We start from the raw sequence: 57671 nt of genomic DNA, 5'->3' as shown, positions 1-57671 counted from the left end.
GGGAAAATCGCCAGACCAATCAAAGCAGCCACCAACCCCCAGCGTTTGGGCCAGTTCGACCAGATGCCCTCATCGGCACTGTAATCCGTCTTAAAGTGTCCGGTGATCATGGCGTTATCCTGTGGTCAGGGTGGTGTATGTCGGTGTAGCGGACGATGTTGGTCATATTCGCTCGATCTCCTCTTGGCCCATAAAGCCATGAGGCCGAATCAGAATCACCACCAGAACCGCCACGTAGGGCACGATCTCAGCCACACCGCCGCCGAGTTTCCATTGCGCCATTGAGCTCAAAATACCGACCAGCATCGAGGCAATCAGCACACCGGCAAAGGAATCCAGCCCGCCCATTAACACCACCGCCAATACCGACAGGCCAAACAGACCTATGGCGGGTGACAAGCCATTACGGCTGGCCAGAATGGCTCCGGCAACGGCACCGGTTGTTGAAGCCACCAGCCACGCGGTGGAAAACACCCTGGGTACGTTGATGCCCATGGCGTAGGCGGTGCTTTGGTCCTCGGCGGTGGCCCGGATCGCGACACCGGAGCGGGTATACCGCAGTACCAGCATCAGACTGGCGAACAGGAGCAAGGCGACCAGCAAGTTAACCAGCGAGCCGCTGAACAGGAACAGGTTCTGGTCGAACAGCTGGAATCGGATTGGGAAATTGGGCCCGAGCGCCGGTACTTGCTCGGCTTCTGCGGTCCAGATAAGGCCTGCGCTGCCCTCGAGTACCCAGATTAGCCCGACGGTCGACAGAATCATCGCAAAGGCAGACTGGCCCAACAGCGGGCGCATGATCAAACGCTCAATGATCAGCGCCAGCACGGCATTGGCCGCCAGGGCACCCACAAGCCCCAGCAGAATGCGCGGCAGGTCACTGACCCAGCTGGCTATGGCGGCCCTGGGTGAGAACATGGGCGCATCGCCCGCGTAGGCCATTAACCAGGCGGGTTCCCAGCTGCTTACCCAGGCGGGCATAAAGGGCGCGTCGGCCAGAACGACGGAAAAGGTGAAATAGAAGTAGGCACCGAACAGAATCAGATGGCCATGGGCAAAGTTAACCACTTTGGTTGCCTTGAACACGGCAACAATACCCAGGGCGATGAGTGCCAGAATACTGCCGGAGATGACCCCGTTAATGATGTACTGAATGAACTGGCCCATCAGGCGGTCACCTCCCCGGCGTCGTTTTTACTGCGGTCGCTGGTGCCCAGGTAGGCTTCAATAACGGCCGGGTTGGCCTGCACCTGTTCCGGCGTGCCCTTGGCGATCTGGCGTCCAAAGTTGAGCACTACGACCTGGTTGGAGATGTCCATCACCATGCCCATATCGTGCTCGACCAGCAAAATGGTGGTGCCCCACCGGGCCTGAATGTCCAGAATGAAGCGGGCCATGTCTTCGGTTTCTTCCCGGTTCATGCCGGCGACAGGTTCGTCTAGCAACAGCACATGCGGCTGCATCGCCAGTGCCCGACCCAGTTCAACCCGCTTCTGCAGGCCATAGGGTAGGGCAGCGACGGGGGCTTTGCGTATGTGGTCCAGCTCCAGAAAGTCGATCACATCCCGTTCGATCTCGGCGCGCAGCCGGGCTTCTTCGCGCCTCGCCCCACCATAAAAGAAACCGGACGCCCAGAAGCCGGTGCTCAGCCGGGTATGGCCACCGAGCTTGATGTTCTCCAGCACTGACATGCCTCGAAACAGGGCGATGTTCTGGAACGTACGGGCGATGCCAAGCTCAGCGCGCTTGTCGGCCCGCATCCGGGTGATGTTTTGCTTATCAAACTGGATCTGCCCCTGCTGCGGCCTGTAAAACCCCGAGATGATGTTGAACAAGCTGGTTTTACCGGCGCCGTTGGGGCCAATGATGGCGGTGATTTCGCCGGGCGCGGCCGTAAAGGACACATCGTCCAGCGCCTTGATCCCGCCAAAAGCCAGGCTGGCCTGGGAAACACTCAGCACAATCGGACCCTCCCGGCCAGGCGAGGGGGTATAAGAGATAGCATGGCAGCGACTCCAGAGGGGTTCAGGCAGGCCCTGACCACTCGGTTATTGTTGTTGTTCGTCTTACGTTATAACTAGTCCAGCCTGAGTGTTTTGTAAACGAAAGGTGGCAATTTGTTATTTTTTTGCATCAATGGGGCGGCTGATATTGGATCCGTGATTTGGTGTCAAGGAGGGTGGCCGGGGCTTGCGGGCTTTTTAGCGGGCAATAGTTGACTGTTTTACTCAGGTATTTATAATTCGCGCCCATAGAGTCATACCTGCGTTTTGGGCGGGGCTCGACTTCATTCATGGATAGACACTTCCGGCTACTCGGGGGATCACCCGCATGAGACTGACGACCAAAGGCCGCTATGCGGTAACGGCGATGCTGGATCTGGCGCTGAACCAGGAGACAGGTCCGATCAGTTTGTCCGACATATCTGAGCGGCAGGGCATTTCGTTGTCTTACCTGGAACAGCTGTTTGCCAAACTGCGCCGTCATACTCTGGTGACCTCAGTGCGCGGGCCGGGCGGCGGTTACCAGCTTGGCCGTCCGAGCGAACTGATCAGTGTGGCCGATGTGGTGGATGCCGTCAGTGAGTCGCTCGATGCGACCAAATGCCAGGGCAAAACCGGCTGCCAGCAGGGTGAAGTCTGCCTGACACACCACCTCTGGCAAGACTTGAGCCAGCAAATCCATGATTTTCTGCACGGGATTTCCCTGGCCGACCTGGTCGGGCGGCGTGATATTCAGGTCGTCAGCCAGCGCCAGAATCAGTATTTGAAAACCGGGCGCACAGACGCCCCGAACGAAGCCACCATTTTGGCCAGTCAGTTATGAGCATGCACCCGATCTACTTTGATTACGCCGCCACCACGCCGGTCGACGAACGCGTCGCCGAGCGGATGATGGCGCACCTGACCCGCGATGGCATCTATGGCAACCCGGCCTCGCGCTCGCACTTGCTCGGCTGGCAAGCCGAGGAAGCGGTGGAAGACGCCCGCAATGAGGTGGCCGATTTGCTGGGAGCCGATAGCCGCGAAATCGTCTGGACCAGCGGCGCGACCGAGAGCAATAACCTGGCGATCAAAGGTGTTGCCGAACAATTCGCGCCGCAAGACTGCCATATCGTGGTGGCTGCAACAGAACACAAAGCCGTGCTCGATCCGGCGCGGTATCTGGAGCAAAAAGGCTACGGCCTGACGGTGCTCCTGCCCGATGCCGATGGCGTTATTTCGGCCGAAACTGTCGCTCAGGCGCTGCAACCCAATACCCGTTTGGTTAGCATTATGGCCGCCAATAACGAGACCGGTGTGTTGAACCCCGTCGCCGGTATTGGCCAGGTGTGTGCCGACCATAACGTCTGGTTTCATGTTGATGCGGCCCAGGCCGTAGGCAAGATTCCGGTGAACGTCGATGACTGGCAAGCCACCCTGGTGTCGGTTTCAGCCCACAAGTTTTATGGCCCGAAGGGCGTTGGCGCCCTTTATGTGCGGCGTCGCTCCAGCTTGAAGCTGTTGCCCCAGATTCACGGTGGCGGACATGAGCGGGGCATGCGCTCCGGAACCCTGGCCACGCATCAGTTGGTCGGGATTGGCACCGCAGCCAACCTGGTGTCCGAACACCTGGCAGAAGAAGGCCAGCGCATTGCGACGCTGCGCGATGACCTCTGGCAGGGCATAGCCGACCTTGGCGATATACACATCAATGGCGGCCAGGCGCCGCGTACGCCGGGCCATCTGAACGTTCATTTTGGCGGCATCGATGGCGAATCGCTGATGATGGCATTGCGCGACATCGCGGTATCTACCGGCTCTGCCTGTACGTCCGCCAGCGTTGAGCCTTCGTACGTATTAAAAGCCATGGGCCTGAGTGATCAGGCCGCACACGGTTCCTTGCGCTTTAGCCTGGGCCGTTTTACCACCCGTGAAGAGGTGGACCAAGCCATACACCGTATTAGGGACGCCGTGACGGCCTTGCGCACGCAAGCCAAAACGGCGGCCACCTGACCTTCGCAGGGGAATACCATGAGTGAGAACATAGACCAGTATCTGAAGTCAGAATACTCGGCCGGTTGGATAACCGATATCGAGTCGCTGACCATTCCGCCCGGTTTGAACGAAGACGTCATTCGTCTGATTTCAGCCAAGAAGCAGGAACCCGAATGGATGCTCGAGTGGCGTCTGAAGGCCTACCGTGCCTGGCTGGAAATGAAAGAACCGGAGTGGGCCCATGTGGTTTACCCGAAACCGGATTTCCAGGCGTTGTCTTACTATTCTTCGCCCAAGAGTATGGAAGACGGCCCGCAATCGCTGGATGAAGTTGACCCGGAGTTGCTGCGCACCTATGAAAAACTGGGCATTCCCGTGCACGAGCAGGAAGTGCTGGCCGGGGTTGCGGTCGACATGGTGTTCGACAGTGTTTCTGTAGGCACCACCTTTCGCCAGAAACTGAAGGACGCCGGGGTGATTTTCTGCCCGATCTCCGAAGCCGTGCATGAATACCCGGAGCTGGTTAAGAAATACCTCGGTTCGGTTGTGCCGCAGAAAGACAATTTCTACGCCGCGTTGAACTCGGCGGTCTTCTCCGATGGCTCCTTCGTCTACATTCCCAAGGGCGTGCGTTGCCCAATGGAACTGTCGACCTATTTCCGCATCAACGAAGCCAAAACCGGCCAGTTCGAGCGCACTCTGATTATCGCCGACGAAGGCAGCCAGGTCAGTTATCTCGAGGGTTGCACCGCGCCGATGCGCGATGAAAACCAGTTGCACGCGGCGGTGGTCGAGCTGGTTGCGCTGGACGACGCCGACATCAAATACTCGACCGTGCAAAACTGGTACCCCGGTGATGCACAGGGCAAGGGCGGCATCTACAACTTCGTGACCAAGCGCGGTATTGCCCACAACCGCTCGAAGATCTCCTGGACGCAGGTTGAAACCGGCTCGGCGGTCACCTGGAAATACCCGTCCTGCATCCTCAAAGGCGATGACAGCATCGGCGAGTTTTATTCTGTGGCACTGACCAGTAATTATCAGCAGGCCGATACCGGCACCAAGATGATTCATCTGGGCAAAAACACCCGTTCGACCATTATTGCCAAGGGCATCAGCGCCAAGCAGAGCTCGAACAGTTATCGCGGTTTGGTAAAAATGAACCCGGGCGCGGAAGGTGCGCGTAACTACACCCAGTGCGATTCTCTGCTGATTGGTGACAAGTGCGGGGCTCACACCTTTCCGTACATTGAGTCGAAAAACCCGACGGCGGTGATCGAGCACGAGGCTACCACCTCGAAAGTCAGTGACGACCAGTTGTTCCTCTGCCAGCAACGCGGCATCGATGCCGAAAAAGCGGTCTCGATGATCGTCAACGGCTTCTGCAAAGACGTGTTCCGCGAATTGCCGATGGAATTCGCCGTTGAAGCCGGCAAGTTGCTCGAAGTCAGTCTGGAAGGTGCCGTAGGTTAAGTTCCCGGGCCGCTTTAGCCGGCCCTGTGCGCACTCGCGATGAACCGAATTTGAATGAAAGAGATTGAATCATGCTGAACATTAACGATTTGCACGCCCGGGTTGAGGACACCGCCATTCTGCACGGTCTGAACCTGGAGGTTAAGCCGGGTGAAGTGCATGCCATTATGGGCCCGAACGGCGCTGGCAAAAGCACCCTGGGCAACGTCTTGGCCGGTCGCCCCGGTTACGAAGTGACGGGCGGCAGTGTGACCTATAAAGGCAATGACCTGCTCGAACTGGAAGCCGAAGAGCGTGCTCGCGCCGGTGTGTTCCTGGCGTTTCAATACCCGGTCGAGATTCCCGGTGTGTCCAATATGGAATTCTTGAAAGCCAGCGTCGATACCATTCGCACCGCACGCGGTGAAGACGTGATGAGCTCGATGGACTTCATCAAGCTCGCTCGCGAGAAATGCAAGGCGGTTGATCTGCCACAAGACTTCCTGAAGCGCGGCGTTAACGAAGGGTTTTCGGGCGGTGAAAAGAAGCGCAACGAATTGCTGCAAATGATGTTGCTGGAACCGAGCCTGTGCATTCTGGATGAAACCGATTCCGGCCTCGATATTGATGCCCTGCAGGTGGTTGCCCGGGGCGTGAACGCGCTGCGCAGCCCGGACCGCGGCATCATCGTGGTGACTCACTATCAGCGTTTGCTCGATTACATTGTGCCCGACTATGTGCACGTGCTGGCCAAGGGCCGCATCGTGAAATCCGGCGGTCGCGAACTGGCACTGGAACTGGAAAAACACGGTTACAGCTGGATCGACGAGGAGGTGGCCTAAGTGTCCGACCCGATGCAGGCAGAACAGGCTCATCAGGGCTTACAGGCGCAGTCTGACTGGGGCTGGCTGAAAGACTGGCGCGCGAGCGCCTGGTCGCAATTTGCCGCGACCCCCTGGCCGACTCGCAAGACCGAAGCCTGGAAGTACACGCCGCTGAAATCCATGCTCGATACCGAATGGTCGCTGGCGGAACAGCCAGGTACCGGAACCGGGACCGTTTTTGAAAGCTGGGACCGCACGGTGATCACGCTGGTCGATGGCAAGGTAGTTGATCATGACGCTTTGCCAGAAGGTGTGACCGTTCGTCTGCTGTCAAAAGCAACCCCTGAACAGCGCGCGCAATTCGAAGGCCGGCTGGCTAAAACCCTGGCCGGTGACCAGTTGTTCACCACCTTCAATCAGGCCTTGCTGGCAGAAGCCGTGTGGATTGAGGTTGCGCCGGAAACCGTTCTGGAAAAGCCGCTGCACATCAATCAGGTTCTGTCGTCCAATGCCCGTGGCCGCGCCGTACCGGTTAGACTGTTGTTGGATCTGGGGACGCGCAGCCAGATGACTTTGGTGGAAACCTTCACCAGTGAATCGGACGGGCCGGTATTCATTAACCCGGTGACTGAAATTGACGTCGGTGACAGCGCCAAGCTGACGCACTACCACCTGCTGCTGGAAACCGGCGATGTTCGCCATCTGGGGTCGGTGCAAGCGGTATTGCGGGCGCACAGCCAGATGAACAGCTTTCATATGGCGCTGGGCGGTGTGTTAAAGCGCAAAGACATTGTGGTTCGCCATTGTGGCAGCGGCGCACACTTGCAGTTGAACGGCGTTTATTTGCCCAGGGGTAAGGAACACGTCGATTACCACACAACGCTTGAGCACGAAGTGCCTCACGGAACATCGAATGAAGTGTTTCGCGGCATCATTGGTGATGAAGCCAAGGCGGTGTTTAACGGTCGCATCCATATCCATAAAGATGCGCAGAAAACACTGGCCGAATTGAGCAACAAGAATTTGCTGACCAGTCACAAGGCCGAGATCAATACCAAGCCTGAACTTGAGATCTACGCTGACGACGTAAAATGTGCCCACGGTGCAACCGTCGCCCAGCTCGATAAAGGCTCGATGTTCTATTTTCTGTCGCGCGGTATCAGCCGGCAGGAAGCGGAAGTCATGATGAGCTTTGGGTTCATCAACGAACTGCTCGAAACGCTCGATGACGAACCGGTGAAGCAATTGTTGCGTCCCATGCTGGCTTCATTGTTTGCCAAAGAAGACGAACTGGCGAGGCACCTGGTATGAGCTTTGATGTCGAAGCCGTACGCGCCCAATTTCCAATACTCGATCAGCAGGTAAACGGCAAACCGCTGGTGTATCTGGATAACGGCGCCACCACGCACAAACCGAACGCCGTGATTGACGCCATTGCCGACTACTACCGGCACGACAACAGCAATGTGCATCGCGGTGCCCATACCCTGAGTGACCGGGCCACCGCCCGGTTTGAACAGGCGCGTGAATCGGTGCGTGGTTTTATCAATGCGCGCAGTACCGATGAAGTGATCTGGACCAAGGGCACCACCGAGGCGATTAACCTGGTGGCGTTTAGCTGGGGTCGCGATAACCTCAAACAGGGCGATCGGGTGCTGGTCTCCGGCATGGAGCATCACGCCAACATCGTGCCCTGGCAGATACTGGGCGCCCAGACCGGTGCCGAGCTGGTGCCAATTCCGGTGGACGATCGCGGGCAGTTGGATATGGCCGCCTTCTCCGACTTGCTCGACGAGCGCGTCAAGCTGGTGTCCGTTGTGCACGTGTCGAATGCGCTGGGCACCGTTAACCCGGTTGAGGCCATTATTGAACAGGCTCATGCCGTTGGTGCCAAAGTGATGATCGACGGAGCGCAAGCGGTGGCTCACTGGCCACTCGACATGCAGGCGCTCGATTGCGACTTTTACGCCTTTTCTGCCCATAAAATGTATGGCCCCATGGGGATAGGCGTGTTGTACGGCAAACGCGAATTGCTCGATGCCATGCCGCCGTTTATGGGCGGTGGGGAAATGATCGAGACTGTGTCTTTTGAAGGCACTACGTACAATACGCTGCCGTTCAAATTTGAGCCGGGTACGCCGAACGTCGCGGGTGCTATTGGCACCGGTGCGGCCATTGAATTTATCAACAGCCTGGATCGCGACGCAGTCGCCGCGCATGAGGCCGATGTGCTGAACTATGCCGTCAGCCGCGCCAAAGCGTACCCGGGGCTGACGCTGGTTGGCGATGCCGATCATCGTGCCGGTGTGATGGGGTTTGTGCTCGAAGGCGCCCACCCGGCAGATTTGGGGATGTTGTTAGACCAGCAAGGCGTTGCGGTACGTACCGGCAACCATTGCGCCATGCCGATCATGACTCGCTTCGGGTTAACCGGCACGGTGCGCGCCAGTTTCGCGCTGTACAACACCCGGGCCGATGTCGATGCGCTGTTCGCCGGGCTCGACAAGGCCAAAACTTTTTTGATGTAAGCGCTGTTGACCCCATATCGTTGCTATTACCCCGTTGGGTTGTAGACCGACAGGTAAGCAGCCCCTTTGTGAGACAGGAGTACGACCATGAGTGTTGAATCCTTTGATCCGCGTCAGTCAGCCCAGCTGACCATGACCGCCGCCGCTGTGGAGCACAGTCGCCGCCAGATACAGGACGCGGGTGCCCAGGGCATTCGCTTGTCGATCAAGGAAAGCGGCTGTTCCGGTTACATGTACATTGTAGATCTGGTGACACAACCGGATGAAACCGATGTACGCCTTAGCATGGCCGATGACGTCACACTCTTTGTGCAAAAAGACGCCCTGCCCATTGTTCAGGGTACCGAGATCGATTTCGCCAAAGACGGCATCAACCGGGTGATCAAGTTCCGAAACCCGAACGTGACCGCAGAATGCGGTTGCGGTGAAAGCTTTGTGGTCGACGACAAGGCGGCCGACAGCGACCTGGCGGAGACCGCGCACTGATGGAAAAACGCATGGTGGTTACCCAGCGTGATGTTGAAGCTCGGCTGGTGCCGGTGGGTACGCCCATCACCATCCCGCAGGACAGCTTTGTTACCCTGACCCAGTCGCTGGGTGGAAATTACACTGTGGTGCACAACGGCAACATGGCCCGCATCGACGGTACCGACGCTGATGCCCTGGGCTTTGAGCCGCAGCGCCTGGAATTCGAACCCCGGGCCGATGGCCAAATCGATGAAGCTCAGGTCTGGGCGGCGATGGAAACCATTTTTGACCCGGAAATCCCGGTGAATGTGGTCGCCCTGGGGCTGATCTACAAGGTGACGATAGAAGGCCACCACGTGATGGTCGACATGACCCTGACCGCCCCGGGCTGCGGAATGGGCCCGGTATTGGTCGACGATGTAAAATACCGGGTGGCGAAAGTGCCCGGTGTCGAGTCGGTGACGGTTGAGCTGGTGTTCGACCCGCCCTGGAGTCGTGACAAAATGTCCGAAGAAGCCCAGCTTGAGACCGGCCTGTTTTTTTAACGGGAAACGGCTTGTTCTCTGGCTAAAAACGACATGCCACTAAAGTATTACCCTACCCATTTTCAGACAAACAGGTCAGTTATGAGCACCGAATTCGGCACTGATGTCACCAGCGACGACATCGTTGAAACCTTGTCTTTCTTCGACTCCTGGGAAGACCGATACCGCTATATCATTGATCTGGGGAAGGATTTGCCGGCGATGGACGATGCCCTGAAAACCGACGAGCGAATCGTTCGCGGTTGCCAGAGTCAGGTGTGGCTGGTCGATGACGCCGACGGCGAGCAGATCCGCTTTCAGGCCGATTCCGACGCCCACATTGTTCGGGGCTTGCTCGCCATTGTTTTAGCTGCCTACAATGGCAAAACACGCCAACAGATTCTAGACTTCGATACCGAAGCCTATTTCTCGCAGCTGGATCTAGTCAAACACCTCAGTCCAACGCGCGGTAATGGACTCAGAGCCATGGTTGCCCGGATCAAGGACATAGCTGCTCACTGATATCAGGGTAGAGCCAAACCGGCGGATTGCCTGTGCGACACAAACGTTGGATAAGTTTGGGCTTATTGTTGCTTTGGCAAGGTGCCGCCTGGTGGTCACTGCAGTCGCTGGCCATGCCCTGGTCGGTCTGGGTTACACTAGCGACCGGCATTGTGTTTGGCGGTGCCATTCTGGTGCTCTGGTCGCTCCACTATCGGCGACTCAAGCGCGCCGCCGACTATCGGGTGCTGGAAGCGCATCAGCAACTCGAAACCGTCCGTCAGGAAGCCAACAAGGATCCGCTCACCGGCCTCAATAGCCGCCGTTATATGCGGGAGCGGCTTGAGGAAGCCTTGCACGTCGCGATAGAACGCAACCATCTCTGCGCCGTGCTGATGATGGACCTCGATTTCTTCAAAGACATTAACGAAGCCCTCGGGCATCAGCTTGCCAATCAACTGCTGGAGAGCGTTGCGGTACGGCTGCGGTCCGTTGTGAAGAAGGGCGACTTGCTGGGCTACTACGGCGCGGACGAATTCATCGTGCTGTTGCCCCACATTCAGGATGGCATGGCCGCCGAACTGGTGGCGCGGCGCATTCTGGCCAGCATGTCTGAACCCTTCGCCGTCCATTCGCATTCGTTGGCTGTGTCGGCCTCCATTGGCGTCAGCCTGGGCCCCACCGATGGCCGAGACGGCGAGACCCTGATTCGGGAGGCCGACAGCGCTCTGGCTCAAAGCAAGGCCAGCGGCCGCCGGGGCTACCAGTTCTTTACCCAGTCGATGAACATTCAGGCGGCCGAGCGGTTGCAGATCGACCAGCATCTTCGCGGGGCGCTGGAACGGGGTGAGCTGGCACTGGTTTACCAGCCCATTGTCGCAACAGAAGACCGCAGCCTGAAAGGGATGGAAGCACTGATTCGCTGGAACAACCCAGCTCTGGGGCGGGTCTCTCCGGCCGTGTTCATACCCATTGCCGAGCAGATTGGGGTAATAGGCGAGATCGGGCAATGGGTGCTGAAAGAGGCCTGCGCCCAGCTGCGGCATTGGCAGTCCCAGTACGAAATCCCGATGATGATGTCGATAAACGTCTCCCCGCGCCAGTTTCAGGACGGGAGCATTCTGGCCGCGGTTAAGACCGTTCTGGGTCAGGTGTTGCTGAACCCCAATTCGTTGCAGCTGGAGGTGACCGAGGGGTTGCTGGTCAATGCATCCGAGCGGGTGGTGCGCGAACTGAATGTGCTCAGGGACGCGGGCGTGCATCTGGCGCTGGATGACTTTGGTACGGGCTATTCTTCCTTGTCCTACTTGCGCAATTTGCCCTTTACCGTGCTGAAAATCGACAAGACGTTCATCAACGATATCGCCCGGCGCAGCCAGGATGAAGCCATGGTCGACGCCATGGTGAAGATGGGGCACAGTCTGGGCATGAGTGTGGTGGCTGAAGGTGTTGAAACAGCTGCCCAAATGCACTGCCTGGAAACCCTGGGCGTCGACAGTATTCAGGGCTACTACTTCAGCCAGCCGCTGTCACCGCGTGAGTTTGAGAACCGCTTCCTGTCCCGGGGCCGCGCGACCGGCGTTGCTCTGGATGCCTCAGTGTGGGACCGTCTCTAACGCCTTGGCCCCTGTTTCGGTTGATTTACAGCTGCTTCACCGCTCGGTCCTGACACCCGTCGCCTTGCGGCCTGGCTCAGGCCCGTGTCAAGTCGGGTAAAACCCGCCCCGGAGCCATGGTAACGGCGGCTCCAGCCACGTATAATCCGCGCCCGACTCAATTCGTACACAGTGGAGCTTTACTGAACATGGCTATTGAACGCACCTTTTCCATCGTTAAGCCCGATGCCGTTGCCAAAAACCTGATTGGCGCCATCTACAGCCGCTTTGAGGCTGCTGGCCTGAGCATCGTTGCCTCAAAAATGGTTCATTTGAGCCAGGAGCAGGCTGAAGGCTTTTACGCCGAGCACAAAGAGCGTCCGTTTTTCGGTGCTCTGGTCCAGTTCATGACGTCTGGCCCGGTGATGGTTCAGGTTCTGGAAGGCGAGAACGCCATTGCCAAGAACCGTGAGATCATGGGCGCAACCAACCCGGCTGAAGCCGCTGCAGGCACCCTGCGTCACGACTACGCTGACAGCATTGACGCCAATGCCGTGCACGGTTCTGACGCCCCGGCCTCGGCCGAGCGCGAAATTGCCTATTTCTTCTCGAACGATGAGATCTGCCCGCGCGGCTGAAGCATCGATGCGGGGCAGCACCAGGCTGCCCCGGCAGGCCCATTCAGGCACGCCTCCGGGTGTGCCGGGCCTGCTGTTTTAGAACGACCTACCGAATACAAAGGTGAATTCATGACTGAACAAACGGCACAGAAAGTGAACCTGCTGGGGATGGGACTGCCCGCCCTGGAGGCGTTTTTTGTCGACCGTCTCGGCGAAAAGAAATTTCGCGCGATTCAGGTTCTGAAGTGGATTCACCAGCATGGCGTCGACAATTTCGACGACATGACCGACATCAGCAAGGCCACCCGGGCCAAGCTGCACGAGTGCGCTGAAATTGTCGCGCCCGAAGTGACTTACCAGAAAGACTCGAAAGACGGCACCCGCAAATGGGTCATGAAGATGCCGGGCGGCAGTGCCATTGAAACGGTGTTCATTCCCGAAGATGACCGTGGCACTCTCTGCGTTTCCTCCCAGATTGGCTGCGCGCTGGACTGCTCCTTTTGCTCAACCGGCAAACAGGGCTTTAACCGGGATTTGAGTACCGCTGAAATCATTGGCCAGGTCTGGATTGCGGTGCGATCGTTCGACCAGCCGGGTGAAAAACGCCAGCGCAGGGTCACCAATGTGGTGATGATGGGCATGGGCGAACCGCTGCTGAACTTCGACAACGTGGTCGAGGCGATGGGGCTGATGATGGAAGACAACGCCTATGGCCTGTCTAAACGCCGGGTGACGCTGAGCACATCGGGCGTGGTGCCCGCCATTTATGAACTGGCCAAGGTCACTGATGTGGCACTGGCACTGTCGCTGCACGCACCCAACGATGCCTTGCGCAATACGCTGGTGCCGGTGAACCGCAAGTACAACATCGAATCGGTGCTGGACGCCTGCAACCATTACATGAGCCGGTTCTCGGAAAAGCGTGTGGTCACCATTGAATACACGCTGATGAACGAAGTGAATGACAAACCCGAGCTCGCCCACGAGCTGGTAGAGGTGTTACGCAATACACCCTGCAAAATCAACCTGATTCCGTTTAATCCCTTTCCGAATTCGGGGTATGAACGCCCCAGCAACAACCGGATGCACAAGTTCCGGGATATCCTGACGGCAGCGGGCTACAACGTGACCATTCGCAAAACGCGTGGCGACGACATCGATGCGGCCTGCGGTCAGCTGGTTGGGGAGGTAACAGACAAGACCCGTCGTTCCGACCGGTTTATCGAAGCGGTTCAGTTGGGCCAGACGGCGGCCGAACTGGCGGGTGCCCGTTTTCAGAGGAATGTATTATGAACGTGATCCGTGCCCTGGCGCTTGTTGCAGTGTCGGTGTTGTTAACCGCCTGTGTGACAACAACCCAAAGCCCATTCTCCGGAAAACAGGATCTGGACAAGGCCGTAGAAACCTATATTCAGATTGGCTATGCCCACTTCGAAAACAACAACCTGTTCGAAGCCAAGCGCTCGCTGGACCAGGCGCTCGACATCGACAGCCGGGCCTCGGGGGCTCACCTCGGTTTGGCCCGTGTGTATGAAGTCGAACGGGAAGTTGACCTGGCCGATCACCATTTTCGCCGCGCCATCCGGTACGATGGCGGCACTGAAGCACGGTTTCAGTACGCGGTCTTCCTCTATAACGAACGCAGCTATGAAAACGCGCGCGAGGAATTCGCCGACGTTGTTCAAGACACTTTTTACCAGCGTCGTGCCCTGAGTTTCGAATACCTGGCGCTGAGTTCGCGCCGTGTTGACCGGGTCGACGAAGCCATTGCTGCCTATGAGCGGGCCATTGTGCTGGACCGGTTGCTGGTGAACAGCTACATCGGATTGGCCGATTTGCAATTCCAGCAGGAGCGCATGCAGGAAGCATTGCGAGCCTACCGGGGGTACATTTCGCTGGTGCGTGCCAACCGGGCGAACCAGACCCCGTTCACACTCTGGCTGGGTGTCCGCATCGCCCATGCCATGAACGATGAAGATCTTTATTCATCACTCGAATTGCAATTTCGCAACCGTTTTGCCAACAGCCCCGAATTTCGTGAATTTCAACGCTGGAAGCAAGAGCAGGGTGTTTCATGAACAAGCAACACGTTAGCCCGATCAAGCGTCGGGTATCTCGCAAAATCTGGGTTGGAGACGTGCCAATTGGTGGCGATGCGCCCATCGCCGTACAGAGCATGACCAACACCGAAACCTGCGATGTCGATGCCACAGTCGATCAGATCGAACGGCTGCAATCGGCGGGTGCCGATCTGGTTCGGGTCTCTGTGCCCAGCATGGACGCGGCCGAAGCCTTTGGCGCCATTCGCAAACGCGTCAGCCTGCCGCTGATCGCCGATATTCATTTCGACTACAAAATCGCACTGCGAGTCGCCGAACTGGGTGTCGATTGCCTGCGCATCAACCCTGGCAATATTGGCCGGGAAGATCGGGTTCGGGCCGTGGTTGAAGCCGCGCGGGATCGCAACATACCCATCCGTATTGGCGTGAATGCCGGCTCTCTGGAAAAAGACCTGCAAAAGAAATACGGCGAACCGACACCGGAAGCGTTGGTCGAATCGGCCATGCGTCACATCGACATTCTTGACCGGCTCGATTTCCAGAACTTCAAACTCAGCCTGAAAGCCTCCGATGTCTTTATGACGGTTGCCGCCTACCGCCAGATTGCGAGCCAGATTGAACAGCCGCTGCACCTGGGCATTACCGAAGCTGGCGGCCTGCGCTCGGGCACGGTGAAGTCATCGGTAGGGCTGGGCATGCTGCTGATGGACGGCATTGGCGACACACTGCGGGTCTCGCTGGCGGCGGACCCGGTTGAAGAGATTAAAGTTGGCTTTGATATTCTGAAAAGCCTGCGGTTGCGTAACAAGGGCATTAACTTTATTGCTTGCCCGAGTTGCTCGCGGCAGAACTTCGATGTGATTGGCACCATGAATGCGCTCGAATCGCGTCTGGAAGACGTGCTAACGCCTCTCGACGTTGCGGTGATCGGCTGCGTGGTTAACGGCCCGGGTGAAGCCAAGGAGGCTGACCTTGGCCTCACCGGCGGCAGCCCCTCCAACCTGATTTACGTCGATGGCAAGCCGGACCATAAAGTGCAGAACGACACCCTGGTGGATCACTACGAACAATTGATCCGCCGTAAAATTGCCGAAAAAGAAGCCGAAGAAGCGCTGGTTATCGCCAAGAGCCAGTAATATGGGTCGGCGATTCCCGGACCTTGTGTCCCGGGCCGAACGCATTGATTGAGGGAGAGTAAGGTTGTCCACATTACAAGCCATCCGTGGCATGAACGATATCCTGCCGGAGGCGAGTCCGGTCTGGCAGTACCTGGAAGGCCAGATCAAAACCGTTTTGGGTCAATATGGCTATCGCGAAATTCGCATGCCGGTGGTTGAACCAACGGCGCTGTTCAAACGCGGCGTGGGCGAGCATACCGATATTGTTGAAAAGGAAATGTACACCTTTGATGACCGCGGTGGTGACAGCCTGACTCTGCGCCCCGAAGGCACGGCCGGCTGCGTTAGAGCGGCGTTGCAGCATGGCTTGCTGCACAACCAGATTCAACGTCTCTGGTACAGCGGTGCCATGTTTCGTTACGAGCGGCCGCAGAAAGGGCGTTACCGTCAGTTTCATCAGATTGGCGCTGAAGTCTTTGGCGTGGCCACACCGGATATCGACGCCGAGCTGATTCTGGTCAGCGCGCGCCTGCTAAACAACCTGGGCCTCGGTGATCATGTCACCCTCAACCTGAATACGCTGGGCAGTTCCGAAGCCCGTGGTCGCTATCGCAAGGCGCTGGTCGATTACCTGGAAACGGTGAAAGAGCAGCTCGACGAAGACAGCCAGAACCGGTTATACAGCAACCCGTTGCGGATACTGGACAGCAAATCGGAAAGCACACAGAAGCTGCTGGACAGCGCGCCCAAATTCGATGCCTACCTGGATGACGAGTCGCGGATGCACTTCCAGAGTTTGTGCACCCGGCTCGACAGCGCAGGCGTCCGTTATACCGTGAACCCACGGCTGGTGCGCGGGCTCGATTATTATTCACAGACGGTGTTTGAGTGGATAACCGACAGCCTGGGTGCCCAGGGCACCGTCTGCGGTGGTGGCCGGTACGATGGGCTGGTGCCCATGCTGGGCGGCAAACCGACACCCGCGGCCGGGTTTGCCTTGGGTGTTGAGCGGTTACTACTGATGCTGGAGACGCTTAACAAGATACCGGCCGAGGTGTTCGAGACGGTCGATGCCTACCTGATCATGGCCGGTGATCTGGCCGAAACCCAGGGCCTGGCGCTGGCCGAAACGCTGCGCACTGAGGTGGGCGGGTTGAGGCTGATCTCCCATTGCGGCGGTGGCAGTTTCAAGAGCCAGATGAAAAAAGCCGACAAGTCAGGTGCTCGCTGGGCGCTGATTCTGGGTGAAGACGAGGCCTCAGGCAGTCAGGTCACTGTCAAATCCCTACGCGACGACGCACCGCAGCAAACCCTGGCGCAGGGGGAGCTGGCGAACTGGTTGATGAATCAGTATGGTAGCCAGTCGCAACATGCGGTTACGCACGCACAATCATAAAACAGACCCTCCGGCTGATGCCGGAGAACCGGCTGCCAGGGGTTCGGGTTGAACCGCCAGGCAGCCGCCAGAGGAGAAAGACAGGGTGTACGATACCGAACAGGAACAGATTGAAGCGATTAAACGCTGGTGGGCAACCTACGGCAATGGCGTTATTGGTGGCATTCTGGTGGCACTCATCGCCTACTTTGGCTGGTTGTATTACAGCAACTCGGTACAGGCCAAACAGGAAGCGGCCTCGGGCATGTACATCACCCTGATGGAGCTGGTGGATGATACCAGCAGCGATGCCGGTGAACGTCTCGCCCTCGCACAAGCGCTGAAGTCTGACTTCCCAGACACCACCTACGCTGTTTACGCAGCGTTTCAAGCCGCCAAAGAGAAAGTAGAGCAGGGTGACCTGGCTGCGGCTGAAGAGGAATTGAGCTGGGCCGTCGACAACAGTGATGCGCTGTTGGCACCCGTGGCTCGGGTTCGGCTGGCGCGGGTCCAGTTTGCGCGGGATAACACCTCTGCCGCACTGGCGACGCTCGATAGCATTGAAACCGAAGGGTACGATCTGGTGATCAACGAGCTGCGTGGCGACATTCACAGCGCCGATGGCGATGCTGACGCTGCCCGCGAAGCCTACCGTCTGGCCTATGAACAGGCCCAGCAACAAGGTGTGGAAAGCCCTTATCTGAAAATGAAGCTGGATGATCTGGCTGCAATGACGGACGACGCTTGATGCGGCTGACTGCGATACTGACACTGGTCGCCAGCCTCACGCTGGCTGCCTGTTCGTCGGGCCCACTGCGGGAAGCGCCTGCGCCGCTGCCTGAAGAACGGCCCGAAAAGGCCCGGCTGACGATCGACTGGTGGCATATCCTGGTCGACTTCTACACCGAAGTGCCGTTGAACCGGATTACCCCAACGGTCACAGACCAGGGCATTCTGACGGCATCGCCGCTCGGTGAAATCGTGTTGTTGAACGAGCGCGGCCGGTTCATCTGGCGGCGTCAGGTGGCCGACCAGATCGTGTCGCCGGTTGCCGCCGATGAACGCAATATGGTCGTTGTGACTGGCAATGGTGATTTGCTGATGCTCGACTGGGAAGGTGAGCCGGTCTGGCGCAACCCGCTCAGCGCGCTGGCAACCGAAGCACCGGTATTGCTCGATGACCGCATCATCGTACAAACCACCGATGGCCGCGTGACAGCGCTCGAGCGAAATACGGGCCGGGCCCTATGGGCGTATCAGGACGTCGAGCCGAGCCTGACGGTGACCGGCACCGCCGCCCCGGTTGTGGTGAATGACTGGGTAGTCACTGGCCTGGCTAACGGCAAGCTGGTTGCACTGAATCTGAACGATGGCTCACCCGAGTGGGAGTACCGTTTGGCCCGTGCATCGGGTAAAACCGATGTCAGCCGGCTGGTCGATGTTGACGGTTCCATCACCGTGGTCGACGGCTATATTCTGGCAGCGGGCTATCAGGGTGATATGCTGGTCATCGAAGCCGATTCTGGCCGAGTGGTCGCGACCAAGCCGTTTTCGACTTACCGGGCCATCGTTGCCGGTGAGAATTACTGGTATGGCGTGAACGATCAAAGCCACGTCATCGCCATGGACCCGCAAACGCTGGAACCGGTCTGGACTCAGGAACAGTTTACCTACCGCCGCCTGACCGAATTGGTGGAGTGGCCGGGCCAGGACGCCCTGGCCGTTGCCGACGGTGCGGGTTTCGTCCATGTTCTGGATGCGCAGTCCGGTGAATGGCTAGTCTCTCAGTCGATTGACTGGACTGGTATTTACACCGCACCAGTACCTTTTGGTGACCGCCTTTTGCAACAAGGCAACAGCTCGCGCATCAAGATGATGAGCTTGCGCCGGCGCGATCAGTAGCGGCCACCGGGTGCCACCCGTGAAAACGTGACTAAAATACGAACCGCGAGGCCAGAATTGGTCTCGCGGTTTCTTGCATTAATAGCCTGTAGAGGCACTGGAAGACATCATGATCCCTGTAATTGCCCTGGTCGGGCGACCCAATGTGGGTAAATCGACCCTGTTTAACCGCTTCACCCGCACCCGGGATGCCCTCGTGGCCGACTGGGCGGGCCTGACCCGTGACCGTAAATACGGTGACGGCAAGTTGGGTGAGCGCCCCTTTATTGTGATCGATACCGGCGGTATCAGTGGGTTTGAGCAGGGGTTGGACGCCAAGATGGCCGAGCAGAGTCTCGCTGCCATTGAAGAGGCGGATGTTGTTCTGTTCATTACCGACGCCCAGGCGGGTGTGACGGCAGCCGATAACCACATCGCCCAGCATTTGCGCAAGACCGGCAAGAAAACGGTATTGGTGGTGAACAAGACTGATGGTCTGGACACCGATGTGGTTCTGGGTGACTTTCATGAGCTGGGTTTGTCGACCGACCCGCTTCCGATTGCCGCGGCGCATAACCGGGGTGTGCGTTCTTTGCTGGAGCTGGCGCTCGAAGATTTCCCGGAGCCGGAGCCCATCGAAGGCGCTGATGAAGACGAGGAAGACAACATTCGTCTGGCCATTGTTGGCCGTCCGAATGTGGGTAAGTCAACACTGATCAACCGTATCATGGGTGAAGACCGGGTCGTGGTTTACGACCAGGCAGGCACCACGATGGACAGTATTTACATACCCTATGAGCGCGACGGCCAGGCCTATACCCTGATCGATACCGCCGGTATTCGCCGCCGGCGCAGTGTCTCCGAAGCGGTTGAAAAATTTTCCATCGTCAAAACCCTCCAGGCCATTCAGGACGCAAACGTCGTTGTGCTGGTGCTGGATGCCCGGGATGGGCTGGTCGAGCAGGATATGCACATGCTCGGCTTTGTGCTGGAATCGGGCCGCGGTCTGGTGGTGGCCATCAATAAATGGGATGGCCTCAGCGAAGACGAGAAAAAGAAGATCAAGGAAAGCATCGACCGGCGCATGCCGTTTCTGGACTGGGCCGACATGCACTTTATTTCGGCGCTGCACGGCACCAACGTTGGCCATCTCTACAAATCGGTGGACCTGGCCTACCATTCGGCGCGGCGCAAGTGGAGCACCAACCAGCTGACCACCATCATGCAAGGGGTGATTGAGCTGCACCAGCCGCCAATGGTGCGCGGCCGGCGCATCAAGCCCCGCTATGCACACCAGGGTGGCTCGAACCCGCCGATCATCGTGATTCACGGTAACCAGTTGGGCGATTTGCCGGGCAGCTACAAGCGGTATCTGGAAAACGCCTTCCGCAAGGCGTTGAAAGTGCGCGGTACGCCGATCCGGTTTGAATTCAAGGTGGGCGAGAACCCCTACGCCAACAAGCCTTCCGGCTTTGGTCCCAAGGGTGGACGCGGTGGTAAGCAAACGACCAAGAAAACTCAGCGCGCTCGTCGCTAGCAGCCTGGCGCTGCTGAGTATGGCGCCGGTGGCTCTTGCCGACGCGCCGGCTCAGCTGGAGCGCTGCTATGAGGAGCTTGCCGTGCTCAGCGAAACCCCGCTGCGCACGCTCGACCGCTATCCCCGCTACCTGTTGCAGCGGTATCAGACCTTGCCCGGCACAGAAGCCTCTGCAGAGTTGGCCGCGTGTGAAACCCGGCTTTCAGCCCTGGTGACCGAAAACCGGCAATTGCACCCGGGGCTTTTGAACAAGCTGTGCAGTCAGTCGGAACGCGTCCCACGGGACTACGCTGGCCTGCAAACCTACCTGATGGGCATTCCCTCCCTGCAATGTGAAAGCCGCTGGTTCGATGCGCTTACACCGGCCCAGTGGCAGCAACTGCAACCGCAGCTGGCGCGCATAAACAACCTGGAACAAGAGTGTACCCGGGCGCTGGAAGCGCTGGACCGGGGCGGGCGGTTGCGTGAACAACTGGCCCAGACCACGGGCCGGCTGATCAGCCTGTCACGCCGGGTGTTTACCGCCCAATGGCGAACCACCCTGGCTGGCTTGCCGGATGATGTCGCCGCGGCACTGGTTGAAAGAGAGCAGCAACTCGACCAGTGTGAACACGTGCTAACGGAACAACTGGCCGCCGCCCATGTCGAATGACACCATCGCCCTGAATCAGCAGAACACGCCGCTCGACCACCTCGACGATGTCTGGCTGTTCGGTTATGGCTCCTTGCTGTACAAGGTCGACTTTCCGTATCTGGAATGCCGGCCTGCGAGTATCCGTGGCTGGGCGCGCCGGTTCTGGCAAGGTTCCCACGATCATCGTGGCACGCCGGAAGCGCCCGGCCGAGTGGTCACACTGATCGAAGCACCTAATGCGGTTTGCCACGGCCTGGCCTATCGGGTGACGCCCGACACCTTTGCGCATCTGGACGTGCGTGAAAAAAATGGCTACCTGCGCTTCTTCACGCCCATGACGTTCAGCGATGGCCAGCAGACAGAAGGCCTGGTTTATGTAGCCAGCGACACCAATGCAGCCTTTCTGGGCCCGGCCTCACTGACCGAGATGGCACGCCAGATCGCCCTCAGCCATGGGCCGTCGGGTGCCAATGCCGAGTACCTGTTAAAACTCGACGAGGCCCTGATGGATCTGGGCGCCAGTGACGCCCATGTGGCCGAACTGGCCATCCAGGTCAGGCAATTGCTCGAATAACTGTGTTTATCGAATAACCCCGTTCATCGAATGCCGGTGAGGTTCATGCTCAGACTCAACCAGGTCGTCAAACAATTCGCCCAGCCCGATGGCGACGTCACCGTGCTCAGTGGCGCCAATTTTCACCTGCCGGCCGGGCGCTCGGCCGCGCTATTGGGCGAAAGTGGCAGTGGCAAAAGCACCTTGCTGCATCTGGTCGCGGGGCTCGACACGCCCGATTCCGGTGAACTGGTGATCGACGGGCACAGCAGCCTGAGCATGAGTGCCGGCGACTGGAACTCGTTGCGACGCGACCGGCTCAGCCTCATTTTTCAGCAATACCATCTGGTTCCCACTCTGACCGTTCTCGATAACCTTCAACTGCAAGCCCGACTGAGCCAGCGCCTCGATCCGGCGTTTCGTGATCATCTGATTGACCGTCTCGGCCTGGCTGACCTGATCCGGCGCTTGCCGCATCAGCTTTCCGGCGGACAGCAGCAGCGGGTCGCCATCGCCCGGGCGTTACTGCACCGGCCTGCCCTCGTGTTGGCGGATGAGCCCACCGGCAATCTTGATGAGGCCACCAGCGAACGGGTTATGGGCGTATTGGTCGAGCTGGTGCGTGAAACGGGCAGCAGCCTGCTGATGGTCACCCACAGTGCCCATATGGCCGGTTTTCTGGATGAACAATGGCGCCTGCAGCATGGCCAGTTGCATCAATACCATGAGCGGCTCAGCCAGGAGCCAGCCCTGTGACCGGGACGCTGACCCGGCTGCTGCGCGTTCTGATCACCCTGCTGAGCCATCACCGCCGGCACCCCTTGCAAACCCTGTTTCTGCTCACCGGGCTGGTAACCGGTGTTGCGCTCTGGTCGGCGGTTCAGGTTATCAATGCACATGCCCGGGCCAGTTACGCCGAAGCCGATCAGGTACTGGGTGCTCAGGCTAGCCATTGGGTGCGATCTGTTAGTGGCGACGGGGTGTCGGTGGACGATTACGTGAACCTGCGCCGCCTGGGCTGGCGTTCTGTCTTCCCGATTCTGGAGCAGCGCCTGACCACCGCCGACCAGTCGGTCATTAACCTGATCGCGACTGACTTGCTTGCCTTGCCGGATGAAGAGGCGGGTACGGCGACCGGGTTACCGGCCGGTGGTTGGATGCAACTGGTCACTCCGCCTCATGAAGCCTGGTACCCGGAAACCCTGGCTCAGCAACTGGGGCTGGAGGACGGTGACCGGCTGACCCTGAATTCAGGTAAGGCATTGCCACCGGCCCGGGTATTCAGCCGTGAACAGCAGGGCTTGCGAGTCTTTATGGACGTTGGTGCGGCGCTGACCCTGCTTGACCGGTCTCACCTCAGCTATCTGGTCGTGGCCGAGCTGCCCGGCGATGCCGCTGATCGTCTCAGCCAGGACCTTACCGCCCTGAATCCGGATCTGAGACTGGTCGCCAACCAGCAACGGCTTGACCTGACCGAACTCACCCAAAGTCTGCATACGCAATTGGCGGCAATGAGCTTGTTGTCATTTGCGGTGGGGCTTTTCATTGTGTTCAACGCCGTGCGCTTCTCGCTGTCGGCACGTCGGCATACGCTGACCACGTTGCGGGAACTGGGGGTCAGTCAGCGCTTGTTACTGGCCGCGATTGCCCTTGAAACCCTGGTAATGAGCGGTATCGGAACCTTGGGCGGGCTGGGGCTGGGGTATGGCTTGAGCCAGCTGTTGCTGCCGTCGGTCGCCGCGACGTTGCAAAACCTCTACGGTGCGGTGCTGGATTACACCTTGCTGGTACAACCGGTGACGGTGCTGCAGGCCTGGCTGCTGACCTCAGCCGGCCTGGTGCTTGCGCTGGCCTGGCCTCTATGGCGCCAGGCGCAGCGGTCGCTGCAGGATCAGCGCGACGAACCGTCGCAATGGCAGCAGGATGAGCGAGCCCGTGGCCGACTGGCGCTGGGCAGTCTGGTACTGGCCTTACTCGCCCTGGGGCTCTATTTTCAGCTCACTTCCATCGCCATGGGGTTTACCGTGCTGGCGCTGATTCTGTTTGCCGGGGCGGGCTTATTGCCCTGGACGGTTGCGTTGATCTTGCGGGGGGTGCAGCGTGCTTTGCCGGACTCAGCCTGGCGTATGAATTGGGCTTGCGGCGAGGGACTGGCGCAACTGGGGACACTGCGTACGGCGCTGATGGCGTTGTTGCTGGCGCTGACCGCCAACTTCGGTGTCGACTCTCTGGTCGACTCTTTTCGCACCTCGCTCAGTGATTGGCTGCAACAGCGCCTGGCCGCCGATCTGTTCGTGCAAAGCGACACCCTCGATATCGACGCCTTACTGGCTAACCCCGGCGACTGGCTGGTCGAATCGCACCGCCGCAATGGCCTTACCGTGCGCTGGCAAAACCGGCCGACCCAGATTCGCGGCCTGAACACCGACACCTCCGATACCCGGGCATTGCCCTTGGCCGCTGAAACAGACCGGTCACCGGCCTGGTTCGACGGCGAACCGGGCGTTGTGCTGGCCAATGAACAGGTGCGCTATTTGGCGGGCATTGATCTGGGTGAAACAGTGCAGATACCGGTGGGGCAGCAAACCGTCGCCTTTGAAGTAGTGGGGTTCTATCACGATTATGGTAACCCGGCTTACCAGTTTTATTTGCCGTACCAGCGTGTCGCCGAGCTTTGGCCGAACGCCGGTGAGCAGGGTCTGGGGCTCTGGCTCGGTGACTATGTTGACGCCCTCGCCAGCGCCGAAGCGGCACTGATAGAGGCCGGTGCCCGGCCCGGTGACTGGACCCGGCGCGAGGATGTACTGGCCATTTCCCTGCGCGTGTTCGACCGCACCTTCGCCATGACCGCCGCCATTAATGCCCTGACCTTTACCGTGGCCGGCATCGCGCTGCTGGCCTCGCTGCTGGCCATTCACCAGCAACGCCTGCCCAGTTACGCCCACTGGCGCAGCATGGGGGTGCGCAACCGGGAGTGGCTACTGATCGCCGGGCTACCGCTGGGCATTGGGCTACTGGTAACCTGGCTACTGTCGATTCCGCTGGGCACCCTGCTGGCCGGTTTGCTGATCTACGATCTCAATGTGCTGAGTTTCGGCTGGACCATGCCGCTGATCTGGCGATTCGAACCAGCCCGGTCGTTGTTCTGGCTGACGTTACTGGTGGCCGGCTTTACCTTTGCAATCAGCGCCGTGCAGGCACGGCTGAGGTTACCGCAGGCTCTGAAACACCTGGGAGAGGATGCCGCCTGATGGGATTATTGCGATTAACCGTGATTGTGGCACTGTTCAGTGTCGCCCCTCTGGTCACGGCTGAAAGCCGGGAGACCGACCCAAGTGCCGCCCTGGATATCATGCGCGCCAGTGGCGAAGGCTACCAGACTGCCCAGCCCGGTCAGCCTATCCGCTTTCCCGAAGACCATCTGGCACACCCGGATTACCGCATAGAATGGTGGTACCTGACCGCCAACCTGACCGATGCCGAGGGCCGCCCCTACGGCGTGCACTGGACTCTGTTTCGCACCGCACTTCGGCCCGGCAGCGACGCTGAGGGCTGGATCAGTAACCAGATGTGGATGGCTCATTCGGCGATACACACACCCAGTGGTCATGACTACGAAGAGCGTTTTTCCCGCGGTGGCATAGGGCAGGCAGGCGTAGGTATCACTGCTGAAGGCCGGTTTGATGCCTGGCTGGATGACTGGCAATTGCTGGGCACAAGCGACTCACCCGTTCCGGGCAGCCTGACCAGCACGGTGAATGATATGAACCTGACCTTGGACTGGCGGGCGGATCAGCCCTGGGTGTTGCATGGCGATAACGGCTTCAGCCAGAAATCCGGTCAGGGGCAGGGCAGTTACTACTACAGTCAGCCGCGATTGCAGATTACCGGCCAGGTAACGATCGATGGCACCTCAATCCCGCTGTCGGGCGAAGGCTGGCTCGACCGGGAGTGGAGTTCACAACCGCTGGCCTCGGACCAGTTGGGCTGGGACTGGTTCTCACTTCAGTTTGACGATGGTGCGTCACTGATGGCGTTTCATCTGCGTCAGGAAGACGGCGTGCCTTATGTTCGGGGTACCTGGATCGATGCTGACGGTCAATCGCGGTCGCTAGAAGAAGGTGACCTGTTGGTTGAGCCGCTAGAGTGGGGTGAGGTGGTCGTGGCCCAGGGCGAAGATGCCCGAAAATCCCTGCCACTTGTCTGGCGAATTGAATTGCCCGGTCAGGATGCCTACTGGACGGTCCGGGCGCGCGAAGCCGATAGCTGGCTGGCGACGCTGGTGCCCTATTGGGAAGGGCCTGTCAGCGTTGAAGGCAGCTCAAGCGGAGTTGGGTATCTGGAAATGACTGGCTATTAGGAATTCCAGTATCAAAGTAGCCGCCGCGGACGCTTGCCATCCGAAGGTGTCCGAGCTCCGAAACTGGAGTTAGGTGCCTATTCCACCCGGCTGGTCAAGGTACCATCACGCAACAGGGTGGTGATGCGGTCTCCGCTTTTGGTTTGGCTGGCCTGTTGAATAACCTTGCCATCTTCTGCCCGGGTAATGCTGTAACCGCGCTCCAGAGTATTCAGAGGCGAGAGCGTGTTTAGCTGACCAGCCAGCGTGGCCAGTTGCTGCCGACGCGGTTTCAACTGTTCCAAGCCAAGTCGTTGCAACCGCTGCCTCCACTGGCCCAGTCTCTGTTGATCGGCTTTCAACTGCGTCAGCGGGCTGGCCCGGTGCAGACGTTTCTCCAGAGACTCGAAGCGTTGGCTGCGCAGTTTTTGCTGGTTTTGCAAGGCGTGAACCAGGCGCCGCTCGCGGTCGTCGAGCCGTTGTTGCCATTCGCGCAACAGGGTACCCGGGTCGCGCAGGCGCTGGCGCAAATGTGACAGGCGTTGCTGAGCATGTTGGCTGATGGTCAGCCAGCGTCGTACCAGTTGGTCGCGCCGGTGGCTGATCTGGCCATACAGGTCGGCCTGGTCCGGGCTGACCAGTTCGGCCGCCTGCGACGGGGTCGCGGCCCGCACGTCGGCCACAAAATCACTGATCGACACATCCACTTCATGGCCAACGGCCGAGACAATGGGCAGGCGTGAAGCAAACATAGCCCGTGCCACCCCCTCGTCGTTAAAGCTCCACAAATCTTCCAGTGAACCACCGCCACGGCCCACAATTAGCACGTCGACCTGGTTCAGCCGGTTGGCGGTTTCGATGGCGTTGATGATCTGCCCTGGGGCCTCGGCACCCTGTACCTGAACCGGGTAAAGAATCACGCTGATCGCCGGAAAGCGACGTTTCAGCACGGTCAGAATGTCATGCAGGGCTGCTCCGGTGCGGGAGGTGACAATGCCGACGCGGTGAATGACCGCTGGCAGGGGTTGCTTGTGCTCGGGTGCAAACAGACCCTCACGTTCCAGTTTCTCTTTCAGCTTGAAAAAGGCCGCCTGTAGGGCACCTTCGCCCTCCGGCTGAATGCTGGACACGATGATCTGGTAATCGCCACGGCCTTCATAGAGGCTCAGTTTCCCACGCAGCAGCACCTGGTCGCCTTCTTTGGGCTTGTAGGCCGAGCGTGCCAGAACCGACTTGAACAGGGCGCAGCGAATCTGGGCGCCCTGATCTTTCAGGGTGAAATACACATGGCCCGACGCCGGGCGCGAGACATTGGACAGCTCGCCCGTGACCGGTACGGCCGGGTACTGGGTTTCCAGCAAAAATTTCACCTGGCGGTTAAGCTGGCTGACGGTCAGGGGGGCATTTGGCTCGGCAAGGCTCATGAACAATGGAATCCGAAGGCGGGTCTAACCAGGCAAAACCACCCTCTGACAGGGCGTGAACAGGCAGGGCAGGCCGGAAAGAACCCGGTGCATTTACCGCGACCGCATTAAGGTACGGTATATAAGCGCGTTATTTAACCACAAAACTTTGTTTGCAGGCAAAACTGGTTATAATGCCGCCGCAACTCGGACCTGATGCTAATCAGGTCGTTTCCCACACACCCCGGAGGGAAGTCCACCATGTTGCGCATTGCCGAAACCGCCCTAACCTTTGACGACGTCTTGCTTGTACCCGGTTATTCCGAGGTATTGCCCAAAGATGTAACGCTCAAAACCCAGTTAACCCGCAACATCAGCCTTAATATTCCTCTGGTGTCTTCTGCCATGGATACCGTAACCGAAGCGCGTCTGGCCATCGCCATGGCCCAGGAAGGTGGCATCGGCATCATCCACAAGGCCATGACTATAGAAAAGCAGGCCCAGCAGGTAAGGCTGACCAAGAAATTCGAAGCAGGTGTAGTACGCGATCCCATCACCATCGATAAATCAGCCAGTGTGCGTGAGTTGCTGGCACTGACCCGGGAGAACAACATCTCCGGCGTTCCGGTGATGGAAGGCGACGATCTGGTAGGCATCGTCACTAGCCGTGATGTCCGGTTCGAAAAGAACCTGGATGCCCGCATTGAAACCGTCATGACAGGGCGCGATCAGTTGGTAACAGTGAAAGAAGGGGTCAGCCCCCAGGAAGTACGCGATCTGTTGCATGAATACCGCATTGAAAAGGTGCTGGTCGTTGATGACGATTTCCAGCTTCGCGGACTGATGACGGTGAAAGACATCAATAAAGCCGAAGCCTATCCAAACGCCTGCAAGGATTCAGATGGCCGCTTGCGCGTCGGCGCCGCTGTTGGTACTGGTCCGGAAACACCCGACCGGGTTGACGCCCTGGTGCGTGCCGGAGTCGATGTCATCGTGGTCGATACCGCCCATGGTCACTCAAAGGGTGTGATCGACCGGGTACGCTGGGTTAAGGAAAACTACCCGCAGGTTGACGTCATTGGCGGTAACATTGCTACGGCTGACGCTGCGCTCGCCCTGGCGGAAGCCGGAGCTGACGGCGTAAAAGTCGGTATCGGCCCGGGCTCTATCTGCACGACCCGCATCGTCGCTGGCGTCGGTGTGCCGCAAGTGTCAGCGGTTGCCAATGTGTCTGCCGTGTTGCGTGATAAAGGCATCCCGGTCATCGCCGATGGCGGTATCCGCTTCTCAGGCGACCTGGCCAAGGCTATTGTTGCTGGTGCCTCGGTCATCATGGCCGGCAGCATGTTTGCCGGTACCGATGAATCTCCGGGTGAAGTGGAATTGTTCCAGGGCCGGGCTTACAAAAGCTACCGCGGCATGGGGTCCATTGGTGCCATGGGCCAGTCTCAGGGCTCCAGTGATCGCTATTTTCAGACCGTGGAAAGCGGCGTTGAAAAACTGGTCCCCGAGGGTATTGAGGGTCGTATCGCCGTAAAAGGACCACTGCACGCTGTTGTGCACCAACTGATGGGCGGGCTTCGTGCCTCCATGGGCTATACCGGTTGCCGTACCATCGAAGAGATGCGCACTAAACCAGAGTTTGTGCAGATCACCGGGGCGGGCATCAAGGAATCTCACGTTCACGACGTGCAGATTACCAAAGAAGCGCCGAACTACCGGGTCAGCTAAGCCCGACTCAAGAGCGGCCCGCGGGCCGCTTTGTTGTTTAATTCGAATCAAACCTCATTCAGAACAACCAGCCGGAACCCGCCATGAGCCACCTCGACATTCATGCCCAGAACATCCTCATTCTCGATTTCGGATCCCAGTACACCCAGTTGATCGGCCGCCGAGTGCGCGAAATTGGCGTTTATTGCGAAATCCGCCCGTACGACATGACCGATGATGAAGTCCGCGAGTTCAACCCGAACGGCATCATCATTTCTGGCGGCCCGGAATCGGTTCACGCCAAGGATTCTCCGCGCGCGCCCCAGGCCGTGTTTGAACTGGGCGTGCCGGTGCTGGGTATCTGCTATGGCATGCAAACCATGGCCGAACAGCTGGGCGGCTCGGTGATTGGGTCCAAAGAACAGGAGTTCGGCTATGCCGAGGTGCAGGTCGATACCGCTTCACGCCTGCTCGATGGCCTGAACGATCGCAACTCAGGCGAATTGAGCTTTCTGGATGTCTGGATGAGCCATGGCGACAAGGTCAGCGCCATGCCGGAAGGCTTCTCGCTGATGGCCTCGACCCCAAGCTGCCCCATTGCCGGTATGGCCGACGATGAGCGCCGCTTCTACGGCGTCCAGTTCCACCCGGAAGTGACCCACACCCTGAAAGGTCTGGAAATTCTGGAGCGTTTTGTGCGAACCCTGTGTGGCCTTGATGCGCTCTGGACACCCGCCAATATCATCGACGATCTGGTCGACAAGGTGCGCGAACAGGTGGGAAGCCAGCATGTACTGCTGGGTTTGTCCGGCGGTGTGGATTCATCCGTTGTAGCAGCGCTGTTGCACAAAGCCATTGGCGACCAACTGACTTGCGTGTTCGTCGACAATGGCCTGCTTCGCAAGAACGAAGGCGACCAGGTCATGGCCACTTTTGCTCGCGAAATGGGCGTTAAAGTCATCCGCGTTAACGCCGAAGAACGTTTCCTGAATGCCCTGGCCGGCGAAGCCGACCCGGAAAAGAAGCGCAAGATCATCGGCCATCAGTTCATTGAAGTGTTCGATGAAGAAGCCTCAAAAATTCACGACGTCGCCTTCCTGGCTCAGGGCACAATCTACCCGGATGTCATCGAATCAGCCGCTTCAAAGACTGGCAAGGCGCACGTTATTAAATCCCACCACAACGTCGGTGGCTTACCGGAAGAGATGGCCCTGAAACTGGTCGAACCGCTGCGCGAACTGTTCAAGGACGAAGTGCGCAAAATCGGCCTGGAACTCGGCTTGCATTACGACATGGTCTACCGCCACCCCTTCCCGGGCCCGGGCCTGGGCGTGCGCATTCTCGGCGAAGTTAAGAAAGAATACGCCGACCTGCTGCGCGAAGCCGATGCTATTTTCATCGAAGAACTGCACCGTGCCGACTGGTACCACAAAACGTCCCAGGCCTTTGCGGTGTTCCTGCCCGTCAAATCCGTCGGCGTCGTCGGCGATGGCCGCCGTTATGAATGGGTCATCGCCGTTCGGGCGGTGGAAACCATCGACTTCATGACGGCCCGCTGGGCACACCTGCCGTATGAAATGATGGAGCGGGTGAGTAACCGCATTATCAATGAAATATCCGGTGTCTCACGAGTGGTGTATGACATTTCCGGAAAGCCGCCAGCGACCATTGAGTGGGAATGACAGATCGCTGATGTATCTGCGTGAACTGAACGGTTTGAATGCCGCCGGTAACGAGCCGATCAGTCCGGAGTAGTCAGCCGAATGCGGTGAGCATACCAGCCAAGCTCACCGCAACACGGCATGTCGCCGTCAAGTTTGATCGTTTTACGCCAGGATCTACTCTGGTCTGGGTTGGCGGTAGTCGGTATTGAGGGAGTAGTGAGTGTGGCCGGTAACGACGCGGGTAAGTTGGATGACAGGTCTGCTATGCGGTTGGCACTCAGCCAGGCCCGGCTGGCAGCCGCCGAAGGCGAAGTGCCGGTTGGCGCGGTCGTGGTGCTCGATGGCGAGGTGATCGCTTCGGGCTATAATCGCCCGATCGGTTCACTGGACCCGAGTCAGCATGCCGAAATGCAGGCCATCCGACAGGCGTGTCTCGCGGTTGGGAACTACCGTTTGCCGGGTGCGACGCTGTATGTAACGGTCGAACCCTGTACCATGTGCACCGGTTTGCTGGTGCACAGCCGCATAGCACGGTTGGTATATGGCGCGGTCGAGCCCAAGAGTGGCGCGGTTGCTTCCAATCTGAATCTGTTGCATAACGGCCCCTACAATCACCGTATTGACGTGACCGGTGGCATTCTCGCCGAAGAATGTTCGACCCTGATGTCTGACTTCTTTGCCGAGCGGCGTGCCCGCCAGAAGGCGCTGAAGCAGACCGCTGGTGCTGCAAAGCCCGAATCTTGATCTACGCTTTACCCTTTATCGTCGAGCCTCCCCTAACCGGTTTTTGTTTCCCGACAAGGATTTTATGACCGACATCACCACACTGAGTTTTGCTCAGAAATCGCGACGGTTGTCGCCGATGTACGCCGCCTATTTCACGTTGTTCGGCGTTTTTACCCCTTATCTGGCGCGTTATCTTACCGCTCAGGGGCTGACACCCCAGCAAATTGGCGTCATCGTTGCCACGGTTTTCGGTGTTAACGTTTTTGCCCCCTTTCTGTTTACCCTCATCAGTGACCGAACCGGTCAGCGCCTGCCGCTGATTCGCATAGGCTACGTGCTGATGGGTGTTTTTTACCTGTTGGCTTTAAAAAGCGGCGATTTTTTCTGGTATCTGACGGTATTCGGGCTTTTTGGCGTCTTTATGTCGGCGGTGTTACCTCAGATGGAGGGGGTGGCGCTAAACGTTCTGGGCAAAGACCGGTCCCGCTATGGTCAGATCCGTCTCTGGGGCTCGGCCGGTTATGTGGTGATTGTCTGGACGCTGGGTGCAGCATTGGACCGGTATCCGGTCACCATTTTACCTGTCATCGGCGCCGTGCTCTGTGGTCTGATGTGGGCCTCCACCTGGCTTATTCCGAAAGAGACCCGGTTGCGCGCTGAAGACAGAAAAGCCTCAAAAGGGCTTGAAAATGCCTTTATCGACTGGCCACAGGTGGTTGTATTGATGGCGGTTGTGTTTCTGTGGCAACTGGGCCTGGCGCCCTACAACACTTTCTTTGATCTGTTCTTGAAAGACCGGGGCTTCAGTGCAACGACCATCGGGTTTCTGATCAGCTTCGGCTCTATATGTGAAATTGTGGTGTTTCTGTTTATTGCTGGCTGGTTTCAACGCTTCAGTGAGCGGCTGCTGATTGTTTTTGCCCTGGGCATTACGGTGGTACGCTGGATTCTGCTGGCCAATTTGGAGCAAAGCTTCGCCTCGGCATTGCTGATTCAGGGCATGCACGCCCTGACGTTTGGCGTGGTGCACTCGGTTGCGATTCACCGGGTAGGGCGGCTGTTCCCTCCTAGCCGACAAGGGCTTGGCCAGGGCCTGTATGTCTCGATGGGCATGGGTGTTGGGCTGATCTGCGGCAACCTGATTGCCGGTTGGCTGTGGCAGGGCACCGGCATTGTGTATTGGTTTGCCGCTGCTATGGCGCTGGTGGCCACCTTGCTGGCCTATTTTGGGTTCAAGCCCATCCGCAGCCAGGGGTAGTGCCAGAGCTGCGAATGGACATGCTTCAATGTCGGGGTACTTTCAGCAGTTTTCGGTACAGACTGACATAGGCTTTGGCCGCTGTTGCCCATTCAAAGCGCTGTTTCATGGCGGTGCGTTGCATGCCAAGCCAGACTTCTGGCTGTTCCTGATAGACACGAATCAAACGGTGCAATTCGCTGATCAGGGCGTCCGGTGTTGGGTCGGCAAACATGAACCCGGTTGCCTTGCTGGCATTGGTGCCATCGTCGGCCAGCGGGACGACCGTGTCTTTCAGGCCTCCGACTGCCCGCACCAGGGGCAGGGTGGCGTAGCGCAGGCTGTAAATTTGGTTCAACCCACATGGCTCGAAAATCGAGGGCATCAGAAACGCGTCGCCGCCGGCTTCGAGCCGATGAGCCAGGGCATTGTCGTAGCCCTCCACGAAGGCGACCCGTGTAGGGTATTCCCGTGCCAGCCGGTGCAGTTGGGCCGCCAGGTTCACATCGCCCGAACCGAGCAGGGCAACCTGGGCATCGGTACGGCGCAAGGTTTCCCACAGCGCTGGAATCAACAGATTAAAGCCTTTCTGATCGGCCAGCCGGCTGATCGACACCAGCAAGGGGGCGTCGCCTTCTGCAAGCCCAAGTTCCTGTTTCAGCAACGCTTTGCAGCGGGCTTTACCGCCATCGTTCGGGCTGCTGAAATGTGTCGGTAGGTCCGGGTCGGTTTCCGGCGACCATTGACCATAGTCACAGCCGTTGAGAATACCGCTCAGGGCGTCGGCCCGTTCACGGAAGATGGGCCCCAGTCCGTGGCTGCCGAGATCGCTGAGCAATTCACCTGCGTAACCCGGGCTGACCGCGTTGATGGCATCGGCAAACCGAATCCCGCCCTTGAGCAGGTTGATCTGGCCGTGGTCCTCGAAGGCACCCGGGTGGAAAAACTGTTCGTGAATACCCAGAGTTCGTAACCAGCCAGAGCTGCATTGTCCCTGATACGCCGCATTGTGGAGCGTCAGAACGGAACGGCTGTGAGCAAAGAAGGGGTCATAGCGAAAGTGCTCGGCCAGATAAAAGCAGGCCAGAGCAGCTTGCCAGTCATTGGCGTGCACAATATCGGGTTGCCAGTCGTTGTCGCGGCACCACTGCAAGGCCCCTTTGCTGAGCAGGGCAAAGCGCCGGGCGTTGTCTTCATAAGGCGTGGCACCGTTGTCATAAATACCCGGGCGGTCGAAGCTGTCGCTGTGCTCGATCTGCACAGTGGGTATGCCCTGGTGCTCGCCGGTGCGGGTGGCCACCCAGGTTTCCTCGAACGCATTCAGATGAACACAAAGACTCTGGTGCGGCCACTGCGACCAGACGGCACGGGTTTTGGCATAGGCGGGCGTAATCAGTCGGACGTCATGCCCGAGACGCACCAGCTCGGCTGGCAGGGCGCGGGCGACATCGGCCAGCCCGCCTGTTTTTACCAACCCCTCGACTTCAGAGGCAATGACTAGAACCTTCAGGGGGGATTTATTCGAAGCCAACCTGGGCTCCTTTTGGAATGGTGATGATGCCGTTCGGCGAAACGTGGAAGCGCTGGCGATCGTGCTCGGGGTCTTCGCCGATAACCGTACCCGGAGCAATGTTCACGTTCTTATCGATGATGGCGCGGCGTATGCGGCAACCGCGACCGATGTCGTTGTTGCCCATCATCACGCAATTGTCGACATAGGCATGGCTGTGAACATGGCAGTTGTAGCCCAGAATACTGCGGTGCACGATGCTACCGGAGATGATACAGCCGCCGGATACAATGGAGCTGATCGCCTGGCCAGTCCTGTTGGCTTCGTCGTGTACGAACTTGGCGGGCGGAACGGCCGGATGGTAGCTGCGCAGCGGCCAGTGCTTGTTGTAAAGGTCGAAGGGGGGCTCGACTGCCAGCAAATCCATGTTCGCTTCGTACAGGGAATCGAGTGTGCCCACATCTCGCCAGTAACCGCTGGTGTGTTCCAGCTCACCGCGGATCACGTTGGTTGAGAAGTCATAGACGTACACCACACCGGCCTTGTACAGGTCGGGAATGATGTTGTGGCCGAAGTCGTGCACGGAATCGGAGCTTTCGGCGTCTTCTCTCAGGCACTGCACCATGGTGGGCGCGTCGAAGACATAGTTGCCCATGCTGGCCAGCACGTAGTCGGGTCGGCCGGGAATGGTTTTCGGGTCTTTTTTTGGCTTTTCCTGAAAGCCAATCATCTTGTTGTTTTCATCGATTTCGATGATGCCAAACTGGTCGGCCTGGCTGATGTGAACCGGAATGGCTGCAACGGTGAGCTTGGCGTCGTCGAAACCGCGGTGAAATTCCACCATCTGGCGGACATCCATCTTGTAGATGTGGTCGCCCCCGAACACGCAGACAACTTCCGGATCCATGCCTTCAATGAGTTCGATGTTCTGATAAATGGCATCGGCGGTGCCCTGGTACCAGTGCTTGCCCATTTGCATCTGGGCCGGTATCGGGTCGATGAACCGGTTGGTCAGCCCGGTCACGCGCCAGCGCCGGCTCATGTGCTTCATCAGCGAATGGGATTTGAACTGGGTCAGAACGAAAATTTGCAGCAGATCCGAGTTGACGAAGTTGTTCAACACGAAGTCTATGATGCGGTAGTTGCCGCCGAACGGTACCGCCGGTTTTGCTCGGACCGAAGTAAGCGGTGCCAGGCGGGTGCCCTCGCCACCGGCCAGAATCATCGAGAGTATGCCGGACATAATGTATCCCTTTTTCAGTCTGTCTTGTTGTTGTGTGATGCGCCTGACCTGCCAATGAGTCCTGAGACGGCCGGCAGGTGAGTGTTTGGCGATAGCTGTTCAAAATCAGTGTAGGCAAAAGCGCATTGATTTGCCGTTAGTTTCTTGCTTAATTTTTTCTAAATACACGGGTGTCAGGCCCCGAACACCATGCCAAGGGAGCCGAAGAATACGTCAGACCCCCAGGGGTTGGTCCGGTTCCGGTCGTAATAAACCAGTGCAGCTACCACCGCAGTGACAACCAGCAGAAAGAGCAGAAGCTTTTTATACATGGGACATCGTCATCCTGGAAAGGTGCGTTTCATTGTGTACCGAATCTTTTCGTGTTGGCAAGGCATGAGGTCTGCCTGATGCTTCTGATTCTGGTAAACTGGCGCCGTTTTTATCGGTTTACTGACGTGAGGATGAACATGAAAGCGCCTTTTGAGAAATCGCTGAGCTGGTCGGTTGGCATGCTGATGCTGGTTCTGGCCGGTTCGGCGGTGGCGGAAACGGAAGGCTCAGGGGAGGCAGCCATCGCCCTTTCTGAGACGGCAAAAATTCGCCTGGTGCCGTTGGTGGACCAGACCCTGACGGAATCTGGGACGGTCACGGTTCAGCCCGAAGACGATGGCAGCCCGGAGGGCGCACTGAGTGAGGCGTTGCCACGCCACTGTCTGATGTCGGTGCGGGTATCGCTCGGGGGTGACGCGGCACAGCTGGAAGCCGGCAAAATGGTCTGTGTCACCGAAGACCGGCGTATTCTGGAACTGACACCAGAAGCGACGATTGAAGGGCTGGGTGAGTGCCAGGCCTCCGGCGGTGCTGACTGTGGCCGCTTTGTGATCAGCGCAGAGCAATACGGAACCCTGTCGCTGCAAACGGCAGGCAGGCTGGTGCCTCAACCTCGTAACGAGCAGAACTGACGCGCACGAAGTACTGGCTTGCCGTCGCCTGTCAGGGGCGGCTCAGGCGGATGTGGTCGGGGTAGGGAAAAATATCGGCGACCACACCCGCGTTCAGTTCATCTTGAACCCCGCGCCAGTAGTCTGCATCCAGCAAGGCGGCGTGGTAAGTCACAAAGTAGCGCTCCAGCCGGGCTTCGTTGAAGAGGAAGGTGGCAAACTCTTCCGGAAAAATATCGTTCGGTGCCACGCTGTACCAGGGTTCACTGGCCATTTCGTCTTCCGGGTAGCGTGGTGGCGGAATCCGGCGAAAATTGCAGTTGGTCACCCAGTCGATTTCATCGTAGTCGTAGAAAATCACCCGTCCGTGGCGCGTTACCCCGAAATTCTTTAATAGCATGTCACCAGGAAAGATGTTGGCCGCTGCCAGCTCCCGTATAGCCTGGCCGTATTCCCGGAGAACGGCTTCCTGTTGCGTTTCCCGGGTCGGGTCTTCCAGATAGAGGTTGAGCGGGATCATCCGGCGCTCGATGTAGCAGTGGTTGATGATCAACTGGTCGTTTTCAAAGCGAATACTCGATTCCGCCACCCGAGCCAGCTCTTGCTGCAACTCTTCCGAAACGCGATCCAGAGGCAGAGCAACCTTGGAAAACTCCCAGGTATCGGCCATGCGACCCACCCGATCGTGCTGCTTGACCCGGTGATATTGGTTTTTGACATGCTGACGCGTCATGTCTTTCTGGGGAGCAAACTTGTCTTTGATGATCTTGAACACATAGGGGTAGGAGGGCAGGGTAAAGACCGTCATCACCATGCCCTTGATACCCGGTGCGATTTCGAACTGATCGTCGCTGACCGCCATGTGCTGTAGCAGCTCGCGATAAAACTGGGTTTTCCCCTGCTTGTGCAACCCGATCGATGAGTAGAGCTCGGCCCGGGTTTTGGTGGGCATCAGCTTGCGCAAAAAATTGACGATGGCCATGGGGCTGCCGGTGTCCACAAAGAAATAGGCCCGGGCAAAGCCGAATACGATGGCCATGGCATTGCTGTCGAGCAGCAGGGTGTCGGCATAGAGGAAACCGTCTTCGTTGTTCAGCACTGGCACAATAAAGGGCAGTGTCCGGTTGGACAGGTTCAACCGCCCGATCAGATAACAGGCCTTGTTGCGAAAAAACGGCGTGGTGATCAGGTCGATGCTGTATTTGGAGGCGGTTTTGGCCAGCTCCGGTTCCTGAGTCCGGAACCGGTGAATCAGGTGCCGGACGTCCCGGTGGGCGTTCTCGAACGGCAGGCCGATGTCCATGTCTTTCAGCAGTTGCAGTATGGTCGCTTCCAGATTGCCATCGACCGTGTAGCGGCGCACCAGGTCTTCGTCGGTCTCATAATGCCGCCACAGTGCATCGGATTCGACGAAGATGTATTCATTGTTGAAATAGCGGCGGTCGAACAGCCGGCAAAAGACCGAGTTGAAGAAGGTTTCCGCCAGGTCCGGCTGTGGGTGGTGACTCAGCTGTTCACTAAGCAGTTGTTTGACACCTTGCCAGTGCTTTGGATCCAGACCTTCATTGCATTCACGCAGCGACTGAACGCACAGGTCGACCTGGGCATCATAGAGGTCGACCCGGTCTCGGTGAATGGCTTGCAGCTCAAGCCATTGAGCGTTCAAAAAGCCCTGATGGGCACGCTGGCAGTAAGAGCGGAAAATCTGATAGTGCTGGTCGAACCCGGCCAGAATGCGCCCGGCCAGACGAACAGAGGGTGACTCAGTCGTAGACATTCTTTTTCTTCCAGCTTTCCTGATCATCAATCAAGCCTTCCATATCGGCCGCCAGTCGCTCTGCCTGACCACTGGACTGGGCTTTGCGATCGTTACGCCAGGCTTCAATGATTTGTTGCAGGCGGGTACGCAGCTCAATCTCTTCCTGCTTGAACAACGGCGCCTGGCGCGAGGTGGCGATGGTATCAATGGCTTTCTGGTAAGCGACGCGCGCCTCCCTGAAGTGCTTGGTCACCATGGCCTGGTCGGCGCGGGTCTTGAAATAATCGAGGGCCGTTTCAACCAGTTTGTATTCCACCTGGTTCAGCAGTTTGTCGGCGTCGGTTTTGTTCAGGCGGCCACTGTCGTAATTGCGTTTAATAAATAGAAACAGGGATTTGAGCGTTTGCCGGTGCAGATTGGTCTCTTCCGAGTTCAGGCGCGGGGCTACCGCCGAAGGCGGGTTCTTGCGCAGCCGGGCGCGTTCTTTGGCCAGCTCCTGGAAATCCTCCTCCAGCAACTTGGCTTTATCGGCCGACAGAGGAATCTGTGCCTTGATGTTTTGCAGCAGCGCCTGGTAGATAAAATCGCGTAATTCGGGAGATAGAAAAGACGAAGGCAGACCACGCAATACGTTGTTCAGCTTGCGTTGCTGGTTGAGCAGGTTTTGCAGCAACTCTTTATTGGCGGCGCGGGCTTTGTGACGACCCTGGGCAATGAGCATGCCGATAACCATCAGACTGATGATGGCGACTGCGATAACACCAAGCAATGTCGTAGTGGACGCGCCCATGTGGCCTCTCATATTCTTCCAGCAGACGACCCGGCCCGGAGGGGCGGCGGCTGAACTTGGGTTGATGTTAGGGAGCCTCTGAACAACTCCCCCAGGGCTCTGCGCGAGCTAAAACGTTCTGGCACAAGGCGCACTTCGCAGCGCAATGGCCGTAGCCCTTGTCAAGAAGTGCAACGCCGGGGCAGGACGTTTTAGCCGCGCCCTCCAGGGCTTTCCGAGGAACGCTGCCACTGCGTTGGACTCATTTGAAAGGTCTAGACATTCCTGCATGAGTCCGCCTTGTAGCAACGTCCCTCGGATAAGCCAGAGCCCCGGGGGAGTTATTCAGAGGCTCCCTAGCAGTGTAATCTAAAAAAACGTATAAAAACAAAGATTTGCTTGACAGTATTCAGACTCGACCTTAAAGTTCCCACCGCTTTTGACGTGTCCCGTTCGTCTAGTGGCCTAGGACACCGCCCTTTCACGGCGGTAACAGGGGTTCGAGTCCCCTACGGGATACCACTCCAGCACCTTCCAGTGAAACCTCCTGCACACCCGTTCCCTCTTGTACCGACTGCACACAGTATAGCCTCACCTGATATTTCTGACTGCCTGTTGGGCCCATTGCCCGAGTTTGCCATCCTGTCGGGCCTCTGAGTTTTTCGACAACGCCCGAATGGAGCCACAGCCGTGACAGCCTGCGACGGAAGTGACACACTTCAGCCTATCTGCAACAGCCCAAGTGAGTGAAACGTTCATGAAGCCGGTTTATGCCTTTGGTGAAGTCCTGGTCGATGCCCTGCAAAACGGAACCGTGACTGAGCAGGGCCTGGCCATGCCTCAGGCTGTGTTTTACCCGGGTGGTGCGCCGGCCAATGCCGCTGTTGCTGCCGCGCGCCTGGGCGCACGGGCACTGTTCATTGGTCAGGTCGGCCGGGATGGCTTTGGCCATTATCTGAAAACGGCCCTTAACCACTACGGCGTCGATACCCGGTATCTGCGTTCGACCGACGCGCCCACCCCTATGGCCATGGTGACGCTCGATGACCGCGGCGAGCGCAGTTTTCAGTTTTACCGCCAGGGCACGGCCGATGTGATGCTCGCAGCCCATAAATTGCCCAACCCGGCTGAATTTGCCCCGGGCATACTGCACTGCTGTTCCAATACCCTTACCGAGCCCGGCATCCGCCGCGTCCATATTGGTTTTATCGACCGGTGCCGGGCGGCGGGCAATCTGATCAGCTTCGATGTGAATCTGCGTAAGAATCTTTGGCCCGATCAGACCAATTTCCGCGAACCGATCCAGTCAATGCTCAAACGTGCCGATGTGATCAAGGTCAGTCGTGAAGAACTGGATGAGCTATGGGATGGCGATGCCGAATCCGAGCTGGTGAGTTGGGCCTTTGCCCATGAAGCCAAGGCCATTTTTATTACCGATGGAGCCAACCCGGCGACATTGATAACGCCCGATGTCCGCCACCAAATGCCGGTGCCAGACGTTACTGTGGTTGATACTACTGGCGCCGGTGATGCGTTTTCCGGCGCTGTGCTGGTCAGTCTTTGCCAGCAAGAGACACCCGACTGGGAGGCTGCACTGAGTTTGGCCGTTAAATGCGGTGCCTGGGCGGCTGGACGGGCGGGGGCTTTTACCTCATTACCGACGGCCGACGACGTTCAGTGACCCTTATTCACAGCTCTTTTTGTTGATGGCCGCTGAATAGCTGGCTGCTTTGGTTAACAATGCTGTGTTCCGGTACAGTGCCGGTGCCGGTCTGTATTGATGTTCAGCCCGGCCGGATTGTACGATTTATCCTTGCATTAAATAGGGGAGCCCTGTGTTTCTAGACGCCTTTCACACTCAGCACACCGACAATACCATCAGCGTCAGTGCTGAGCAGGGCAGTACCTTTGCCAAGGAAATCGCTGGCGATTTCAACCCCATTCACAATGTTGGCGCCAAGCGGTTTGTGGTGCCGGGTGACTTGTTGTTCGCGCTGGTTCTGAACCGCTACGGGCTGAGTAAATCGATGTCGGTTCGTTTCTCGGGCATGGTCGGCGCCGACCGGACACTGGTACTTCCTGAAGTGGACAAGGGCACCATTGACATTGTCGATGCCGAAGGCAAGGCTTATCTGCACCTGGAGCACAGCGGTGAAACCAGCCACGATGCGGCCCTGATCGAAGACCTGACACGCAGTTACGTGGCGTTCTCGGGCCAGAATTTCCCTTTCATCATGGTACCCCTGCTGGAAAAGCACCAGGTGATGTTCAACCCGCGCCGGCCCCTGGTGATTTACGAGAGCATGGCATTCGAGTTGACAGACCTCGACATCAGTCAGCCATCGCTCGAACTGGCCAATACCTCTTTGATCGTCAATGGCAAGCGCGGCGACGCCCTGTTCGAATTCAACATTGTCGCTGGCGGGCAGCGGGTGGGGACGGGCATCAAGAAGCTGATCGTCAGCGGGTTGCAGCCCTTCGATGCCGAGCTGATGGATGGCGTTATCGCTGAATTTGACCACCTCAGGGCCAATTACGCCCGCTGAATCTGGCTCCACTCCCGCTTTGTTGGCCCGCACGCGCCGTCGTCCGGGCTGTCATTTCCTGTTTTGCCCCTGCCTCATCCCGACCCCTGAGCCCTTGTATCCGCTCCGGATGCTCGTGCGCCATTAGGGTGCTTGCTGGTGGCAAAAATGGGGCGATGTTTATCATTTGCACTCATTCGGTGCGAGCAGCGCGTTACTTTCACGGTCAGTCCTGGCCGGTATCTTGCTGTGTCCTATTCTGTAGAGCGACTGACGCCAATCAAGTTGGGGCAACAGGCCCTGACCGCAGGACAGGATTTTCATCATGGATCCGACATTCGCAGATTTTATTCAATCGGCCGGTTTGCCCGAGGCCTTGTTGGCCCATCAGGCCAGCCTGTATCAACCGCTGGCCGATTGGGTGATTGCCAGCCGGTTAACGCTGGTGGGCATTCAGGGTACTCAGGGGTCGGGTAAATCGACGCTGGCTCAGGTGTTGAAGTGGCACCTCGAAAAAGCGGGGCTCAGCGTTGAGGTGCTGTCGATCGATGACCTTTACCTCAGCCGGGCTGATCGACATGCGCTGGCACAAAGCACGCACCCTTTACTGGCTACGCGCGGCGTGCCGGGTACCCACGACGTTGTGCTCGGGCGGGAAATATTCTCCTGGGTGCGGTCCGGTACTGGTTCCCGGGCATTGCCCCGGTTCGACAAGGCCCAGGACGACCGGGCTTCGCGGGCCGACTGGCACCATTGTGAAACACCACCCGATGTCCTGCTGTTTGAAGGCTGGTGTGTGGGCCTGACGGCTCAGCCGGAAACCGAGTTGAACGAGCCCGTTAACAGTCTGGAAGCGCGGGAAGATTCTGCCGGCGACTGGCGTCACTATGTGAACGACCAGCTGCGTCAGTTCTATGAACCCTGGTACAACCAGTTGGATGCCCTGATTGTGCTGCAAGCGCCCGGGTTTGAGCAGGTGTTTGCCTGGCGCAAAAAGCAGGAAGAGGCATTGCGTGCCCGCAAACAGGGCCAGGGAGTTATGGATGAGGTGGCGCTGCGGCGTTTCATCTCCCATTACGAACGACTGACCAGGCACGCGCTGGCAACCCTGCCCGAACGGGCCGATGTACTGATTCCGCTTGGGGCCGATCAGCAGCCCGGTCCGATGCAATGGCTCAAGAAGGGGCCTGACCAATGACACGGTGGATGGTACTGACCGACCTGGACGGCACTTTGCTCGATCACGACAGTTACGACTGGCGACCGGCAGAGCCCGCGCTGCAGGCGTTGCAGGCACTGAACATTCCGGTCATCGCAGTCACCAGTAAAACCGCCACCGAACTGGTCTCATTGCGTACTGATATTCCTTACCTGGCGCCCCTGATGGCTTGTGAGAACGGGGCCGTAGTGATTGATGATCGCCCCGGTTCCCAAACCCGGGAGGTACTTGGCGAAGTAACCGACACTTTGATTGACTGGTTCGATCAGGCAAGCCTGGAGAGTGGCGCACACGGCATCGGATTTCACCAGGCCAGTGACCAGCAGGTGGCCGACTGGACTGGTCTGAGCCTGGCCGATGCCGCCCGGGCACGAGCCCGGGAAGCCTCGTTGCCGGTCTATTACCCAACCGACTGGCCCGCGCGAGCCGCCTTTATCCGTGGCGTGGAAGCCCGCAGCGGACGGGTGCTGGAAGGAGGGCGGTTTTTGCATTTGGCTGGTAGCGCTGACAAAGGCACCGCGCTTGATTGGATGACTCGCCGTCTGAACGTCGAACACACGGTAGTGCTGGGTGATGGCGGCAATGACGACGCCATGCTGGCCCGAGCCACCATCGGTATCCGCATTCCAACCGCCGGCACGCGCCGGCCTGAATCCCTGACGACCATTAGACGTGCCAGCCAGCCGGGCCCTGCCGGCTGGAACGAAGCGATGTTGTCGTTGCTGAATCAGGGGCTGTTCAACGAACTCCGAGGAGAACGAGATGAGTGATTTTTTCCAGAACGGCGTGATTGCCAATCTGCACAATCTGGTGGACCGACCGCTGGCGTCCATGGAAAAGGAGTTGGTCGGTTTTTCCCATCAAAATCCCATGGCACTGGTGTTGCCGTCCCTGTATTCCGAGCTTGAACAGCCGGCTCTGGAGAACATCGTCCAGGAGTTGATTCCGGTGCCGTATCTGAACGACATCGTGGTCGGGCTGGACCGGGCCAATCGTGAGGAGTTCAAGCATGCACAGCAGTATTTTTCGCGGTTGCCGCAACAGGTAAGGATTCTATGGAACGATGGCCCGCGCTTGCAAGCCATAGACCGTTTGCTGGCCAGTAAAGGCCTGGCACCGGCCGAGATGGGCAAGGGCCGCAACGTCTGGTATTGCTACGGCTATATTCTGGCCGCCAACCGGGCCAAAGCAGTGGCCATGCACGATTGCGACATAAAAACCTACGATCGCAGCATGCTGGCACGGCTGATATACCCGGTGGCAAACCCAGCTTACCGGTATCAGTTCTGCAAAGGTTACTACGCCCGCATAGCCGACAATAAAATGAACGGGCGGGTGTGCCGCTTGCTGGTCTCTCCGCTGATACGGGCGTTGAAGATGGTGAAGGGTGAGAATGAGTTCCTCGAATACATGAGCTCGTTTCGCTATGCGTTGTCCGGTGAGTTCAGCCTGCGTACTGACGTCTTGCGCAACATTCGCATCCCGAGTGACTGGGGCCTGGAGGTGGGCGTGCTGGCTGAACTGCACCGCAATTACAGCCCGCGCAGCATCTGCCAGGTGAATGTGGCGGATATCTATGATCACAAGCATCAGCCGCTGAGTCCGGAAGACGCGCGTCAGGGGCTGTCGAAGATGTCGCGGGACATCAGTAAGGCGTTCTTTCGCAAGCTCGCCACCCAGGGGCAGGTGTTTACCGAAGAGCATTTTCGCACCATCAAGGCGACTTATTACCGGGTTGCTCTCGATTACATCGAAACCTACTACAACGATGCCGTTTTCAACGGACTGTCGCTCGACCGGCATGCCGAAGAGGAGGCGGTGGAGTTGTTTGCGCGCAACGTGATGTCTGCAGGACAGGAATTTCTGGAAAACCCCATGGCGACGCCTTTTATGCCCAGCTGGAGCCGGGTGCAGTCGGCCATACCCGACATTCTTGAGCAAATATTTGATGCGGTGGAACTGGATAATCAGGAAATGGGCTAACACAAGGCTCGCCACCGGGCGCTGTACGATCAATAATACCCACCTGAGCGACACCATGTCGCTCGACTCGAGCCGGTTCGCCGGGGTTTTACCCAATGCCAGCGAACCGTACGCTCATTCAATAAAGAGGTTGCTCCTGAAGCGACCCGATAAGCAGTACTACTATCAACCCGATAATCAACCTGACCATTAACGTCAAAAACACCAGGGAAGCACCATGAAACCGCACTTTATGCAAACGCTGGGCGAGTTCATCATCGCCAATCAGAAAGACTACCCGAACGCCTCCGGCGAGTTCTCTGCCCTGTTTTCGGCCATTCGACTGGCCGCAAAGGTCATTCACCGCGAGATCAACAAGGCGGGTCTGGCTGACCTGGCCGGATTGGCCGGGGGTGACAACATTCAGGGCGAAGCACAACGTAAGCTGGACGTGCTGGCCAACGATACCTTCAAGGCTGCTCTGGCGGCGCGGGGCGTTGTCTGTGGCATTGCCTCAGAGGAAGAAGACCATTACATCCTGCTCGATGACGGCCTGAATACCGACAGCAAATACATCGTGCTGATGGATCCGCTCGATGGTTCTTCAAACATCGATGTGAACGTCTCCGTAGGTACGATCTTCTCGGTTTACAAGCGTCGCTCACCCCTGGGGACCAAGGTTACCGATGCCGATTTCTACCAGCGCGGCAACGAACAGGTTGCGGCCGGTTATGTGATTTACGGCTCTTCCACCATGATGGTGTATACCACCGGCCATGGGGTGAATGGCTTCACTTTCGACCCAACGCTGGGCGTGTTCTGTTTGTCGCACCCGGATATGAAAACCCCGGAACTCGGTCAGATCTATTCGGTTAACGAAGGCAACTACGTGCACTTCCCGGACGGGGTGAAACGCTATATCAAGTACTGCCAGGTGGAAGACGCGGCCACCTCACGCCCCTATACCAGTCGCTACATTGGCTCGCTGGTGTCAGATATTCACCGTAATCTCATCTATGGCGGCATTTTCCTCTACCCGTCTTCAGCGCCTTATCCTGAGGGCAAGCTTCGCCTGTTGTATGAGTGCAATCCCATCGCCTTTCTGGTGGAGCAGGCCGGCGGCCGCGCCATCAGTGGTTCCGGGCAACGTATCATGGACATCCAGCCCGAATCACTGCATGAGCGGGTGCCTTTCTTTGCCGGCTCCCGACGCATGATAGAAGACCTGGAAAGCTGTCTCGATGAGTTTGGCGGTAAAGGCTGATATTGCTGGGCTGTGTGGGGGCCGTGGCGGCTCCCCACACGCCTTTTTTTACCGGTCGGTTTGCACCAGCCAGGGTTGTGAGAACCAGTAAAAAAACGAGCCGCTGCGTGCCTGTGAGGTGCAGTTAAAGCGGTGGCGTCCATCACTGAGAGCCTCCGGTGCGCTTACCCGAAACCGGGTGTCGTCCAGCCATTCGGCGTCGACCCAGGCGCTGTCGACAAAGCAGTTCAGGCTGCGGCTCATGTCGGAAGTGTCGGTCAGTTCCACGGTGACACTGGGGCGGGTCTCGGACGTCAGCATATCGGGCAGGGCCGTCCGGTTCACCGGCATCGGCTTGCTGTTGATTTTGGTGATCAGAGTTTCCGGGTTGGCATAAACGCCTGCGGCGGCGAAACGGGGTATGGCGCCCCAGTCGCTGTCGGCGTTCATGCCGCCCGAATGTTGTGCAAAGGCAATGTAGTCTTCATCCAGCAGCGCCTGTTTCAGCGACTCGTTGTATTCACCATAAGGGTAGGCAAACCAGCGCGGAACGCCACCGCCCAGTTCGTCGGTCAGGCGTTGCTGGGCGTGGCTGATGTTGTCGATCATCGCTTGCAACCAGGCGTCATCGAGCGGTGAGTGGCGAACCATGTAATCGTGGTCCCGGCTGTGGTTGGTAATGGTGGCCCCCCATTCCTGCAGGTCCCGAAGCTGATCCCAGCTCATCATTTCCTGGAACTTCTGGTCGATTGGGTCGGTAGCCACAAACACCGTGAACGGTACATCAAATTCCTTCAGCAATGGAAAGGCATTGGTGTGAATGTTCTCATAAGCGTCGTCAAAGGTAATGGCGACGGCTTTGTCGGGCAGGTCGATGTCAGCATCGCCGCGCAGTGCAGCCAGCGCATCTTCCAGCGGTACCACGGTCACGTCATTGTCGCGTAACAACTGTAGGTGCTCCCGAAATCTGGAGGGACTGATCGTCGTGCTGGCCGGCGTGTCATTGGCGACGTGGTGGTAAACCAGAATATTGACCGAATCGGTTGCGTGCACGGTAATGCTGAACAGCAAGGCACCTAGTGTCACTAGCAGACGCTTGATCATAAAGCGGGCTCCTTGGATGGGTCGGTTTCAATGGGATGCTGCGGATCGGTGATCCATTCACTCCAAGATCCGGCATATAAGCGGGGTTGCGGGTAGCCTGCCAGTGTCATGGCGAGAATAGTATGGCAGGCGGTGACGCCAGAACCGCAATAACTGACGGTGTGCGGGCGATTGCCAACACTGGCGAAGCGGCTGGCCAGGGCTTCCGGATTCAGGAAGCGACCGCTGGCATCCAGGTTGCCGGTAAAATCGGCGCAGCGAGCTCCGGGAATATGGCCGGCTTTGGCATCCAGAGGCTCCTGCTCGCCTAGAAAGCGAGGCAGGGCCCTGGCATCCAGTAGTGTCAGCTCAGACAGCCCGGTTTGTAGGTCTTTACCGGAGATTATCCAGTCTTGCGGGCAGGTAGCTTTGATGCTCCCGGCCCGGTGCGGGTGGCTGTCGGCGCCCGATTGCAGTGGCCCTTGCCAGGCATCCAGCCCGCCGTTGAGTACCTGAACCCGGGCAACACCTGCCCAGCGCAACAGCCACCAGGCTCGTGCGGCGAGCATGGCATTATTCTGGTCATACACCACCACGGTGGTGTCGTTGTTAACGCCCCAGTCGCGCAAGCGGACTTGCCAGTCTTCCGGGTGGGGCAGAGGGTGGCGACCGGTCTGGCCGGGAATGCGGGTGCCGGACAGGTCCCGGTCCAGGTGCGCATAGACCGCCCCGGGCAGGTGTTCGCGCAGGTAATGCTGTTCGCCTGCAGCCGGATCGGCCAGATTGAACCGACAGTCCAGAATCAGGGGTGACACGATGTCGGGGTTGGCCAGCCAGTCGGCCAGCTGATCAGCCTCGATAAGCGGATGAGTTGCGATAGACATGCGTCGGCTTCCTTTCAATTGACCAGTTACGATAGCGATTAATAGGGTCTATGAGAAGCGCAGGGGCTGTTATGAATGGGTAAGCGTTATGTGCAGAGGAAGGTATGGCTGGGCCGGCAGGACTCGAACCTGCGAATGACGGGATCAAAACCCGTTGCCTTACCACTTGGCGACGGCCCAAAAGAATACGTAAACAATACCGTCTACAGAGGGGAGATGATACCACTGAAGGCGGGGATATGGCTGGGCCGGCAGGACTCGAACCTGCGAATGACGGGATCAAAACCCGTTGCCTTACCACTTGGCGACGGCCCATTAAGAAGTTGGTGGCTATGGCTGGACTTGAACCAGCGACCCCAGCATTATGAATGCTGTGCTCTAACCAGCTGAGCTACATAGCCTCCGTAACGGCTGCGTATTATGCGAATATTTTCCAGTGTGTCAACACGAACATCTCGTTTTTTTCAAAAAATTCAAGGGCTTAGAACCCTGAATCCGGAGATGAAACCCTGTCTGAAGCGCATGGAATACGGTGCCAGTATCGCCTTGCTCACACAACAGGCAAGCCGGTCGGCGATTTTCGCAGGATTGACCAAAAAAACAAGTTATCCGTGCAATCTGTCCAAATGGTGTGCAGCTATGCGTTTTGTGACCGGGTGCCTAATACAGCATACGGCGCTATTGTTTCCAGGCTTGGCTCGCTAAACTGCCGGGAAGGGGCTGCGGCCTGTTATCCGGCCGGCTCAGCCCTGTTCGGGAATTCTGTAATTTTACCGCATTGAAGGAGAGTAGAATGGAGTCGTGGATCAGTACTGTTATTACCTGGGGTATACCTGCCGTCATCCTGATCGTAGGTGTGGTTATATACAACCGGCTGGTCGCACTGCGCAACCGCTTCAAGAATGCTTTCTCCCAGATAGACGTGCAGTTGCAACGCCGGCATGACCTCATTCCCAATCTGGTCGAAACCGCCAAGAAGTACATGGCGCATGAGCGGGAAACTCTGGAAAACGTGACTTCAGCCCGTAACCAGGCCGTTGCGGCCCAGAAAACAGCGGCGGCTGACCCTACCAATGGCCCCATGGTCGATATGCTGAGCAAGGCCGAGGGCATGCTGACCGGTGCGCTGGGACGACTGTTTGCAGTCTCTGAAGCCTACCCGGATCTCAAGGCCGACGGCACCATGCGGGACTTAATGGAGAGTCTGGAGTCGACTGAAAACAAGGTTGCCTTCTCCCGTCAGGCCTATAACGATGCGGTTATGAACTACCAGACTTACAAGGAATCCTTCCCCAACAATCTGCTGGCGGGTGTCACCGGCTTCAAAGATGCGGCCTTGTTTGAACTGGAGAACCCCGAAGCTCGCGAGGCGCCCAAGGTTCAATTTTAAACAGGCGCTGATGGATGGACTTTTTTGATCATCAGGACCAGGCCCGACGCAAGTCTGGACAACTGGTATTGTTGTTTGTGCTCGGTGTGCTGGTCACCGCTTTTCTGGTTAACCTGTTGGGTTTTGGCATCTGGCTGCTGATTCAGGGGTATGCCGGGACTGGCCTGCCGGCGACGGTATGGCAGTCGTTGCAGGGGTGGCTGACCAGTCACTATGCCTGGCAACTGGCGCTCGGCACCCTATTGATTATTGCCGCTGGTTCACTGGCGGCCTACTGGCAACTGCGCCAGGGTGGGGGCGAAGTCGTGGCTCGCTGGTCGGGGGCTCGCCAGGTCGACTACCAGCAGAATGAACCAGCTGTTCAGCAATTCATTAACGTCAGCGAGGAAATGGCCATCGCCGCCGGTGCTCCGGTGCCCAGCCTTTATGTGATGGAGCAGGAGACGGCGATCAATGCCTTTGTTGCCGGGTACCAGGCCGACCAGGCTGTGCTGGTGGTATCCCGCGGGGCGCTTGACGCCCTGAGCCGGGATGAACTGCAAGGTGTGGTGGGCCACGAGTTCAGCCACATCCTCAATGGCGATATGCGTCTGAATGTTCGACTGATGGCGGTACTGGCGGGTCTGATTAAGATCGGCCAGGCAGGCCGCTGGATGTGGGACTCGATGCACATCGGGTTCCGATCCAGCCGCCGCGGTCGCTCCGATGCTGCTTTGGCGATGCTAGGGCTGGGGTTGATTCTGATTGGCTACGTTGGTGTGCTGACAGCCCGGGTGATTAAAGCGGGTGTCTCGCGCCAGCGCGAGTATCTGGCTGATGCCAGCGCGGTTCAGTTTACCCGCAACCCCGATGGCATCGCCGGGGCGCTCTACAAGATCCGCGAACACGTTCAGGGTAGCCAGCTGCACCACCGACACGCTGAAGACATGTCGCACTTTTGCTTTGGGGAAAGCGTGGCACTGTCGAACATGATGGCAACGCACCCGCCGCTGGATGATCGCATCCGCCGGGTGAATCCGACCTTTATTGCCCGGGCACGCCATCGTAGCCGCGCCAGCGAGCAGGCAGACAGGGCAGTGGCGCGCACCGCACCGGATGCCTTCGAGCAGGTGATGGGGGTGGCAACGCTGGGTGCCCTGGCTGGGACCGTGCGGCCAGATCACCTCGATTATGCCCGGCGGCTCTATAAGAACATCCCGGAGCAAGTTCGCCACTCGGTGCATCAGTCAGCCGGGGCCAGAGCCTTTTGTTACAGTCAGATCATGCTGGCCAGTCCGGGCCACGAGCAGGCTCTGCTGAACCTGATCAAACAGGAAGATGTGTCGGCCGTTGAAGTGCTCCGGCGGTTGTGGCCCTTTTATCAGAAACTCGACCCGCAATTGCGGTTGCCATTGCTCGACATGGCCGTGCCGGTGCTCAAACGGCTGGATGAGCGCGAGCGACTGGTGTTTCTGGACCGGCTGAACCGGCTGGCGGCTATGGATGAGGCGCTGGCGCTGCGCGAATGGGTATTGCTGGCGCAGGTGCGTCGGTATTTGTCCGGGGCCGATGCAGCCGGGTCGGGGTATACCCGGCCCATTAAAGAGTGTGGGCAGGATCTGCAGACAGTGCTCTCGGCACTGGTGCATGTGAACCGTCAGCCAATACTGGCCAGAGCCGCCTTTGAGCAGGCAATACAACCCTTCGAGCTTGCCGACAAGTCCCTGCTTGCGCCGGAACAGGCCAGTTTTTCGGCGGTAACCGGCGCGCTGGAGCATTTGGGGGAAATCGCCTATTTCTGGCGCCGGGCGGTGTTGCAAGCCTGCGTTGATGTCATTCGTGCAGACGGTGCCATTCATCAGGATGAGTACGAGCTGCTTCGGACTCTGGCAGATTGCCTGGGGTGCCCGATGCCGCCGATGGTCGAGCATGAGTGGCGCCCGGGCGGCTAGTGCACTGTCACCGACCAAATGTCCCCACTAGCGAGTCGCCTGGCGGCCAGATGCAAGGTGCACTGGCCCAGTTTTTCTTGATTATACCGCCGGCATTCTATACTATGCGCGCCCTTCCGGCCTGTCTCAGGCAGGGAGGTTTGTGCCTTTTGCATGGGCAGGGCCGGGCGGTTACGCCGTTTCGGGCCGGGCCATAACAAGGGCTGAAGAGTCACTCCTTACCTTACTGCGGCCGCACCGCAGGAGGTTGCCAAAACCGCAAGGAGATTTTATGCGTCATTACGAAATCGTTCTGCTGGTCCATCCTGACCAGTCAGAGCAAGTACCGGCCATGATCGAGCGTTACACCTCTGTTGTAACCGAGAAAGGTGGCAAGGTACATCGCCATGAAGATTGGGGCCGCCGTCAACTGGCTTACCCGATCCTCAATGCTCACAAGGCTCACTATGTTCTGCTGAACATCGAAGCTGACAACGACACCGTTGAAGATCTGAAGAGCACCTTCCGGTTTAACGATGCCATCATCCGCAACATGATCATGCGTCGCAAAGATGCTGACACTGAAGCATCTCCGATGATGAAGAGCGTTGAAGCCAAGAAGGCCAAAGACGAAGCTCAGGCTGCTGTTGCCCGCAACCGCGCTGAAGAGACTGAGTCCGAGCCCGAGAACGACGAAGAGTCTGAAGAAGCCTAACAACGAGGAGCATTCACATGGCACGTTTTTTCCGCCGCCGCAAATTCTGCCGTTTCACTGCAGAAGGCATCAAGGAAATCGATTACAAAGATGTAGACCTGTTGAAGGGCTACGTTACTGAAACCGGCAAGATCGTACCCAGCCGGATCACCGGTACCCGTGCACGTTACCAGCGCCAGTTGTCTTCGGCCATCAAGCGTGCTCGCTACCTTGCCTTGCTGCCTTACACCGACAGTCACCAGTAAGTCGGATTAAAGGGAGGACCCCGGCATGATGGGCTTGGCTCGCTTTGCGATGAAAAGCCAACTGAACGCTGGGGTTCTTGCTGCAGGTTTTGCTGCGCTGCCGATGCTTTATGCACTCAGCGCGGCGCTGGTGGCACTGGTCACGCTCAGGCGTGGCGCCACCGAAGGCACCAGAGTGCTGTTGTGGAGTTTGGCAGGGGGACTGGTTTCCTGGCAATTGACCGGGCTGATCTTGCCCCTGCTGGTTTTACCCGTCACCGCGCTGTTGGCGATGGTGATGCGATCGGTGCAGAGCTGGTCGGTGTTGTTGACAGTGGCGGCCCTGTTGGGCATTGCGCTGGCTATAGCCGCCCAGGTTTTGCTGAACGATCGGGTTGAAGCGGTGATTACCCAGGTACAACAGGGTGTCGCTGGCACCGATTCCTCTCAGCCCATGTGGCAGATGCTGGAATCGGTGAAGCCCAATGCGGCTTTTCTGGTAATGACCGTTGAACTCCTGGAAGCACTGTTGTGTTTGGTGCTGGCGCGTTACTGGCAAGCCGGGTTGTACAACCCGGGTGGGTTCCGACAGGAATTCCATGCGCTGCGAATCAGCGGCCGCTTGCTGATAGCGCTGGTGTTACTGGCTGGCCTGGCTTACGCAGTGAAGCCTGCAGCCATGCTGTTGTTGCTATTGCCCCTGTTATTCGCCGGTGTGGCGTTGGTGCATGGGGTGATTGCGAAAACGAATATGGGTGGGCAGTGGTTACTCGCATTTTATGTCGGGGGCCTGCTGCTCAATCAGTTCATTTTACCATTGCTGGTACTGGGTGCTGTGATTGATGGTGTGGTCGATATTCGAGCCCGCCTGACCAAAGCACCGGACCAGAATGACGAATGAGGTAAGCGAGATGGAAGTTATCCTGCTTGAGAAAGTTGGCAAGATGGGTGTTCTGGGCGACACCGTTAACGTAAAAAACGGTTACGCACGTAACTACCTGGTCCCGCAAGGCAAGGCTGTGCCTGCCAGCAAGGACAACGTTAAAGTTTTTGAAGAGCGTCGTGCCGAGCTCGAGAAAGCCGAAGCCGAAAAACTGGCCGCTGCTCACGAGCGCGCCGAGAAGCTGGCCGAAATCGAACTGACCGTTCAAGCGAACGCCGGTGATGAAGGCAAGTTGTTCGGTTCTATCGGCCCGCGAGATGTGGCTGATCTGGTTGCTGCCGCTGGCGTTGAAATCAGCAAGTCTGAAGTCAAAATGCCTGCTGGCCCGATCCGTAACACCGGTGAATTCAACATCACCATCCAGGTGCATCCGGATGTTGAAGCCTCGGTTCACATCATCGTGGTACCGGAAGCCTGATTCAGCAGTAATTCACTGCTGATACGGTTCTGACACAGAACGGGAGACAGGAGCGCACTTTGTGCGCCCCCTGCCTCCCGTTTTTTTGTGCTCGGAGTTCGTGTCAGGCACCGGGTATGCTCTGTGCCAGGAGCGCGTGTCAGGCACCGGGTAGACCTATCTGGGGTCGGGCGGGATGCCGCCCACTCAACCCATCCATGGGGCCTAGGCTTCGGCATCCATGCCTCAGACTACCCCAGATAGGTCTACCCGGCACCTGACACTCTATTGGCTGCCAATTCCGACATGACCTTCTATCTATGATCTTCAGGGTGATTCGAGCTGATCATAGTTAGATCTCGGTGCTCACCCTGGTGTCATGAGTCAGAAATACGTGCTGATTAACCGCTGTAGAACCCAAGAGCTGTCGGGTGCGTCTACTGGTGGCCGTTAGACCGCATTGATGCGGTCTCCGAGCCCCCAGGGAGGGGTTTACGGCGTGCCTCCAGTAGGCGTACCCGACAGCCCGCCTGCCACCTAAGAAGCGGTGACCACAGGAATAGCTTACCCTCTGAATTTCTGACTCATGGCACCAGCCTCCAAGGCCAAAGCCTCTCCCAATTGGCAGCCCAAACCGATACCATAGCTGGCTCTGTTCTCTGTGCTGAAGATCCCGATGAGTAACGCTCTATGACCGACACCCTCGAAGACGATCTGTTCTCCCACAACGACGAGTTGGCCGGGCTTAAGGTGCCGCCGCACTCGCTGGAGGCGGAGCAGTCGGTGCTGGGTGCGCTGATGATCGACAACAGCCAGTGGGATAACGTCGCCGAGATCCTACTGCCGGACGATTTCTATCGCAACGAGCACCGTCAGGTGTACCGGATGATGATTCGGCTGGCGGAGCAGACTCAGCCGCTCGACGTGATTACCCTGGGTGAAGCACTCGATAACGAGAAGCAGCTCGATGCCGTTGGCGGTATGGAGTATCTGAACGATCTGGCTGAAAACACGCCGTCGATCGGTAATCTGGTTGCCTACGCCAAGATCGTTCAGGAACGGTCGGTGTTGCGGCGGCTGATTGCCGTTGCCAATGACATAGCCAGCAAAGCCTATGACCCGCGTGGGATGGATGCCGAATCCATTCTCGATGATGCCGAACGTCAGGTTTTTCAAATTGCTGAGGAACGGGCTGATCAGGATGGCGGGCTGGTGCACGTCAACCCACTGGTCGACCGGGCCATTCAGCGCATTGATGAACTTTTTCACTCCGACAGTGAGATAACCGGTGTGTCGACGGGTTTTACTGATCTCGACAAAATGACCACCGGTATGCAGGCCGGGGACCTGATGATTCTGGCGGCCCGGCCATCCATGGGTAAAACAACGCTGGCCATGAACCTGGTGGAAGAAGCAACGCTGAATCAGGACAAGCCCGTTGTCGTATTCAGTCTGGAAATGCCAGCCGACCAGATCATTACCCGGTCCATTGCATCACTGGGACGCATCGACATGGGGCGGGTTAAAACCGGTAAGCTGCATGAAGACGATTTCCCCAAACTTACCAAGGCGGTCAATCTACTCAAGGACCGCAAACTGTTTATTGACGATACGCCTGGCATCAGTCCGAATGAAATGCGCAGCCGCTTGCGGCGCCTGGTTAGGGAGCATGGCGATATCGGGCTGATCATGATCGACTACTTGCAGTTGATGAAGATTAAGGGCTTTACCGAGGGCCGAACCGGTGAGATTTCCGAGATATCCCGGTCGCTGAAGGCGCTGGCGAAGGAATTCAATTGTCCCATGGTCGCCCTGTCGCAGTTGAACCGGAGCCTCGAACAGCGCCCCAACAAACGACCGGTCAACTCGGATCTGCGTGAGTCAGGCGCGATCGAGCAAGACGCCGACATCATCATGTTCATCTACCGCGATGAAGTTTATAACGAAGATTCTACTGACAAGGGTATTGCCGAGCTGATCATCGGCAAGCAGCGTAATGGCCCCATCGGTACCTGTCGGGTCGCGTTTTTGGGGCAATACAGCCGATTTGAAAATCTGGCGCCGGAACAATACGGCAGCTGGCAAGACGAATGAGCCGGGGCACTTGCGCGTATATGGACCCTTCAGCGTTGCAGTACAACCTGCAGCGGGTTCGAACGCTGGCGCCCGGAGCTCGGATCTGGGCGGTGGTAAAAGCCGATGGCTATGGCCACGGTGCGGTTCAGGCGGCTCAGGCACTGCATCAGGCCGATGGCTTTGCCGTCGCAACATTGGCAGAGGCTCAGACACTGCGGGATGCGGGCATCAATGCGCCCATACTCTTACTGGAAGGCACGCTGGGGCCTCTGCAAGCGCTGGATGCGGTGCGTCTTGGCTGCGATACCGTTGTTCACCAGACAGAGCAACTGACCTACCTCGAAACCATGGCAGACCGGCTCGGGCAACAGCGTATTTGGCTGAAGGTCGATACCGGCATGCACCGGTTGGGCGTGACACCCGGCCAAGTGCCCGACTTCGTCAAACGAATTCAGGCCATTCGACCCCTGCAGCCAGTCAACCTGATGACGCATTTTGTCAGTGCCGATGAGCCCGAGGATCCCTTTACCTCAACGCAAATTGCCCGCTTTAATGCATTGGCCAGGGCACTGCCAGGCGTGCATTTGTGCCTGGCCAATTCGGCTGGCGTCATGGCCTGGCCTGAAAGCCATGCCGACTGGGTTCGACCCGGCATCATGCTGTATGGCGCCTCGCCCGGGTTCGGCAAAACCGGGCTGGAGCTGGGGCTGAAACCGGCGATGACCTTAACTGCGCCCGTGATCGCTCTGCGTCATATCCAGGCCGGTGAGAGGGTCGGGTATGGTGCTCGCTGGCAAGCCGAACGGGAGAGTCGCATCGCTACTCTGGCCATTGGCTACGGCGATGGCTACCCGCGTCATGCACCCGACAACACGCCGGTCTGGCTGAGCGGGCAGCGCGTGCCTCTGGTGGGTAAAGTATCGATGGATATGCTGACTGTTGATGTGACCGATGTGCCCCAGGTCCAACTCGGAGACTCGGCTGAACTCTGGGGCGAGCACCTGAGTGTCGATGAAGTCGCCTCACATATCGGTACCATTGGATATGAATTGTTGACTCGGGTTTCACCCCGTGTCGATAAACAATGGCCCACCGATTAATTCTAACCAGGTTAGAATTACAGGATTGCGACCTGGGTTTAATTTTTAACGATTTCCGCTTAAAGATACTTGTCATTGGCCCCCGAATAGACCTACATTGGAAGTGCTGATTACGCAGAGTAAAGTCATGCGAAGGCAACCAGCAAAACGGAACGCAAAGCAGCCAGCCTGCATGGCGTTCACGTTTAAAGATAACAATAAATGCCATCAACACGAGGGTAAAAGCAACCGACCCGGCTGCCGTAAACCATTATGATGACCAATGTAAGAGGCCATTATCGGGCCTTCCCCTGCAAAGCGTATTACCTCAGCGAGTGGTTTGACGAGTAGCCACTGCCTGTCCTTTGAGTCGTTCCTGGTCTCTGTTTCATTCTAACGTCTGATCATTGGTGAGCCATCAACCGGTTGTTGTAACCGCTGTGTGTGCCTGCCTGATGCAACGTTCTGACTGTTTGAAACGTCATGGCCAAATCTGATCAATTCTCAATTTTTTACGTGATGAACTCGCGCGGTTCGTCGTGGACAGGTGAATCTATGAAGTCGAAAAACACGCCTATTTCGCTGGCACTGACTCTGGCCGCTACTGCTGTACTGGCAGGCTGTAACGCCAGTTCGAAGGATGATACTCCCGAAACTGTGCAACCACCTTTTAAGGTCAGTGTTGAATTTCCATTAACGACAATCTCAAACGGCCTGATGCGTTCTCAACTCGTGGGTGGTGCGGGCAGTGTTTGCTCAAGTGTCCAGCCAGATGATTGTGATGACTGGGATGAATATTGGGCATACTACGGCGATGCGTCGGCAAAAGTCGCCGTTGCACTGACCGAACCGGTCGAAATGAGTCAGGTTAAAATTGATGCCCTGGTGGCTGATCCGTCTTGGGAAACCGATCCGGATTTTAAAACCGGTGTTGAGCTAATTCTTAATTATTTACAGCAAGAACTTGGCGCCACGCCCGAGTACGCTGACTGGCAGGATTTCAGAGCCGACTTTATCAGCATCACCGCCACAGAAGTGCCAGGGTTGCCCGAGGGTGTCGATGGCGACAGCATCTGGTTCGACAGTTCGTC

At 57.9% G+C, this 57671-nt stretch carries 54 protein-coding genes and 4 tRNA genes (2 of these 58 cut by a window edge); 44 read left to right on the top strand and 14 right to left on the bottom strand.

Features of this window, described 5'->3' with window-relative positions:
• The 3 genes in view from ABJT94_RS13980 to ABJT94_RS13970 are tightly spaced (at most 52 nt apart) and all read right to left on the bottom strand, a layout consistent with a single transcriptional unit that may run on beyond the window.
• A protein-coding gene (locus ABJT94_RS13980) for a branched-chain amino acid ABC transporter permease (RefSeq protein ID WP_348476146.1) crosses the window boundary here: on the bottom strand, positions 1–110 show its 5' portion. 943 nt of this gene lie to the left of the window's left edge; only the first 110 of its 1053 coding nucleotides appear in the window; it begins with the start codon at positions 108–110; the stop codon falls past the left edge of the window.
• Positions 111–162: 52 nt separating this feature from the next.
• A complete protein-coding gene (locus ABJT94_RS13975; RefSeq protein WP_348476144.1) occupies positions 163–1167 on the bottom strand; it encodes a branched-chain amino acid ABC transporter permease in 1005 nt (334 codons plus the stop codon).
• Positions 1167–1961, bottom strand: coding sequence for an ABC transporter ATP-binding protein (locus tag ABJT94_RS13970; protein WP_348476143.1), 795 nt, complete (start codon positions 1959–1961; stop codon positions 1167–1169). The genes ABJT94_RS13975 and ABJT94_RS13970 overlap by 1 nt, the downstream gene beginning before the upstream one ends.
• 370 nt (positions 1962–2331) lie before the next feature.
• On the opposite strand from ABJT94_RS13970, the gene iscR reads away from it, so the two are divergent.
• The 23 genes from iscR (at position 2332) to ABJT94_RS13855 (ending at position 26007) form a co-directional block, all read left to right on the top strand.
• A complete protein-coding gene (gene iscR, locus ABJT94_RS13965; RefSeq protein ID WP_348476142.1) occupies positions 2332–2826 on the top strand; it encodes a Fe-S cluster assembly transcriptional regulator IscR in 495 nt (164 codons plus the stop codon).
• Positions 2823–3995, top strand: a complete 1173-nt coding sequence (locus tag ABJT94_RS13960) for an IscS subfamily cysteine desulfurase (RefSeq protein ID WP_348476141.1) — start codon at positions 2823–2825, stop codon at positions 3993–3995. Before iscR ends, ABJT94_RS13960 begins: the two co-directional genes overlap by 4 nt.
• An 18-nt stretch (positions 3996–4013) precedes the next feature.
• Positions 4014–5450 carry a Fe-S cluster assembly protein SufB gene (sufB, locus tag ABJT94_RS13955; protein WP_213677473.1) on the top strand — a complete coding sequence of 479 codons (1437 nt, stop codon included), beginning with the start codon at positions 4014–4016 and terminating at the stop codon, positions 5448–5450.
• Between the two features lie 71 nt (positions 5451–5521).
• Positions 5522–6271 carry a Fe-S cluster assembly ATPase SufC gene (sufC, locus tag ABJT94_RS13950; RefSeq protein ID WP_348476140.1) on the top strand — a complete coding sequence of 250 codons (750 nt, stop codon included), beginning with the start codon at positions 5522–5524 and terminating at the stop codon, positions 6269–6271.
• Positions 6272–7564: a Fe-S cluster assembly protein SufD gene (sufD, locus tag ABJT94_RS13945; RefSeq protein WP_348476139.1), complete on the top strand. Its 1293-nt coding sequence runs from the start codon at positions 6272–6274 to the stop codon at positions 7562–7564.
• Positions 7561–8781 carry a cysteine desulfurase gene (locus ABJT94_RS13940; RefSeq protein WP_348476138.1) on the top strand — a complete coding sequence of 407 codons (1221 nt, stop codon included), beginning with the start codon at positions 7561–7563 and terminating at the stop codon, positions 8779–8781. Before sufD ends, ABJT94_RS13940 begins: the two co-directional genes overlap by 4 nt.
• Positions 8782–8868: 87 nt before the next feature.
• Positions 8869–9267: an iron-sulfur cluster assembly accessory protein gene (locus tag ABJT94_RS13935; RefSeq protein WP_348476137.1), complete on the top strand. Its 399-nt coding sequence runs from the start codon at positions 8869–8871 to the stop codon at positions 9265–9267.
• Positions 9267–9794, top strand: coding sequence for a putative Fe-S cluster assembly protein SufT (gene sufT / locus ABJT94_RS13930; RefSeq protein ID WP_348476136.1), 528 nt, complete (start codon positions 9267–9269; stop codon positions 9792–9794). Before ABJT94_RS13935 ends, sufT begins: the two co-directional genes overlap by 1 nt.
• Positions 9795–9875: 81 nt before the next feature.
• Positions 9876–10295: a SufE family protein gene (locus tag ABJT94_RS13925; protein WP_348476135.1), complete on the top strand. Its 420-nt coding sequence runs from the start codon at positions 9876–9878 to the stop codon at positions 10293–10295.
• A 32-nt stretch (positions 10296–10327) separates the two neighbouring features.
• A complete protein-coding gene (locus ABJT94_RS13920) occupies positions 10328–11890 on the top strand; it encodes an EAL domain-containing protein (RefSeq protein WP_348476133.1) in 1563 nt (520 codons plus the stop codon).
• 188 nt (positions 11891–12078) lie between these two features.
• Positions 12079–12507, top strand: a complete 429-nt coding sequence (gene ndk / locus ABJT94_RS13915; protein ID WP_127555805.1) for a nucleoside-diphosphate kinase — start codon at positions 12079–12081, stop codon at positions 12505–12507.
• 111 nt (positions 12508–12618) lie between these two features.
• Positions 12619–13782: a 23S rRNA (adenine(2503)-C(2))-methyltransferase RlmN gene (rlmN, locus tag ABJT94_RS13910; protein ID WP_348476131.1), complete on the top strand. Its 1164-nt coding sequence runs from the start codon at positions 12619–12621 to the stop codon at positions 13780–13782.
• A complete protein-coding gene (locus tag ABJT94_RS13905; RefSeq protein ID WP_348476130.1) occupies positions 13779–14567 on the top strand; it encodes a tetratricopeptide repeat protein in 789 nt (262 codons plus the stop codon). The genes rlmN and ABJT94_RS13905 overlap by 4 nt, the downstream gene beginning before the upstream one ends.
• On the top strand, positions 14564–15685 hold the full coding sequence (ispG, locus tag ABJT94_RS13900; RefSeq protein ID WP_348476128.1) for a flavodoxin-dependent (E)-4-hydroxy-3-methylbut-2-enyl-diphosphate synthase: 1122 nt from the start codon (positions 14564–14566) through the stop codon (positions 15683–15685). The genes ABJT94_RS13905 and ispG overlap by 4 nt, the downstream gene beginning before the upstream one ends.
• Before the next feature lie 64 nt (positions 15686–15749).
• Positions 15750–17063: a histidine--tRNA ligase gene (gene hisS, locus ABJT94_RS13895; RefSeq protein WP_348476126.1), complete on the top strand. Its 1314-nt coding sequence runs from the start codon at positions 15750–15752 to the stop codon at positions 17061–17063.
• Positions 17064–17148: 85 nt separating this feature from the next.
• A complete protein-coding gene (locus ABJT94_RS13890; RefSeq protein ID WP_348476125.1) occupies positions 17149–17790 on the top strand; it encodes a tetratricopeptide repeat protein in 642 nt (213 codons plus the stop codon).
• Positions 17790–18944, top strand: coding sequence for a PQQ-binding-like beta-propeller repeat protein (locus ABJT94_RS13885; protein ID WP_348476124.1), 1155 nt, complete (start codon positions 17790–17792; stop codon positions 18942–18944). Before ABJT94_RS13890 ends, ABJT94_RS13885 begins: the two co-directional genes overlap by 1 nt.
• Before the next feature lie 109 nt (positions 18945–19053).
• Positions 19054–20460, top strand: a complete 1407-nt coding sequence (gene der / locus ABJT94_RS13880; protein WP_348476122.1) for a ribosome biogenesis GTPase Der — start codon at positions 19054–19056, stop codon at positions 20458–20460.
• Between the two features lie 19 nt (positions 20461–20479).
• Positions 20480–21112, top strand: a complete 633-nt coding sequence (locus ABJT94_RS13875) for a hypothetical protein (protein ID WP_348483252.1) — start codon at positions 20480–20482, stop codon at positions 21110–21112.
• On the top strand, positions 21102–21668 hold the full coding sequence (locus ABJT94_RS13870) for a gamma-glutamylcyclotransferase (RefSeq protein ID WP_348476120.1): 567 nt from the start codon (positions 21102–21104) through the stop codon (positions 21666–21668). The genes ABJT94_RS13875 and ABJT94_RS13870 overlap by 11 nt, the downstream gene beginning before the upstream one ends.
• Before the next feature lie 45 nt (positions 21669–21713).
• Positions 21714–22403 carry an ABC transporter ATP-binding protein gene (locus ABJT94_RS13865; protein WP_348476119.1) on the top strand — a complete coding sequence of 230 codons (690 nt, stop codon included), beginning with the start codon at positions 21714–21716 and terminating at the stop codon, positions 22401–22403.
• Positions 22400–24898 carry an FtsX-like permease family protein gene (locus ABJT94_RS13860; RefSeq protein ID WP_348476118.1) on the top strand — a complete coding sequence of 833 codons (2499 nt, stop codon included), beginning with the start codon at positions 22400–22402 and terminating at the stop codon, positions 24896–24898. The genes ABJT94_RS13865 and ABJT94_RS13860 overlap by 4 nt, the downstream gene beginning before the upstream one ends.
• On the top strand, positions 24898–26007 hold the full coding sequence (locus ABJT94_RS13855) for a lipocalin-like domain-containing protein (RefSeq protein WP_348476117.1): 1110 nt from the start codon (positions 24898–24900) through the stop codon (positions 26005–26007). The genes ABJT94_RS13860 and ABJT94_RS13855 overlap by 1 nt, the downstream gene beginning before the upstream one ends.
• 77 nt (positions 26008–26084) lie before the next feature.
• Here the strand turns inward: ABJT94_RS13855 and xseA are convergent, their stop codons facing one another.
• Positions 26085–27410 (bottom strand): exodeoxyribonuclease VII large subunit, encoded by a 1326-nt coding sequence (xseA, locus tag ABJT94_RS13850; RefSeq protein ID WP_348476115.1) that lies wholly within the window; start codon positions 27408–27410, stop codon positions 26085–26087.
• A 240-nt stretch (positions 27411–27650) separates the two neighbouring features.
• Between xseA and guaB the strand changes: the two genes are divergently transcribed.
• The 4 genes from guaB (at position 27651) to ABJT94_RS13830 (ending at position 32747) form a co-directional block, all read left to right on the top strand.
• Positions 27651–29120 carry an IMP dehydrogenase gene (guaB, locus tag ABJT94_RS13845; RefSeq protein WP_348476113.1) on the top strand — a complete coding sequence of 490 codons (1470 nt, stop codon included), beginning with the start codon at positions 27651–27653 and terminating at the stop codon, positions 29118–29120.
• An 83-nt stretch (positions 29121–29203) separates the two neighbouring features.
• Positions 29204–30781, top strand: coding sequence for a glutamine-hydrolyzing GMP synthase (gene guaA, locus ABJT94_RS13840; RefSeq protein ID WP_348476112.1), 1578 nt, complete (start codon positions 29204–29206; stop codon positions 30779–30781).
• A 120-nt stretch (positions 30782–30901) separates the two neighbouring features.
• The gene (gene tadA, locus ABJT94_RS13835; RefSeq protein WP_348476111.1) at positions 30902–31507 is read left to right on the top strand and encodes a tRNA adenosine(34) deaminase TadA; all 606 of its coding nucleotides are present in this window, start codon (positions 30902–30904) and stop codon (positions 31505–31507) included.
• A 64-nt stretch (positions 31508–31571) separates the two neighbouring features.
• Complete coding sequence (locus ABJT94_RS13830) at positions 31572–32747, top strand: MFS transporter (RefSeq protein WP_348476110.1); 1176 nt, start codon at positions 31572–31574, stop codon at positions 32745–32747.
• Positions 32748–32772: 25 nt separating this feature from the next.
• Here ABJT94_RS13830 and ABJT94_RS13825 read toward each other — a convergent pair whose 3' ends face one another.
• The 3 genes from ABJT94_RS13825 to ABJT94_RS13815 form a co-directional block, all read right to left on the bottom strand.
• Entirely contained in the window at positions 32773–34257 is a 1485-nt protein-coding gene (locus ABJT94_RS13825) for a glycogen synthase (protein WP_348476109.1), read from the bottom strand.
• A complete protein-coding gene (gene glgC / locus ABJT94_RS13820) occupies positions 34244–35479 on the bottom strand; it encodes a glucose-1-phosphate adenylyltransferase (RefSeq protein WP_348476108.1) in 1236 nt (411 codons plus the stop codon). Before glgC ends, ABJT94_RS13825 begins: the two co-directional genes overlap by 14 nt.
• A gap of 173 nt (positions 35480–35652) precedes the next feature.
• Positions 35653–35790: a hypothetical protein gene (locus ABJT94_RS13815; protein ID WP_348476107.1), complete on the bottom strand. Its 138-nt coding sequence runs from the start codon at positions 35788–35790 to the stop codon at positions 35653–35655.
• A 78-nt stretch (positions 35791–35868) separates the two neighbouring features.
• On the opposite strand from ABJT94_RS13815, the gene ABJT94_RS13810 reads away from it, so the two are divergent.
• The gene (locus tag ABJT94_RS13810; protein ID WP_348476106.1) at positions 35869–36423 is read left to right on the top strand and encodes a hypothetical protein; all 555 of its coding nucleotides are present in this window, start codon (positions 35869–35871) and stop codon (positions 36421–36423) included.
• Positions 36424–36454: 31 nt separating this feature from the next.
• On the opposite strand, the gene aceK is transcribed toward ABJT94_RS13810, so the two are convergent.
• Positions 36455–38179 (bottom strand): bifunctional isocitrate dehydrogenase kinase/phosphatase, encoded by a 1725-nt coding sequence (gene aceK / locus ABJT94_RS13805; RefSeq protein WP_348476105.1) that lies wholly within the window; start codon positions 38177–38179, stop codon positions 36455–36457.
• On the bottom strand, positions 38166–38951 hold the full coding sequence (locus ABJT94_RS13800; protein ID WP_348476104.1) for a hypothetical protein: 786 nt from the start codon (positions 38949–38951) through the stop codon (positions 38166–38168). The genes aceK and ABJT94_RS13800 overlap by 14 nt, the downstream gene beginning before the upstream one ends.
• Positions 38952–39376: 425 nt before the next feature.
• Between ABJT94_RS13800 and ABJT94_RS13795 the strand changes: the two genes are divergently transcribed.
• The 7 genes from ABJT94_RS13795 (at position 39377) to fbp (ending at position 45900) form a co-directional block, all read left to right on the top strand.
• Positions 39377–39452, top strand: a tRNA-Glu gene (locus ABJT94_RS13795).
• A 235-nt stretch (positions 39453–39687) separates the two neighbouring features.
• Positions 39688–40611 (top strand): carbohydrate kinase, encoded by a 924-nt coding sequence (locus tag ABJT94_RS13790; protein WP_348476103.1) that lies wholly within the window; start codon positions 39688–39690, stop codon positions 40609–40611.
• A 154-nt stretch (positions 40612–40765) separates the two neighbouring features.
• On the top strand, positions 40766–41476 hold the full coding sequence (locus tag ABJT94_RS13785) for a DUF3581 domain-containing protein (RefSeq protein WP_348476101.1): 711 nt from the start codon (positions 40766–40768) through the stop codon (positions 41474–41476).
• Positions 41477–41780: 304 nt separating this feature from the next.
• The gene (locus ABJT94_RS13780; RefSeq protein WP_348476100.1) at positions 41781–42653 is read left to right on the top strand and encodes a hypothetical protein; all 873 of its coding nucleotides are present in this window, start codon (positions 41781–41783) and stop codon (positions 42651–42653) included.
• Complete coding sequence (locus ABJT94_RS13775) at positions 42650–43444, top strand: HAD-IIB family hydrolase (RefSeq protein WP_348476099.1); 795 nt, start codon at positions 42650–42652, stop codon at positions 43442–43444. Before ABJT94_RS13780 ends, ABJT94_RS13775 begins: the two co-directional genes overlap by 4 nt.
• On the top strand, positions 43437–44657 hold the full coding sequence (locus ABJT94_RS13770) for a glycosyl transferase (protein ID WP_348476098.1): 1221 nt from the start codon (positions 43437–43439) through the stop codon (positions 44655–44657). Before ABJT94_RS13775 ends, ABJT94_RS13770 begins: the two co-directional genes overlap by 8 nt.
• Positions 44658–44874: 217 nt before the next feature.
• Entirely contained in the window at positions 44875–45900 is a 1026-nt protein-coding gene (gene fbp / locus ABJT94_RS13765; RefSeq protein WP_348476097.1) for a class 1 fructose-bisphosphatase, read from the top strand.
• Between the two features lie 48 nt (positions 45901–45948).
• On the opposite strand, the gene ABJT94_RS13760 is transcribed toward fbp, so the two are convergent.
• From ABJT94_RS13760 to ABJT94_RS13740, 5 genes are all read right to left on the bottom strand, one after another.
• A complete protein-coding gene (locus tag ABJT94_RS13760; RefSeq protein WP_348476096.1) occupies positions 45949–46983 on the bottom strand; it encodes a polysaccharide deacetylase family protein in 1035 nt (344 codons plus the stop codon).
• A complete protein-coding gene (locus tag ABJT94_RS13755; RefSeq protein ID WP_348476095.1) occupies positions 46980–47846 on the bottom strand; it encodes a sulfurtransferase in 867 nt (288 codons plus the stop codon). The genes ABJT94_RS13760 and ABJT94_RS13755 overlap by 4 nt, the downstream gene beginning before the upstream one ends.
• Positions 47847–47951: 105 nt before the next feature.
• A tRNA-Gln gene (locus tag ABJT94_RS13750) sits at positions 47952–48026 on the bottom strand.
• 60 nt (positions 48027–48086) lie between these two features.
• Positions 48087–48161, bottom strand: a tRNA-Gln gene (locus tag ABJT94_RS13745).
• Between the two features lie 9 nt (positions 48162–48170).
• Positions 48171–48247 (bottom strand) — tRNA-Met (locus ABJT94_RS13740).
• Between the two features lie 392 nt (positions 48248–48639).
• Here ABJT94_RS13740 and ABJT94_RS13735 point away from each other — a divergent pair.
• The 9 genes from ABJT94_RS13735 to ABJT94_RS13695 all read left to right on the top strand — a co-directional run.
• Positions 48640–49236, top strand: coding sequence for a LemA family protein (locus ABJT94_RS13735; protein WP_348476093.1), 597 nt, complete (start codon positions 48640–48642; stop codon positions 49234–49236).
• 14 nt (positions 49237–49250) lie between these two features.
• On the top strand, positions 49251–51167 hold the full coding sequence (locus ABJT94_RS13730; protein ID WP_348476092.1) for a M48 family metallopeptidase: 1917 nt from the start codon (positions 49251–49253) through the stop codon (positions 51165–51167).
• 271 nt (positions 51168–51438) lie between these two features.
• Positions 51439–51861 (top strand): 30S ribosomal protein S6, encoded by a 423-nt coding sequence (gene rpsF / locus ABJT94_RS13725; protein ID WP_028671489.1) that lies wholly within the window; start codon positions 51439–51441, stop codon positions 51859–51861.
• Positions 51862–51878: 17 nt separating this feature from the next.
• A complete protein-coding gene (gene rpsR / locus ABJT94_RS13720) occupies positions 51879–52106 on the top strand; it encodes a 30S ribosomal protein S18 (RefSeq protein WP_028671490.1) in 228 nt (75 codons plus the stop codon).
• 25 nt (positions 52107–52131) lie between these two features.
• Positions 52132–52986: a hypothetical protein gene (locus ABJT94_RS13715; protein ID WP_348476091.1), complete on the top strand. Its 855-nt coding sequence runs from the start codon at positions 52132–52134 to the stop codon at positions 52984–52986.
• A 10-nt stretch (positions 52987–52996) separates the two neighbouring features.
• Positions 52997–53446 (top strand): 50S ribosomal protein L9, encoded by a 450-nt coding sequence (rplI, locus tag ABJT94_RS13710; protein WP_213677529.1) that lies wholly within the window; start codon positions 52997–52999, stop codon positions 53444–53446.
• Between the two features lie 669 nt (positions 53447–54115).
• Positions 54116–55519, top strand: a complete 1404-nt coding sequence (dnaB, locus tag ABJT94_RS13705; protein ID WP_213677530.1) for a replicative DNA helicase — start codon at positions 54116–54118, stop codon at positions 55517–55519.
• The gene (gene alr, locus ABJT94_RS13700) at positions 55516–56601 is read left to right on the top strand and encodes an alanine racemase (RefSeq protein WP_348476090.1); all 1086 of its coding nucleotides are present in this window, start codon (positions 55516–55518) and stop codon (positions 56599–56601) included. Before dnaB ends, alr begins: the two co-directional genes overlap by 4 nt.
• Before the next feature lie 534 nt (positions 56602–57135).
• Positions 57136–57671, top strand: the 5' end (the start) of a protein-coding gene (locus ABJT94_RS13695; protein WP_348476089.1) for a cyanophycinase. The gene runs 1891 nt beyond the window's last position; 536 of the gene's 2427 nt are visible here — the first part of the coding sequence; its start codon is at positions 57136–57138; its stop codon lies beyond the right edge, outside the window.

This window comes from Saccharospirillum sp. (genome assembly GCF_039982735.1).
Classification (GTDB): Bacteria; Pseudomonadota; Gammaproteobacteria; order Pseudomonadales; family Natronospirillaceae; genus Saccharospirillum.
Note: the sequence above shows the minus strand (reverse complement) of the source record. Positions and strands in the feature narration are given on the sequence as shown.

Excerpts from the sequence above, each read along its gene's own strand:
- ABJT94_RS13975 (WP_348476144.1), bottom strand. The coding sequence starts at position 1,167 with ATGGGCCAGTTCATTCAGTACATCATTAACGGGGTCATCTCCGGCAGT.
- iscR (WP_348476142.1), top strand. The coding sequence starts at position 2,332 with ATGAGACTGACGACCAAAGGCCGCTATGCGGTAACGGCGATGCTGGAT.
- ABJT94_RS13960 (WP_348476141.1), top strand. The coding sequence starts at position 2,823 with ATGAGCATGCACCCGATCTACTTTGATTACGCCGCCACCACGCCGGTC.
- sufB (WP_213677473.1), top strand. The coding sequence starts at position 4,014 with ATGAGTGAGAACATAGACCAGTATCTGAAGTCAGAATACTCGGCCGGT.
- sufC (WP_348476140.1), top strand. The coding sequence starts at position 5,522 with ATGCTGAACATTAACGATTTGCACGCCCGGGTTGAGGACACCGCCATT.
- ABJT94_RS13940 (WP_348476138.1), top strand. The coding sequence starts at position 7,561 with ATGAGCTTTGATGTCGAAGCCGTACGCGCCCAATTTCCAATACTCGAT.
- ABJT94_RS13935 (WP_348476137.1), top strand. The coding sequence starts at position 8,869 with ATGAGTGTTGAATCCTTTGATCCGCGTCAGTCAGCCCAGCTGACCATG.
- sufT (WP_348476136.1), top strand. The coding sequence starts at position 9,267 with ATGGAAAAACGCATGGTGGTTACCCAGCGTGATGTTGAAGCTCGGCTG.
- ABJT94_RS13925 (WP_348476135.1), top strand. The coding sequence starts at position 9,876 with ATGAGCACCGAATTCGGCACTGATGTCACCAGCGACGACATCGTTGAA.
- ndk (WP_127555805.1), top strand. The coding sequence starts at position 12,079 with ATGGCTATTGAACGCACCTTTTCCATCGTTAAGCCCGATGCCGTTGCC.
- rlmN (WP_348476131.1), top strand. The coding sequence starts at position 12,619 with ATGACTGAACAAACGGCACAGAAAGTGAACCTGCTGGGGATGGGACTG.
- ABJT94_RS13905 (WP_348476130.1), top strand. The coding sequence starts at position 13,779 with ATGAACGTGATCCGTGCCCTGGCGCTTGTTGCAGTGTCGGTGTTGTTA.
- ispG (WP_348476128.1), top strand. The coding sequence starts at position 14,564 with ATGAACAAGCAACACGTTAGCCCGATCAAGCGTCGGGTATCTCGCAAA.
- ABJT94_RS13885 (WP_348476124.1), top strand. The coding sequence starts at position 17,790 with ATGCGGCTGACTGCGATACTGACACTGGTCGCCAGCCTCACGCTGGCT.
- der (WP_348476122.1), top strand. The coding sequence starts at position 19,054 with ATGATCCCTGTAATTGCCCTGGTCGGGCGACCCAATGTGGGTAAATCG.
- ABJT94_RS13875 (WP_348483252.1), top strand. The coding sequence starts at position 20,480 with ATGGCGCCGGTGGCTCTTGCCGACGCGCCGGCTCAGCTGGAGCGCTGC.
- ABJT94_RS13870 (WP_348476120.1), top strand. The coding sequence starts at position 21,102 with ATGTCGAATGACACCATCGCCCTGAATCAGCAGAACACGCCGCTCGAC.
- ABJT94_RS13865 (WP_348476119.1), top strand. The coding sequence starts at position 21,714 with ATGCTCAGACTCAACCAGGTCGTCAAACAATTCGCCCAGCCCGATGGC.
- ABJT94_RS13855 (WP_348476117.1), top strand. The coding sequence starts at position 24,898 with ATGGGATTATTGCGATTAACCGTGATTGTGGCACTGTTCAGTGTCGCC.
- xseA (WP_348476115.1), bottom strand. The coding sequence starts at position 27,410 with ATGAGCCTTGCCGAGCCAAATGCCCCCCTGACCGTCAGCCAGCTTAAC.
- guaB (WP_348476113.1), top strand. The coding sequence starts at position 27,651 with ATGTTGCGCATTGCCGAAACCGCCCTAACCTTTGACGACGTCTTGCTT.
- guaA (WP_348476112.1), top strand. The coding sequence starts at position 29,204 with ATGAGCCACCTCGACATTCATGCCCAGAACATCCTCATTCTCGATTTC.
- tadA (WP_348476111.1), top strand. The coding sequence starts at position 30,902 with ATGTCGCCGTCAAGTTTGATCGTTTTACGCCAGGATCTACTCTGGTCT.
- ABJT94_RS13830 (WP_348476110.1), top strand. The coding sequence starts at position 31,572 with ATGACCGACATCACCACACTGAGTTTTGCTCAGAAATCGCGACGGTTG.
- glgC (WP_348476108.1), bottom strand. The coding sequence starts at position 35,479 with ATGTCCGGCATACTCTCGATGATTCTGGCCGGTGGCGAGGGCACCCGC.
- ABJT94_RS13815 (WP_348476107.1), bottom strand. The coding sequence starts at position 35,790 with ATGTATAAAAAGCTTCTGCTCTTTCTGCTGGTTGTCACTGCGGTGGTA.
- ABJT94_RS13810 (WP_348476106.1), top strand. The coding sequence starts at position 35,869 with ATGCTTCTGATTCTGGTAAACTGGCGCCGTTTTTATCGGTTTACTGAC.
- aceK (WP_348476105.1), bottom strand. The coding sequence starts at position 38,179 with ATGTCTACGACTGAGTCACCCTCTGTTCGTCTGGCCGGGCGCATTCTG.
- ABJT94_RS13800 (WP_348476104.1), bottom strand. The coding sequence starts at position 38,951 with ATGGGCGCGTCCACTACGACATTGCTTGGTGTTATCGCAGTCGCCATC.
- ABJT94_RS13790 (WP_348476103.1), top strand. The coding sequence starts at position 39,688 with ATGAAGCCGGTTTATGCCTTTGGTGAAGTCCTGGTCGATGCCCTGCAA.
- ABJT94_RS13780 (WP_348476100.1), top strand. The coding sequence starts at position 41,781 with ATGGATCCGACATTCGCAGATTTTATTCAATCGGCCGGTTTGCCCGAG.
- ABJT94_RS13775 (WP_348476099.1), top strand. The coding sequence starts at position 42,650 with ATGACACGGTGGATGGTACTGACCGACCTGGACGGCACTTTGCTCGAT.
- ABJT94_RS13770 (WP_348476098.1), top strand. The coding sequence starts at position 43,437 with ATGAGTGATTTTTTCCAGAACGGCGTGATTGCCAATCTGCACAATCTG.
- fbp (WP_348476097.1), top strand. The coding sequence starts at position 44,875 with ATGAAACCGCACTTTATGCAAACGCTGGGCGAGTTCATCATCGCCAAT.
- ABJT94_RS13760 (WP_348476096.1), bottom strand. The coding sequence starts at position 46,983 with ATGATCAAGCGTCTGCTAGTGACACTAGGTGCCTTGCTGTTCAGCATT.
- ABJT94_RS13755 (WP_348476095.1), bottom strand. The coding sequence starts at position 47,846 with ATGTCTATCGCAACTCATCCGCTTATCGAGGCTGATCAGCTGGCCGAC.
- ABJT94_RS13735 (WP_348476093.1), top strand. The coding sequence starts at position 48,640 with ATGGAGTCGTGGATCAGTACTGTTATTACCTGGGGTATACCTGCCGTC.
- ABJT94_RS13730 (WP_348476092.1), top strand. The coding sequence starts at position 49,251 with ATGGACTTTTTTGATCATCAGGACCAGGCCCGACGCAAGTCTGGACAA.
- rpsF (WP_028671489.1), top strand. The coding sequence starts at position 51,439 with ATGCGTCATTACGAAATCGTTCTGCTGGTCCATCCTGACCAGTCAGAG.
- rpsR (WP_028671490.1), top strand. The coding sequence starts at position 51,879 with ATGGCACGTTTTTTCCGCCGCCGCAAATTCTGCCGTTTCACTGCAGAA.
- ABJT94_RS13715 (WP_348476091.1), top strand. The coding sequence starts at position 52,132 with ATGATGGGCTTGGCTCGCTTTGCGATGAAAAGCCAACTGAACGCTGGG.
- rplI (WP_213677529.1), top strand. The coding sequence starts at position 52,997 with ATGGAAGTTATCCTGCTTGAGAAAGTTGGCAAGATGGGTGTTCTGGGC.
- dnaB (WP_213677530.1), top strand. The coding sequence starts at position 54,116 with ATGACCGACACCCTCGAAGACGATCTGTTCTCCCACAACGACGAGTTG.
- alr (WP_348476090.1), top strand. The coding sequence starts at position 55,516 with ATGAGCCGGGGCACTTGCGCGTATATGGACCCTTCAGCGTTGCAGTAC.